Below are 57,502 nucleotides of genomic sequence, written 5' to 3' on the forward strand. Positions count from 1 at the left end.
GCTTTTTTGTTACGGATGACAGGAAATCAGTGCACCCAGTGATGTCGCTCCTGTTTCTCCTGGATCGCTTCCGCGGTCGGCGTCGGCATGGCGCTCACTGGTAAACGCTCATGGAAGAACGCCAGGCGCTGGTCGCCGTCCACTTCGTTCATGGTGGCTGCATCAAATACCTTGCCGTTGATCACGGTGTATTTGATGTTCTCGGACAGGCGCAGGTTTTCAAGCGGGTTACCGTCCACCACGATGATGTCCGCCAGCTTGCCGGGCTCCAGGCTGCCCAGGTCCTTATCCATGCCCAGGTAGCGGGCGCCATCCATGGTGCCAGAACGAAGCGCTTCCCATGGGGTAAAGCCGCCCTGCTCCATCATCCACATTTCCCAATGGGCGCCGAGGCCCTCGCGCTGACCGTGGGCACCGATATGCACGGTAACGCCCTGATCGCGCAGCTGCTTGGCGTGGCTGGCTACGTTGAAATGGTTGTAGTGGTGATCCGGTGCGCGTTCGCGACGGATAGAGCGCGGGTTGACGATAAAGTCCGGCGTGAAGCGCGTCAGGCGCTCGTTTTTCCACACCTCGGTGTGATCGTACCAATAGTATTCGCCGGTCAGGCCACCGTAGGCCACCACGAAGGTCGGGGTATAACCCACCTGAGTCTGGCTCCACAGTTGCTGTACATCGGAGTAGATATTGGCGATGGGCAGTGAGTGCTCAACACCGGTATGGCCGTCCACAATCATATTCATATTGTGCTGGTACTTACCGCCACCTTCCGGCACCACCATGATGCCGTGCTTGCGGCCCGCTTCCAGCACCTGCTGGCGCTGCTCGCGGCGCGGCTGGTTGTAGCTCTTCACGGAAATTGCGCCCATGTCCTTGAGACGCTCCACATGGAATTCCGCATCTTCCAGGCTGTTGATCTTGGCTTTGTAGCCGGGACCCTTGGCGCCGTAAAGGATGGTACCGGTGGAGTAAATACGCGGGCCGTTGATGATGCCGGCCTTCTGCATCTCCGCGGCGGAGAAGATCTCGCTGCTGTCATTGGAGGGGTCGTGAATGGTGGTCACGCCAAAGGCCAGGCTGGAATACAGGTTCCAGTTCTGCTGCGGGATGATTTCCTCGCGTCCCTGAGCGCCATGGGCGTGGGCATCAATCAGTCCCGGCAGCACGGTTTTGCCGGTCACATCGATACGCTGGGTGCCCACCGGGATTTCCACCTCACTGGTTGCGCCCACCGCCACAATGCGATTGCCGCGGAACAGCACCACACCGTTCTCGATTACTTCCTGGGTCTGCTCTGAATCGCGCATGGTGACCACGGTGCCGCCGGTGAGCGCCACCAGTTTGCCGCTGTTGGCAAACGGCTGCTCGAAGCTCAGGTCGATTCCTTCACTGACGGGCTCAGGCAGCTGCTCCGGTGCACCGGCGACAAAGCCAAACGCATCTTTCAGCTGGCGCTCGTAAAGTTTCGGGCCGTGGGCCCAGCCCAGGGTGTTGCTGTCGGCGGACCAGTGCAGGTTCTCACCGGCGCGCTTGGACACCTGGGTGACCTTGACCGCGCTGGCCTTGGGGCCGATGGCTTCGGACTTACCGGTGTGCATAAACGGCGCGGCAAATGCCTTGAAGTCTTGGGTAAACGCAACCCAGCGGCCGTCCGGTGACAGGCGGAAGGAGGTGATTTCTGCACCGTGCAGATGTTCACGCTCGTCCTTACCGTTGGTGTCGACACTCTTGAAGACACGCTTGCCACCGTTTCCGTAAATGTACTCGGAGAAGTAAATGCGTTCACCGTCGGCACCAAAGTGCGGCTCGTACCCGGACTTGGCGATACGGCGCTGCCAGTCGCCATCGGCGTCGGCGAGGTAAATTCCCGGTTCGAGGGAATATTCGGGGCTCAGCAGGTAGCCACCGGTAAAGCGGCGGAAGGTTACCTGTTCACCATCCGGGGAGAAGCTCGGCTCCACATACAGGCCCGGCTCCTGGGTGATGTCCTTGCCACGGCCACTGCGCGCAGATACCACGCGTACCTGGCCCAGCTTTTCGTCATCCCAGGTTACGTAGGTGATTTGCCTGCCGTCGCGGGACCAGCTCGGATAGAACTCAAAGTGCTCATCCTGGCGGGTTAATCGGCGACGTTCTCCGCTTTTCACGTCCTGAACGTAAATTTTACCCAATGCCTGGAAGGCGATCTGTTTGCCATCCGGAGATTTCTGCGCCCAGCGAATCATCTTCACGTCGAACGCATCTGGCGCCACATCGACCGGGAAGCGCACCGCATCGGCGACCTGCTTGTCGGTTTGGATGTGCGCGACGATTTCGCGCGCGCCGCTCTGCAGGCTGCTGCCGTCCGCGGCGATGCGCAGGAACTTGCCCTTGCTCCACACCACCAGGGATTTGCCGTCCGGCATCCAGTCGTACTGTACGTAGTTGCCGTGGGAGCCGAAGGTTTCCTGCAGGTCGCGCTCCAGTTCAGAGTAGATCGGTGTCTCCAGGCCCGTACTCAGGTCTTTCACGAACAGTGCGGTGTTGAAGTCCTGACGACGCACGAAGGCCAGTTTTTTGCCGTCCGGGGAAGGCATGGGGGCGATGGAGCCGCCGGGGCCGGATACAAAGGTCTCGTCCTTGCCGTCATTCAGGTCATAGCGGTTGATGGCAAAGATCTGCTTGGTGGAGTTCTTGTTGTACTCCCACACGGTGCCGGGTGTGGTGTCGATGGTGTAATAGATGTAGCGGCCGTCCGGGGAAAACACCGCATCGGAAATGTTCTTCTGGGCGATATCCCCGCCAAGACGTGCCTTGATCTGGCGGCCTTCACCACCGCCATAGTGGTACATCCAGATCTCACCGGCGGGGATGCTGCGGCCACTCATAAAGCCTTTGCGCGCCACCAAGTATTGTCCATCCGGGCTGAAACTCGGTGCGTGTACCAGGTTTTCACGCTCGGTGGTGAGCTGGCGCAGGTTATCGCCAGTGCGATCCATGATCCACACATTGTCGGCCCCATCGCGGTCGCTCACGAAGACGATGGATTTGCCGTCCGGGCTGAAGCGCGGCTGGGTATTCCAGGCAATCTCATTGGTGATCGAGGTGGCCTTGCCGCCATCGATGGGCATCTCATAGATGTCACCCAGCATATCGAACAGGATGGTTTTGCCGTCCGGGCTGATGTCCAGGTTACTCCACGTGGTTTCGCGGGTATCCAGCGGAATGGACTTGAACTCGTAGGGCGGCTTGTTCACATCCCACTTGTCCGCTTTCTGCTTTGCTTCTTCTGCGGCCGCGGCCAGCGGCAGGGTCAGAGCGAGACTGGCACCGCCGATCAGGCGTGCCAGCTGGCTGACTTTGGTTTTTATCATCTTGAGCTTCCGGTGTGCTGGGGTTGTCTGTAGCAACGCAACCCGCGAGTTCGGGGTGCGCTAGAGAAATCGATATTCAGGAAAAACTACCGAAACGCGGGCAAAAAACAATGAATAGACAACGAACGAGATAAAAGTCGGAATAACTGCAGTTGGCCAGATTTTCGTCTGTTTAAGCTGCCTGCGGCGCCCCAAGGCACCGTCGGCAACATGTTGCGCCGGAGCCCTTGCGGTCGCGGACCTGAGCCGTAACAATCCGCACCCAGCAAAAATGATTGGTATCTATCTATAAAGAAAGGTGTCCAATCACACTTTCTCCTGTTGTTAATTCTGCAAGGATTCTCATGGCTATCGACGTTGTCATCCTCGCTGCGGGTAAAGGCACCCGCATGCGCTCCAATCTTCCCAAGGTTCTGCATCCTATTGGTGGCGTGCCGATGCTGGAGCGGGTGATCAATGCGGCCAAGGGCCTTGGTGATGTGCGTATTACCGTGGTTATCGGCCACGGTGCCGATCTGGTGCGCGAGCGCTGCACCGATAGCGGTGTGCAATTTGTTGAGCAGACCGAGCAGCTGGGTACCGGCCACGCGGTTGCCCAGGCGATTCCGAATTTCCGCAAGGGCGCCACGGTGCTGGTGCTCTACGGCGATGTGCCGTTGGTAAAAACCACGACGTTACAAAGCCTGCTCGAGGCATCTGTCTCGGGCCCTGCGCTGTTGTCGGTGGTGATGGACGACCCGAGTGGTTACGGGCGCATCGTGCGCGACGGGTCCGGTGCGGTGCAGGCGATTGTCGAGCAAAAAGACGCCGATACCAATACGCTCAAAATCTGCGAAATTAACACCGGTATCCTTGCTGCACCCGCAGATCTCTTGGCCCAATGGCTACCGGAACTCTCCAACAACAATGCCCAGGGTGAGTACTACCTAACCGACGTGATCGCGCGCTCCGTGAGTGAGAATATCGCGGTTACCGGTGTGGTCGCCGATGACCCCAACGAGGTCGCCGGCGTAAACAGCCGTGCCCAGCAGGCAGAACTGGAGCGCGCGTTGCAGGCCGAGAATACCGAAAACCTGATGGCAGCGGGCGTCACTCTCCTCGACCCTGCGCGCCTCGATGTGCGCGGCACCCTTTCCTGTGGCGCGGATGTTGCCATCGACATCAACTGCGTGTTCGAAGGTAATGTCACTCTCGGTGATGGCGTCAAGATCGGCCCCAACTGCCTGCTGAAAAACTGCCAGTTGGCGGCGGGAACGGTGCTGGAAGCCAATTCGATTATTGAGGATGCCAGCGTCGGCGAAGCCTGCACCATTGGTCCCTTCGCGCGTCTGCGCCCGGGCACCGAGCTTGCCAACGGGGCAAAAGTCGGTAATTTTGTCGAGACGAAAAAAGCCAAAATCGGCCTCGGCAGCAAGGTGAACCACCTTTCCTATGTCGGCGATGCCGAAGTGGGCGACGGCGTGAATATCGGCGCCGGCACCATCACTTGTAATTACGACGGCGTAAACAAATCCAAAACCATTATTGGCGATGGCGCTTTCATCGGTTCCAACTCGGCGCTGGTGGCACCGGTAACCATCGGTTCTGGTGCAACCATCGGCGCCGGCTCAACAATTACCCGTGAAGTGAGTGCTGACGAACTGGCTGTTGCCCGTGGTAAGCAGCGCAATATTGGTGGCTGGCAGCGGCCTACCAAGAAGTCCTGAGCTCCGTAGTTCGGGTGTTTTGAAGCTATTTGAGCGGCGGCGGAGCACCGGGTAAAGGTTTTCAGGACCGCTGTGAACCCATCCCTGGGCGCTGCGGCGCAAACATCCTGTTTGCGACGCTCCTGAAAACCTTTACCCGGCACTCCACCTTCAGCCGAACCAACTGTGCCTCGTAAAAGCTTTCCTGGCGTGCCAACGAAGTCCACAGGTCCATGCGAAGGCAAAGTGCCGGGTATTCGTTTTCGAAAGCGTCGGCGACAGGACGTCGCCGCCGCAGCGCCCAGGGATGGGTTCACAGCGGTTTCGAAAACGAATACCCGGTGATTTGCCGCCACTACCTGAGAATAAAACGAACCCCACAACCCAAAGACACCCAAAACCCCCAACTACACTAGAAGCATCGGAATCCAAGGAACCCCGCCGATGCATAAACCTCGCCTGCAGCTCCAGGCTTCCTTCGATATCGCCTATCTCCAGTACCTGGACAAACAGGGTCGGGAGACACAGCCACTGCCCGAGTTTGCTACCCCCGACTGGCTCACCCTCTGCCACCGGCAAATGCAGCTGGCCAGGCAGGTGGATGATCGTGCGGTAAAACTGCAGCGCACCGGCCGCCTTGGCACCTACCCTTCCACTCTCGGTCAGGAAGCCATCGGCATCGCCACCGGCAATGCCCTGGCCGCCGATGATGTCTATTGTCCCTACTACCGTGAAACCGGCGCGCTATTGGAGCGCGGCGTCACCATCGAGGAAATTCTCGCCATCTGGGGCGGGGACGAACGCGGGCAGAACTTTCAGCACGCCCCCAACGACCTACCGATCTGCATTCCCATTGCCACCCAAATGCTGCACGCCGTGGGCGTCGCCTTTGCCCTGAAGCAGCGCCATAAACAGGAAGGTGCACCGTTGCAGGCGGCCGTTGCCAGTAGTGGCGAGGGTGCCACCTCGAAGGGCGACTTCTACGAAGCGATGAATCTGGCCGGGGTATGGAAGCTGCCGGTGGTGTTTGTGGTGAACAATAACCAGTGGGCCATCTCGGTACCGCGCCACGGCCAGACCGCAACGCAGACAATTGCGCAAAAAGCGGTTGCCGCGGGGATCCCCGCGCTGCAGGTGGATGGCAACGATGTGGTAGCAGTGGCCTGGGCCGTGCAGGACGCGCTGCAACGTGCGCGTAACGGCGAGGGACCCGCGCTGATCGAAGCGATTTCATATCGCCTGTGCGATCACACCACTGCAGACGATGCCAGCCGTTATCGCAGCGCCGAGGCGCTCGAGCAGGCCTGGCAGTGGGAACCGATCAAACGCCTGGATCATTACCTGCGCGAGCAGGGGTTGTGGAGCGACGCCAAGCAGCAGGATCTGGATCGGGAGTTGGCCGCCACCATGGAGGCGGCGCTGGGCAACTGGCAGGCGCGCACGCCAGAGCCGGTCACCGCCATGTTTGATCACCTGTATGCGCAGCTGCCGGAGGGACTGTACGAGCAGTACGACCAATTGCGCGATGAACAGCAACAGGGAGCCGGCGCGTAAATGGGTGAGCAGGAAAATCCGATCACACTGGTGGAGGCGGTAACCCAGGCGCTGGCGTTCGAGTTGAACAATAATTCCGAAGTTGTGGTGTTTGGACAGGATATTGGAGCGAACGGCGGCGTATTTCGGGCAACCGAGGGTTTGCAGGAGCGCTTCGGTGCGGCGCGCGTGCTGGATACACCGCTCGCGGAAACCATGATCGCTGGCATCGCCGTGGGCATGGCCACACAGGGGCTGCGCCCGGTGGCCGAATTCCAGTTCATGGGGTTTATCTATCCCGGCCTCGATCACATCCTCAGTCACGCCGCGCGCATGCGCAACCGCACCCGCGGTCGGCTCAGCTGTCCCATCGTATACCGTGCGCCCTATGGCGGCGGCATTCACGCACCGGAACACCACAGTGAAAGCACCGAGGCAATTTTTGCGCACATCCCCGGTCTGCGTGTGGTGGTGCCCTCCTCGCCGGCACGGGCCTACGGTCTGCTGCTGGCGGCCATCCGCGACCCAGACCCGGTGCTGTTCCTGGAACCCAAGCGCATTTACCGCGCCGCCAAACAACCGGTGCCGGACGATGGCGCAGCTCTGCCGTTGGATCGCGCGTTTGTACTGCGCGAGGGTAGTGACCTGACCCTGGTTGCCTGGGGCGCCAGCATCAAGGAAACCCTTGCGGCGGCGGAGCAACTGTCTGCCGACGGAATCGAGGCGGAAGTGATCGACCCCGCCACACTCAAGCCGCTGGATATCCACACGATCATCGATTCCCTGGAGAAAACCCGGCGCTGCGTGGTGGTACACGAAGCCGCGCGCTTTGCTGGCCTTGGTGCCGAGATTGCCACGCAGATTCAGGAATACGCCTTCGACCTATTGGATGCGCCGGTGCAGCGCGTCACCGGTTACGACACGGTAATGCCCTACTACCAGCTGGAAGCTGCTTACATGCCCGGCGTCGCGCGCATACTCGCCGGCGCTCGCGCTGCACTGAGCTATTCGCGGTCACCACCGCGTCCCACCAACAGCGCAAACGTTGTGCGCAACGGTGAGGCGCAGCCATGAAGATCTTCAAGCTTCCCGATCTGGGCGAGGGCCTGCCAGATGCCACCATCCGCGAGTGGCTGGTGCAGGAAGGCGACAGGGTTGCCGCGGATCAGCCCCTCGTCACGGTGGAAACCGCCAAGGCCCTGGTCGAAGTGCCGTCGCCATACGCCGGCATTGTGGCAAAGTGCTTTGTTGAAGAGGGACAAACCCTGAACACCGGTCAGCCGCTTATCGGCTTTAAACAGGGCGAAATTACCCAAACGTCGGAGAAAACATCGGATTCCGGCACGGTTGTCGGCAAAATTGAAGCCGGCGGGCAGGCGCTGGCGCGCGAACAACGCCCACCGGCTAACCGCCCGCGTAGCGCAACCCCCACGGTGCGCGCTCTGGCGCGGCAACTGGGTGTGGACCTTGCAAAGCTTCACCCAAAGGGTTCCCGTTTCAGTGAGGCCGAGGTGCGCGCTGCCGCCGGCACTGGGCTCACAACAAGCACACCGTCCGCTCCTGCTCCAGCTCTTGCTCCCTCTCCTGCTCCCTCTCCTGGTCCCACTGTCACTCCAGCCGAACCCGCGCGCCGCGCCATGGCGCTCGCGATGGCGCAAAGCCGCGATCAGGTCTGTCCCATGACCCTGTGTGACGAGGTAGATATCTCGCGCTGGCCCAAGGGTACCAATACCACCCTGCGTTTGCTGCGGGCGCTGGCCGCGGCGGCGTCGGCTGAGCCGAACCTGAATGCCCACTTCAGCAACGACACCTTGCAGCCGCAAACCCCGGTCAATGTGGGGCTCGCGGTGGATACATCCAGAGGCCTGTATGTGCCAGTGCTGAGGGATGTCGCGGCACTCTCAACTCAGGACCTGCAGGAAGCGATCACCCGGTTTAGGCGGCAGGCGGAAGATGGCGCTATTCCGCAGAAAGACCTGCAGGGTGCCACTATCCACCTGTCCAACTTCGGTAGCCTTGCGGGCCGCTTTGCCACCCCGGTGGTGGTGCCGCCGCTGGTCTGCATTGTCGGCGCGGGCCGTGCGCACAAGGCGGTTTTGCCGCACAAGGGTAAGGCGCGGGTGCGCAAGCTGTTGCCGCTGTCTATTACCGCCGACCACCGCGCGGTGACCGGCGGTGAGCTGGCGCGCTTTTTACAGGTCCTGCGGGAGCAGCTGGAGCCCGGCGAATAGGCGGGGAACGGGCGGGGAACAGGCGTAGAGATCACGGTGTGATTATAAGTTTCGTTTTGCTATCCTTTACTTTCGAAACGAAAGATGCGAGAGCATGTCGAAACGTAATACCCAGCAGCGGCGGCATCTGATACTGAGCCTGATCAACGATGCCGGTGAAGCCAGTGTCGAGGAGCTGGCGCGTCGGTTCGAAACTTCGGAAGTTACGGTTCGAAAGGACCTGGCAGCTATGGAGCACAGCGGCCTCCTGCTGCGTCGCCACGGCGGTGCCATTCCCCTGCCGCGGGAATTGATGGCGGAAGACCCGCTGTCGCAAACCAAGCGCGCCATCGGCCGCGCCGCCGCAGAGCTGATCCGCGACCACAACCGCATTGTCATCGATTACGGCCGCACCACTACCGGCCTGATTCCGGAGCTCAACCACAAGCGCGGCCTGGTGGTGATGACCAATTCCCTGCACGTGGCCAATCAGCTGCGGGAACTGGAAAACGAACCCACCCTGCTGATGACCGGCGGCACCTGGGATCCGCACTTCGAGGCCTTCCAGGGCCAGGTCGCCGAGCAGGTATTGCGCGGTTACGACTTTGACCAGGCCTTCATCGGCGCCGATGGCATCGATCTCGAGCGCGGTACCTGCACTTTCAACGAACAGATCGGCCTGTCGCGGGTGATGGCGGATGTCGCCCGTGAGGTGATTGTGATGGCGGAGTCCAGCAAGGTTGGACGTCGTATTCCCAATCTGGAATTGAGCTGGGAGATGTTCGGCACCCTGGTCACCGACAGCGGCATTGACGACAAGACTTGTACGCAGCTGGAAAGCCGAGGGCTGCGGGTGATTTGCGCGGACGCCAAGTAGCGCGCGCACAGTAATGGATAATCGAGGTAAATAAACATGTGTGGAATCGTAGGTGCCCTGGGGCAGCGCAACGTAACTGGAATCCTTCTCGAAGGCCTGCGCCGGTTGGAGTACCGTGGCTATGACTCCGCCGGCGTGTGTCTGGTGAACGGCGACGGCAAATTGCAGCTACGCAAAACCCAGGGCAAGGTCGCCGATCTGGAGTCCGCGCTGGATGAGAGCTCCACTTCCGGTCAGCTCGGTATTGCCCACACCCGCTGGGCTACCCACGGCGTCCCTTCGGATAAAAACTCCCACCCACATGTGTCCGGCGATTTCGCCCTGGTGCACAACGGCATTATCGAAAACTACCAGGAGCTGCGCGAAGAGCTGCTCGCCAAAGGTTACGAGTTCCAGTCGGAAACCGATACCGAGGTGGTGGTGCACCTGATCCACGCTCTTGCCAGCGAGGGGCGCGACCTGCTCGAAGCGGTATCCGCGGCAACCAAAAGGCTGCACGGTGCCTACGCTCTCGGGGTTGTATCTGCCAGAGAGCCCGAGCATCTGGTGTGTGCACGGCTGGGTAGCCCGCTGGTGATTGGCGTCGGTATCGAGGAAAACTTTATTGCCTCCGATCCCATGGCCCTGCAGCAGGTAACCGACCGCTTTATATTCCTCGAAGAGGGCGATCTGGCAGACGTGACCCGTGACGCCATTGCGATCTGGGACAAAACCGGTGAGGAAGTCAGCCGCCCGGTGAACAAGCTACAGGGTGGCCACGATGCCGCCGACAAGGGTCGCTACCGCCACTATATGCAGAAGGAAATCTTCGAGCAGCCCAAGGTGGTAGAAGCGACCATGGCCGGGCGTATTGGCGAGCACTCGGTGCTGTCACAGGCTCTGGGTACTGCCGCCAACGAAATCCTGCCGAAGGTAAAACAGGTACAGATCGTCGCCTGTGGCACCAGCTATCACGCCGGTTTGGTTGCCCGTTACTGGATTGAGGATTGGGCCGGTGTGCCCTGCTCCGTGGAAGTTGCCAGCGAAATTCGCTACCGCAAAACCGCGGTGCGCCCCGGCACTTTATTTGTCACCATCTCGCAGTCCGGCGAGACCGCCGATACCCTGGCTGCCCTGCGTCAGGCCAAGGAGCTGGGCTATCTCGCCTCCATGACCATCTGTAATGTGCCCAACAGCTCTCTGGTGCGTGAGTCCGAGTTGCACCTGATGACCGAAGCGGGCCCGGAAATCGGTGTTGCCTCCACCAAGGCCTTCACCACGCAACTGGTTGCGCTACAAATTTTCTGTATCGCGCTGGCCAAGGCCAACGGCATGGATGGCGAGCGCGAAGCGCAGTTGATTAGCGCCTTGCACCAGTTGCCGAAACTGATGGAAAAATTCACCGGGCTGGACGCGCTGGTAAAAGCCACCAGTGAAGCCTTCGCGGAAAAAAATCACGCGTTGTTTCTTGGGCGTGGTGTGGAATACCCGATTGCATTGGAGGGAGCACTCAAGCTCAAGGAAATTTCCTATATCCACGCCGAGGCCTACCCGGCTGGTGAACTCAAGCACGGGCCGCTCGCCCTGGTCGACGCGGATATGCCGGTGATCGTCGTCGCGCCGAACGACGAGCTGCTGGAAAAACTGAAATCCAATTTGCAGGAAGTGCGCGCACGCGGTGGTGAATTGTTTGTCTTTGCCAGCCCCGAGGCCGGGTTCCACAGTGAGGAAGGACTTACCGTGGTAGAGGTGCCGGATGCACCGGAAAGTCTGCAGCCCATTCTGTATACGGTACCGCTGCAGCTATTGAGTTACCACGTGGCACTACTGAAAGGCACCGATGTGGACCAGCCACGCAACCTGGCAAAATCGGTGACCGTGGAATAGTTATTCCCATAATCTGATACAGCCACCAAATAAATAGCCCGCGCAAAACGCGCGGGCTATATATTATCTGGAAATTTTCACCAGTCAGTCTAGTTCGATGGCAGTGAAGCTCGCCTGCGCATAGTGACCTTGTGCACGGTCTTGCTCCCAGACCCCTGAGCCTGCACAGCCTGCATACCACATACCCTGCTGGTTTTTACTGCTGCATTGGTTGTAGGCGCCGGCTTTAAAGTAAAACCAGTCGCCGCTATAGCCAGCTGGGTTATCCAGTGGGTCGACTTCACCGTAGGCGTCAACGTTGTTGGCAAGGTCGATGGTGTATTCCACGCGCGGTTTATTTGCCGCTTCAAAGGTTAGCTGCATAACATTGTCGATCACATCGACCGTATAGCTAAAAGATTCATCGAGCTTGATGCCCTTGTCTCCCGGGTTCTCCGCGGACTCCCAGGTGTTGCCCCACACTGGGTAGGCAATATCGGTACGGTTGGGGTTATCTTTTTCCAGGTTGCGCTCGTAAGTCCAGAATACGGAACCGTATTCGTGACCCGGCCACTTCTTGTAGTAAATCTTGAGTGGTTCGTTGCCGTAACCAAAACCGGCATCGAGCATGCTCGGGTCTTTACCGGCATGGATTTGCCCGACAACCACCGAGAACGCCGGTTTTTTATTGGGGTGCGCCGCCTCGATAGCCACATGATTGACCGCCAGGGTTGCTGACAGGCGGCCACCAATCGCGCCGTATTCATGCGCCCTGGGGTGCGAAGCCAGCACAAAATTATTACCGGGTGCTTTGGTCTTGGATTTCACCGGGTCGATCATCTGCCGCAGCTCACTGCGGGTATTGGTGGAATTCGCGGTAGTCATGGCCTTGTTCGGCGCGGCGAATACCAGCTCACCTTGTTCGTTGCCGTAGAAAAAGCGGGGCTCATACAGGCGCATGATATTGGGTGGCCCAACCTCATCAATCTTGCCGTCACCATTGCTGTCCATGGGCAAGGTGATCTTCCAGTTGTTCAGGTCCACCAGCGCTCCCGGCACTACCACCGCCGCTTTCCCAGAAACAGGCGAAGTGGCAGGCTTTTGTTCTGGTCCGCTATGACATGAAGACAACAAAATGCTGACGCTGGCCGCTGCGATGAGGTGAAAAGTTTTGTGTTTGCTGTGCTGGTTTATCATTATGTTTTCCCGCGAATAACGATACTCCCGAGACTAAGTGCAGTGTTCGCTGAGTGTAAAGTAATAAACCAGTAAAGTAGGATTATTGGTCAACCAATTTTCGACGGACGCTGGTACAAAAGAAAAAAGAAAACGGCAGCGCTGGTTGCGCTGCCGTTTTCGCTTTTACCGTTAGTGTGTATCAGGCAATTACTTGCTCGGCATCAGCACACCATCAATCACATGTACCACACCATTTGAATTCATGATGTCGGCCTGCACCACGTTTACGGTGTTGCCCTTCGCATCGGTTACGGTCACCTTGTCGCCCATCAGCTTCAGGGTAAGTTCGTCACCTTGCACGGTTTTCACTTTGGCATGGCCACCGCCTTGTTTGATGAGTCCCACTACCATTTCTGCAGTCGCTTTGCTGGGAACGACATGATAGGTGAGGATCTTTTTCAGCTTGTCCTTGTTTTCCGGTTTCAACAACATTTCCACGGTACCCGCAGGTAGCGCGGCGAAGGCATCATTGGTTGGGGCAAACACGGTGAATGGACCGTCGCCTTTCAGTGTATCGACCAGTTCGGCCGCCTGCACGGCAGCAACCAGCGTAGACAGGGCCTCGGCATTCGCGGCGTTCTCCGCGATTGTTTTACTTTCATCCGCTTGTGAGGGCGCACTGATCAGGGCTAGCGCCATAAACGGTGCGAGGAAAACTTTACTGATTGACATATTGAAGAGAGCCATAAAAAACCTCTGAATGAAACTCAGGTAAAAGAGTAGTGCCGGACCGAGCCGGAATCGTCAGGGAGTATAGTGTGCTGCTCTCCAGGTCCACACCGGCACGGATACCGACGTCGGCTGGCGACACCATCGTTGCGGGCTGCCTGCGGTCGTCACTCGCTTATCGTCTCTCGCCTCTTGCTTCTCGCTACCAAGCAAAAGCCAATAGCCACGCTAGACAGGTGCCAAATAGCGACTACTTTTGAAGGTGCGAAATACGTATCTTTGCCTGAGGGACCAGCCGTGTTTGAGCATTTAGACGCCGTATTTCTGGCGCGGGTGCAGTTTGCCTTTACCGTTTCGTTTCATTTTATCTTTCCCGCGTTCTCTATTGGGCTGGCGAGTTACCTGATGGTGCTCGAAGGCCTCTGGTTAAAGACCGGGCGTGGCGTCTATGCCAATTTATATCGCTACTGGTTAAAGATCTTCGCCGTTGGTTTTGGAATGGGGGTCGTTTCCGGAATCGTGCTGTCGTACCAGTTTGGCACCAACTGGTCCGAGTTTTCCCACAAGGCGGGGCCGGTGATCGGCCCGCTGATGGGTTATGAGGTGATCACCGCATTTTTCCTCGAGGCGGGATTTCTCGGGGTGATGCTGTTTGGTATCAATAAGGTGGGCAAGGGGCTGCATTTTTTCGCCACCTGCATGGTGGCCCTGGGCACCTTTGTATCTGCATTCTGGATTCTTTCCGTCAACTCCTGGATGCAGACCCCGGCGGGGTTTGCGATCAATGACCAGGGGCAATTTATTGTTGGCAGTTCGTGGTGGGATGTCATATTCAACCCGAGTTTTCCCTACCGGCTCACCCATACCGTAATAGCCGCTTACCTCACCACCGCCTTTGCGGTGGGTGGCGTCGGTGCCTGGCACCTGCTCAAGGACCGCGCCAATATTGGCGCGCGCAAAATGTTTTCCATGGCGATGTGGATGGCGGTAATCGTCACCCCGATTCAGATTGTGGCAGGTGATCTACATGGCCTGAATACCCTCGAGCATCAGCCGGCCAAGGTACTGGCGATGGAGGGTGACTTTCAGCCCAGTCCGAATGGTGCGCCACTCATCCTGTTTGGTATTCCCGATGAAGAGGCGGCAACCGTGCATTACCAGCTGGCAATACCCAAGCTGGGTTCCCTGATTCTCAAGCACGACCCAAATGCTCCGTTACCCGGCCTGACGGACTTCCCGCGCGAAGAGTGGCCCCCGGTGGCTGTGGTGTTCTGGTCTTTTCGGGTGATGGTGGCGATCGGCTTCGCGATGCTGGCACTGGGCCTGTGGAGCCTGGTTGCACGCCATCGAAAACGCCTGTTCGAGTCGCGGGCGCTACATCGCGCGGCAGTATTTATGGGCCCGTCTGGATTTGTGGCGGTGATCGCCGGCTGGATAACCACGGAGGTGGGGCGCCAGCCGTATACGGTGTATGGACTGATGAAAACAGTAGACTCGGCCTCGCCCCTGGATGCACCTGCCGTCGCGGCATCACTGATTGCGTTTATTGTGGTGTACTCGGCAATCTTCGGCATGGGGATTTACTACTTGTTGCGCTTGATGGCGAATCCGCCGCATCGCGGTGAGCCGGAACCTCCAAATGTGCCAACCTATGCGGCGGGTATTACCCCAGCAGCCAGCCTGGAACCCCATGCATCGCAACCAGCGGGAGGTTCCGATGGAACAACTTGATTTGCCGCTGATCTGGGCGGGGCTTATTTGCTTCGCCATTTTCGCCTATGTGGTACTGGATGGCTTCGACCTGGGCGTGGGTATCCTCTCGCCGGTGCTGGAACCGGGACATGAACGGGACCAGGCAATCAATTCCATCGCACCTTTCTGGGATGGCAATGAAACCTGGCTGGTCATGGGTGGTGGCGGCCTGCTGGCGGTGTTTCCCCTCGCCTACGCCATCATTTTGCCGGCGACCTATCCGCTGATGATTGCCATGCTGCTGGGGCTGGTATTTCGCGGCGCCGCGTTTGAATTCCGCTGGCGCGACCCCCGACATCAGCCGCTGTGGGACCTGATCATCAATATTGGCTCGACCGTGGCCGCCCTGGCGCAGGGCATTACCATCGGTGCGATACTCCAGGGCATCAAGGTCGAGAACAACGCCTATGCCGGCGGTTGGCTGGACTGGTTGAGCCCATTCAGTATTCTCACTGGCGTGGCGGTGGTGATTGGCTATGCGTTGCTGGGTGCCACCTGGTTGATCCGCAAAACCGAAGGCGGGTGCCAGCGCCACGCTCACCGCCTGGCCTACTGGCTGGCCGCCGCGACCGTCGCAGCAATCATTGCGGTTAGCCTGGCAACGCCGTTTCTGCATAATGACTACTGGCGCCGCTGGTTTGAAATGCCGCAGGTTTTACTCACTGCGCAGGTGCCGTTGCTTGTGGCGATTTGCACCGGGGTACTTTTTTGGAGCCTGAATAAGGGGCGTGAATTGTTGCCGTTTGTCATGGCGCTGGCCCTGTTCCTGTTAGGCTTTATTGGGCTGTGTATCAGTATTTACCCGAATATGATCCCGCCGTCGATCAGCCTGTGGGAGGCGGCCGCACCGCGGGATAGCCAGCTGTTTCTGTTGGTGGGCGCGGTATTTATTATCCCGGTTATCCTGGGTTATACCGGCTGGGCATATTGGGTGTTCCGCGGCAAGGTGGGCACCGAGGGGTACCACTGATGAAAACTGCAGCGAGCGCCTGGAAACGCCTGGGTTGGATGGTGTTGATCTGGATGACGAGTGTAGCCGCGCTCGGCAGCCTGTCGCTGGTGCTCAAGTGGTGGCTTGGCGGTTAACAATGATGTTGTGACTCCGATGAAGAATTTTTTCACGCACCTGGTGCTTGTTGTCAGCGTGCTTCTCGCAAGCTGTACCGGTATTCCCGAGGGAATCACACCGGTGGATAATTTCAGCCTCGATCGGTACCTGGGGCGCTGGTATGAAATCGCGCGCCTGGACCACTCATTTGAGCGCGGCTTGAGCCGCGTGACTGCTGAATACACTTTGCTGGAAGATGGCGGCGTCAGAGTGGTCAATCGCGGCTTCGATGCGGAAAAGGGCAAGTGGCAGCAGGCGGCGGGCAAGGCATATTTCGTTGGCGCGCCCGACGTTGGTCACCTGAAAGTATCTTTCTTCGGTCCCTTTTACGGCTCCTATATCGTGTTCGATCTGGATGAGGACTATCGCTACGCAATGGTTGCGGGTCCGAGCCGTTCCTATCTGTGGTTACTAGCGCGTACACCCACGGTGGATGAGACGGTGAAACAGCGCTTTATCCGCCGCGCAGAAGCCCTCGGCTTCGATACCCGCTCCCTGATTTTTGTCGAGCAGGCACCTTGAGGGTGGTTGCTCGACCCGCAATTCTCATTCCGCTGCAGGCCACATATGTAACCCACCGTTCTAATTATTTCTTTAACTCCGCGTACCCGTTCTTTCCGGCGGCCAGTAGTCAGCCTTATCTATACTGCCAGTAACGGATGGCGAGTTACTCTGTGAGGGCGGTGTGGGCTCAGGTATTTGCAAAGGTGAGCGGGCATGTGTGGCCGCGAGCGCAGCGCCGAGCTGTCCCGCCCGGCGCCGGTTTGTTCGTCACCAGTTGGTACTGGGTGCCAGCCTCATGGGTGGCAGTATGGCGCCGGTTTTTTCCCAGTCGGAGCGCATGCCGGACAGAGCCGAGAGCGTACAGCACCGGCTGGAAAAGTTCTTTTCCGTGTCCCAGAAACTATTTCATCCGCTGCCCATCGGCACACCGTTGGACAGGCGTGTTGCGGCGCGCTTGCTGGTTGCACTGAATGACCAGTACCCAAGCTTCACGCAACAGCTCGACCTTTTGCCCGACGATCCCAATGAGGCCGAACGCAACTCGCCGGTAGCGAAACTGATTATTGTCGCGTGGTTTCTCGGCACCGTTGGCTCCACCCTGGTGACCTATGAGCGCGCACTCATGTACCGGCTCACCTCGGATGCCCTGCCAGTGCCAAGCTACTGCACCGGCAAACCCGGCGACTGGGCCAGGGCACCACAGCTGAAATTCAAGAGGGTCTAGGTTTGGCGAGCAGGGATGCGGAGTATGTCGTAATCGGGTCGGGGGTGGCTGGTGCTCTGGTGGCCAACGAGCTGGCCAGGGCCGGGAAATCCGTACTCATCCTCGAGGCCGGGCCGCGGGTAGCGCGCTGGCGCACCGTCGAGCGCTTTCGCAACCAGCTGGATAAAACCGACTTCATGGCCGCCTACCGATCACCGCGGTGGGCGCCCCACCCCGAGTACGGTGAATTCGCCAACAATTACCTGATCTTCAAAGGCAGCCACAAATTCAATCAACAGTACATTCGCTCGGTCGGCGGCACTACCTGGCACTGGGCGGCTGCCTGCTGGCGCTTTTTGCCGAATGATTTCAAGCTGAAAAGCCTGTATGGCGTCGGTCGCGATTGGCCACTGGAATATGCCGACCTGGAGCCCTGGTATTACCGCGCGGAACAGGAACTCGGTGTGTGGGGGCCGCAAGATGAGGAGCTGGGTTCCCCGCGCAGTGCGGCCTACCCCATGCAACCGCTACCCCTCTCTTACAACGATGCGCGACTCAAGGCGCGCATGAACCGACACAACCCCGCGTGGCGAGTGGTTACCGAACCGGTGGCCCGCAATAGCCGGCCTTACGATGGTCGGCCAACCTGTTGTGGCAACAACAACTGTATGCCCATTTGCCCGATTGGTGCGATGTACAACGGCATCGTCCATGTGGAAAAAGCTGAGGCCAATGGCGCAGAATTGATCGACAGCGCCGTGGTCAACCGGCTGGTTACCGAGGGTGACCGAATCGTGGCGGCCGAATACAAGGACCCCCGCGGCGAGAGCCATCGCGTAACCGGGCAGAAATTTGTACTGGCGGCGAACGGCATCGAGACGCCAAAACTGATGCTGATGTCCGAGGCGCGCAACCACCCGAATGGGATCGGCAATCGCTCCGATATGGTGGGGCGTAACCTGATGGACCATCCCGGTACAGGCGTCCACTTCTATGCCGATGAGCGACTGTGGCCTGGGCGCGGGCCGCAGGAAATGACCTCGGCGGTGGGCTTCCGGGACGGGGCATTTCGCAGTGAATTTGCGGGCAAGAAACTGCATCTGTCGAACAGCTCTGCGGTGCACAAAGCAACCATGGCGGTTCTGAAACAGACGGAGACAGGGAACGTACTGCAACTCACCGAGCAGCTGCGCGAGCGCGCCGCGACGTATGTGGAATTCAACAGCTTCCACGAAATCCTGCCGCAGCCGCAAAATCGCATCCAGCCCAGCAGCACCGAAAAAGACGCCATTGGTATTCCGCGCCCCGAAATCACCTATGCGATCGATGACTATGTGGTGAGAAGTGCTGCACACACCCGCAAGCACTACGCAGAAATTGCTCAGCTGATGGGGGGTACGGAAGTCACTTTTGCGGATAAGTTTGCCCCCAACAACCACATTACCGGCTCCACGATCATGGGTAGCAGCGCGGCAGACTCGGTTGTCGATAGCGACTGTCGCACCTTCGATCATCCGAACCTATTTATTGCAGGCAGCTCGGTGATGCCCTCCGTAGGAACCGTCAATGTAACCCTCACCATTGCCGCGCTCGCCCTGCGCCTGGCAGATACCCTGGTCAGGGAGGGCTGAGCAGCGATGCACCGGTATGCCCTACGGCTAATGGCAGGTTGTGCCGCTCTGGTCCTGTTGGCGGTCTGGCAAGTGGTTGCTCAGGAAATCTGGGATGAGGCTGCAGCCGCTTCCGTGAACAAAGAGTTAAACCGGGCCGACCTGATTGAACAGGGTCGCTACCTGTCTGTTGCCGCTGACTGCAAAGCCTGCCACACCGCAGAAGACGGCTCTGTTTATGCGGGTGGTCGGCCACTGCAGGTGCCATTTCTGGGAACCCTGTATTCGAGCAATATTACCCCGGATATTGCCACCGGCATCGGCGGCTGGACCCTCGAGGAATTTGACCGGGCGCTGCGCGAAGGGATTGGCAAGGATGGGCGCAACCTGTATCCGGCGATGCCCTACCCCTCCTTCGCAAAGATTACCGATGAGGACATCAAGGCACTCTATGCGTATTTTCTGTTCGGCGTCGCCCCGGTTCATGAAGTCCCGCCAACCAATAAAATCCCGCAATTGCTCAGCGCGCGCTGGCCCATCTATTTTTGGAACTTGTTGTTTACGCCCAACAAACCCTTTGAACCGAATCCACAGAAAAGTGATGCGTGGAACCGCGGCGCCTATCTCGTACAGGGGCCGTCGCACTGCGGTGAATGTCATACGCCGCGCGGTATCGCCTTGCAGGCGAAAGCGTTTGATGAAACCAAAAAAGGATATTTGGCCGGCGGCCCGGTACTGGACGGTTGGGAAGCGTACAACATCACCCCCGATCCCATCGGCGGTATTGGCAAATGGACCGCCGAGCAGCTTACCCAATACCTGAAAACCGGGCATGTGAACCGGCTGGCCCAAGCGGGCGGCTCCATGGCAGAGGCCATCGAAAACAGCCTTGCCAATATGCACGACCGCGATATCGCCGCAATCGTCACCTACCTGCGTGACATTCCTCCGGTGCAGGGCGGAGTGCGGTTGCCGCGGCAGAGCCTCGGTAATCCCGCCACTGATGTGGTCATCCTGCGCGGCAACCCATTGTCCCGCGATATCGACCCGAGGAAGCAGGCAGACGGCGCGCGACTGTATCTGGGCTTTTGTGCGACCTGCCACGGCGTGGACGGAACTGGCAGCAAGGACGGGTATTACCCCTCACTGATCCGCAACTCGACCGTTGGCGCGGCGGACGACCACAACTTACGCCAGGCAATACTGCAGGGCATTAGTCGCACCATTGATGGTGAAGAAAAAATGATGCCCGGGTTTGTCGATAAGCTGGATGAAGCACAGCTCAAGCGACTGCTGGATTATTTGCGTGCACAGTTTGCGGTACCGCCGCGGCAAGCAGGGGCAGCGAAAAACTGATGATGGGGAGCGCACGACATGCATCGACTGGACAATAAAGTCGCGCTGGTAACTGGCGCCGCCAAGGGCATTGGGTGTGCGGTTGCCGAGTTGTTTGCACAGGAAGGGGCGACGGTGATTGTCAGCGACATTGATGACACCCGTGGCCAGGCGGTGTGCACTGAAATAGGAAGTGCGGCGCACTACATGCATCTGGATGTGGCCGAAGAGGCCCAGTGGGATGCAATTTCCAGCGCCATTGCGCAAAAGTTCGGCCGGCTGGATATCCTGGTCAACAATGCGGGCATTACCGGGTTTATGGAGACCGAGGGCCCGTTCGACCCGGAGAACTTCAACCTGCCCAGCTGGCAGAAAATCCACCAGGTCAATGTCGAGGGCGTGGCCATGGGGTGCCGGGCGGCAATCAAGCTGATGAAGCAGGCTGCGCACGGCAGCATTGTTAACCTGTCGTCCCGCTCGGGGAATGTGGGCATCCCCGGCGCCGCCGCCTACGCGTCGAGTAAGGCGGCGATTCGCAACCACACCAAATCGGTTGCCCTGTATTGTGCGCAACAGGGGTACCGGATTCGCTGCAACTCCATTCACCCCGGCGCCATCCTCACTCCGCTGTGGGATTCAATACTGGGCCAGGGGGCGGAGCGCGAGGAGGCGATTGCGAAAATCGCTGCAGATATTCCCCTGCGCACCATGGGCGAGCCCATGGATGTAGCCTACGCCGCCCTGTATCTCGCAGCGGACGAGTCCAAATACGTCACCGGCACCGAGTTGATGGTCGACGGCGGTATCCTGGCGGGTAGCACCGCATCTCCGAAGAAAAAGTAATCCGCAACCGACACCGGTTATCCACAGGTCGCAGCTGCTGCACTAGAGCCCCGGTTGCACGGCTTTACCGCTCTTCTCCGGTTTCTTTTGGCTGCTATCGCCGTCGTCCCAGTGGTGGTCCAGGTGCAGGTCGGGATCCCGTCGGTCTTCGCGCAGTGCCTGCAGCAGCTGTTCCCGGTAGATCTTGGTTTGCGCAATATGCTGCGACTCATCACGCCAGTACGGGAACAGCGATTCCAGCATGCGCTGGTCGTGCTGTTTGAATTTGCGGGCCGCGCGCAGGGCCTGGTGCTTGGACAGCCCCAGCAGTTGCAGTGCGCCGGCGCCAATTTCGATGGCGCTGTCGACGGTCTCGCGGTAGATATACTTCACCCCCGCTTCCATCAAGGCATACTGGTGCATGCGGTTGCGCGCACGGGCAAGGATGGTGAGGTGCGGGAAGTGTTTTTGAATGCGCGCGATGATATCCAGCGACGCCGCCTGGTCGCTCAGCGTGAGGATGATCAGCTTGGCGTTATCGGCGCCGGCCGCGTGCAGCAAGTCACCGCGGGAGGCATCGCCGTAGTAGGCCTTGATGCCGTAGCGACGTACCATCTCCAGCTGTTCTGCGTTGTGTTCCAGCAATGTTGTTTCGAAGCCGCAGGCATTGATCATTCGCCCGGCGATCTGGCCGTAGCGGCCGTAACCGATAATGATCACTGGCGAGCCATCGTCCTGCGGGTCGCTGTCGGCAACATCCGGCAGCTGCGGCCCAGAGAAAAAGCGCGGCTGGATCAACTGTTCGTAGGCCAGCAGCAGCAGCGGGGTAAGGGCCATCGACAGCGCAATCAGTGCGATCAGAATACTGCTGACATCCGCTGCCAGCACGTGGTTCTGGCTGGCGTAAGCCAGCAGGACAAAACCAAACTCACCGGCCTGCGCCAGCGACAGCGCAAACAGCCAGTCTTCCCCTTTCGCCATGCCGCGCATGCGTGCCAGCGCGAACAGGATCGCAAACTTCACCAGCACCATCAGCAGCAGCAAGCCAAACAGCAACAACGGCTTTTGCATCACCAGCGCGAGATCCAGGGTGGCGCCCACCGCCAGGAAAAAAAGCCCCAGCAACAGGCCCTTGAACGGCTCGATATCCGCTTCCAGCTCGTGGCGGAATTCACTTTCCGCCAGCACCACACCGGCAATAAAGGTCCCCAACGCCGGCGACAGTTCCAGCCAGCTCATCAGCGCCGCGGCACTCAGCACGATCAACAGCGCGCAGGCGGTGAACAGTTCGCGGGTACGGGTACCGACCACAATGCGCAGCAGCGGTGTCAGCAGATAGCGCCCGGCCAGTATCATCCCGATCACCGCACCCAGTACCGCGAAGGCATAGCTCCAGCCCTGCAGGTCGTCGGGGTCGGGGGCAATTTCGACTGTCGCCAGCAGGGGCAGCAGGGCGAGAATTGGAATCACCGCGATGTCCTGGAACAGCAGCACGCTGAACGCGTTGCGCCCGCCCTCGGTCTTCAGCAGGTTTTTCTCCGACAGGGATTGCAGCACGATGGCGGTGGAAGACAGCGCCAGGATCAGGCCGACCGCGGTGGCACTGCGCCAGTCAAAGCCAAACAGCGCGATGGCCAGCCCCGACACCGCCAGTGCGGTCAGCAGCACCTGGGCGCCACCGGTGCCGAAAATGGCGCCGCGCAGTGCCCACAGTTTCTTGGGCTGCAGTTCCAGGCCGATCAGAAACAGCATTAGCGCGACGCCGAATTCAGCAAAATGCAGCTCGTCACTGGTGTCGCCTACCAGGCCAAAGGCGTGGGGGCCGATGAGCACGCCGGCCACCAGGTAGCCCAGTACCGAGCCGAAGCCGAGTCGCTTGGCCAGCGGTACCGAGATCACCGCGGCGCCGAGAAAAATCACGGTCTGAAGTAAAAAGTTGTCTTGTGCCATAACGCTTGTTGAATTTTGTGTGTGCTGGAGTCGGATGCCCCCCGGCATCCAGTGGTCTTAAAGCTGGAGGTCTATTTCCCGCCCGCGCGGCTTACGCCTGTTGCCCCGCTTTCGGGGTGGGCGTGTTGCTGGAAAAATCCGCCTCGCGGCTGCGGCGTATCAGCGGGGCAATGGTGGAGCCCTGGACCACGATGGAAAAGAGTACCACGCCATAGGTCATCACTACCCACAGGTGGCGCAGGTCCTGGGTGTTACCCGCCGCGCTGCTGCCAATCAGCACGCCGGATGGAATCGACATCGCCAGGGCCAGGGCCAGGCCACCGCGCAGTCCGCCCCAGATCAGGATGCGCTCGGTATACGGGTGGTAACGGCGGTGGCGTTTCAGGAACTGGAACGGAATACTCACCGCCGTCACCCGGCCGATCAGCACAATCACGATGGCGGCGACGATCATCACATAGTCGATGGGCTCGAAGTCGATTGTGATCAGGAACAGCCCCACCAGCAGGAACAGGATGCCGTTCAAAAATTCTTCGGTGATGCCCCAGAAGTTGTCCAGCTCGTGTTGGCTCACCCGCGAGAAACCGCGTTCGCGGGTAAAGTTACCGATGATGATGCCCGACACCACCATGGCCAGCGCGCCGGAAACCCCCAGGATATTGGCGGTGGCAAAACCGGCGGTAGGGATCACCAGGGTAAGCAGCAATTCCAGACTGTGATCGTTGGTGGAACAGATCAGCCAGTGAAACAGGCCACCAATGGCAAGCCCGAGGGCGATGCCGCCAAATGCTTCCACCATAAACAGGTGACTGATCGCGGCAAAGGTAGGCTCGGTGCCCTGGAACGCCAGCGCGTACAGCACTGCGAACACCACCATGCCGAAGCCGTCGTTAAACAGCGACTCCCCCTCCACCTGGATGGATACCTGCGACGGTGCTTTCAGGCTCTTGATGATCGCCAGCACCGCAATGGGGTCGGTTGGGGAGATCAGCGCGCCAAACAGCAAACAGTAAACCAGCGCCACCGGCATACCGAGTAATCCGAACAGGAAATACAGCAGGTAGCCCACCACAAAGGTCGAAATCAGGGTGCCGAAGATTGCCAGGGCGGTGATTTCGACCTTCTGATTGCGCAGCATAAACAGGTCGATATGCAGGGAACCGGCAAACAGCAGGAAGCCGAGCATGCCCTTCAGCAACAGGTCTTCCAGGTTCATCAACGGCAGCAATTGTGCTGCCCAGTCGCGCAATTCGACGATTTCCAGCTTGCCTAGCCCGGTAACGATCAGCGATAGCGCCAGTGAACCCGCGGTAATCGCGATGGTGGTCTGGGTGCGGAGCACATACTGGTTGAGAAACCCGAGGAACACGGATGCCGCGGCGATAAAACAAAAGGTGTAATAGACATCCATGTGAGCGCGGAATCTCCATACCGGGATTGCATTGGGTTTGTAGGGCGCGCGGATCGTGCCCTACAAAGCGCCGTAATGCGAGTGCAATTTCCCGGCTGAACTTAATCGGTCAGGGTGCCGTTATTGTAGTCGCGCACCGCCTGCTCGATTTGCTCCCGCGTATTCATTACAAAGGGCCCGTAATGGGCGACGGGTTCATTCAGCGGGTTGCCGTGCAGGATCAATACACCGGTGTCTTCGCCGACTTCGCCCTCGGCGGCGCGCAGCTGCAGCGCTTCGCCCGCACCAAACAGCACCAGGTTGCCGCGCCCTACCACACCGCGCCCGGTATCCAGCGCACCGCGGTAGATATACACCAGCACGGTGTGCGATGCCGGCAACGGTAACTCGGCTTCGGCACCGGCAGCGAGGCGCAGATCGGCGACCGCGGCATTGGCGGAGGTATCGAGTAGCGGCGCGGAAACCGGTTCGCCGGCGACCTGCCACTGGCCCGCGATCAGGCGAATCATTGAGCCCTGCGTGTCGAGGTTGATCTCGCGCACCTGCTCCGGTTGTACGTCGCGCCAGCCCGGGTCGGCCATTTTGTCCTTGGCCGCCATATTGATCCACAGCTGAAAGCCGTGCATCCCGCCATCTCCCTGGGAGGGCATTTCCGAGTGGATGATGCCGCGACCGGCACGCATCCACTGGGCGCCGCCCTGGGAGATTGCACCGCGATTACCCAGGTGGTCCTGGTGCTCGAATTCACCGCTCAGCATATAGGTAAGGGTTTCGATGCCGCGGTGCGGATGCGGCGGAAAGCCGGCGATATAGTCGTCGGGATTTTCCGAGCGGATCTCGTCGACCATCAGGAACGGGCTGAAGTCTGCAGACTGGAAACCCGCGACCCGATGAATCTTCACGCCGGCGCCATCCGCGGAAGGATGCCCCGCCACTACCCGCGCTGCGGGACGGATTTCGGTGGACTTGGCGCTGTTCTGTGTGACGTTTTGCATGGTTATGCTCCTCCATTTCCGGCAGTATAAGCCGATAAAATCGCCTGAAAATGGCAAAAAATCGCAGCTAATATTCGAACAAATTGACAGATCAGCCGCAGGGCGCTTCGAGCGCATCGGTTTTGATCGCATCCGGACAAGGGACGGTCTATGGCCAAGGTAACGTTGGAACAGTGGCGCATGTTTCAGGCAGTGGTGGAGTACGGCGGCTTTTCGCAGGCCGCGGAAGCCGTGCATAAAAGCCAGTCTTCCATTAATCACGCGGTGCACAAACTGCAGGAAAGCCTGGGCATTCCGCTACTGGAAGTGCGTGGACGCAAGGCGGAGCTGACCGACGCCGGGCGCGTTCTGCTAAACCGTGCAGGCGGCCTGTTGAATGAAGCCGAAGCGCTGGAGTCGGTTGCCGCCAGCCTTGCCGCCGGCACCGAGGCCCAGCTGCGCCTGGCGGTGGATGTGCTGTTCGACTACGACGCCCTGTTTAACGCGGTGGAGCGCTTCGCCGAAGTCTACCCGCATACGCGGCTGGAAATTCGCGAGACGGTGTTGTCCGGCGGCGAAGAGCTGCTGCTGCAGCAGGAAGTGGACTTTATTCTCTCCGCCCGCGCCCCCCAGGGGTTCGTCGGCGAGCCCCTCACCCGGGTGAAATTCCTGCCGGTGGCGCGCCCGGACCATCCGTTGCACCACCTGGGCCGCCCGGTAAACCGCGAGGACCTGAAGGCAACGCGGCAGATCGTGATGCGGGATTCCGCGCTGAAGAATCGCCAGGATGCGGGTTGGCTGGGCTCGGATGAGCGCATTACCGTTACCAACGTGCACACCTCAATCGACCTGATCGAGCGCGGCCTGGGCTTTGCCTGGTTGCCGGAGCCGCGCATTCGCGATTCGCTCTGCGCCGACCGCCTGTTGCCGCTGCGCACCGAGGAGCCCTGGGAAAGGGACGTGATGGTGTACCTGTTCTTTGCCGACCGCGATCGCGCCGGCCCCGCCGCCAATATGTTGCTCAGCGCCCTGCGCGAGAGCCTGCCGCCACTGGACTGAGACCACAGATTTTAAGACCAGGGCTTTTAAGACACAGAGTGTAAGAAATGGAACAAGACAAGCACCCGATCCGCTGGGGCATCATTGGCTGCGGCAATGTCACCGAGCTGAAGAGCGGCCCCGCGTTTAACAAGGTGCAGGGCTCTGAGTTGCGGGCGGTGATGCGTCGCGACCAAGCAAAGCTCGCCGATTACGCCGCGCGCCACGGGGTGCCGAAGACCTACGCCGATGCCGATGCGCTGATCCAGGATCCGGAAATTGATGCCATCTATGTGGCGACGCCGCCGGGCAGCCACCACGAGTACGCGCTGAAAATCGCCGCCGCCGACAAGCACTGCTGCCTGGAAAAACCCATGGCGCTGAATTTCACCGAGTGCGAGGAAATCGCCGCGGCGTTTGCCGGCCGTGACGCGCAATTGTTTGTCGCCTATTACCGGCGCTCGCTGCCGCGCTTCAGGCAGGTCAAGGCGTGGCTGGATGAAGGCAAAATCGGCGACGTGCGTCATATCAACTGGAGTTATGCGCGGGCTCCATCTGACGCGGACTTGTCCGCGGAATACAACTGGCGCACCGATCCTGCCGTATCCGGTGGTGGTCACTTTGTTGACCTGGCCTGCCACGGCCTCGATCTGTTCATTTATCTGCTGGGTGATATTCGCGACGCCAAGGGCATCGCGGTCAACCAGCAAAATCTGTACGACGCTGAAGACGCGGTATCCGCATGCTGGGTATTCGACAGTGGTGCCACCGGCTCTGGCTTCTGGAATTTCGGTTGCGCCGAGTATGGCGATGAAGTGGTGGTTCACGGCAGTCGCGGCAGCATCCGCTTTTCCGTGTTCGCCGATGCCGCCCTGGTGCTGGAGAGTGCCAGCGGGTCCGAGCAAGTGGCAATCCCCCACCCGGAGAACATCCAGTTCTTCCATATCGAAAACATGGTCAAACACCTGCATGGCGCGTGTTACCACCCGGTTGCCGGCGGCGAGGGCGGCAAGGCCTCGCGGGTGATGGACCAGATCCTCGCCGGGCTGGTCGGCTAGCGCCGGCGAGGCTGGCGATACCCTCTGACAATCCCTCTGGTAAGCCCTTCGACAGCTCCGTCGTTAGCCCCTTCCATAACGCCTTCCAAAGCGCCCTCCAAGGAAACATCACGTCAAAGTCCGAAAAAATCGTAGCTTTGTGCCAATAATTTGCGATTTTTGTTTCGAAAAGTCGAATTACACTGAACAGCGTTGTCACTCCATACACTTTCCGTCTCAACGGCTATTTACGAGGACTCTGCTATGCAAAACGGCGCACTGTGTGATTTCGGCAAACTGATCGGGCGCATTCTGATTTCGGTGATGTTTATCGTCGCCGGCTACAGCAAGATCGGCGCCTACGCGGGCACTCAGGAATATATGGCAGCTGCGGGTGTACCGGGCTTCCTGTTGCCGCTGGTCATTCTGCTGGAGCTGGGCGGCGGCCTGGCAATCCTGTTTGGTTTCTTCACCCGTTGGGTAGCGCTGGCGTTTGCCGTTTTCTGTGCTGTCAGTGCCTGGCTGTTCCACAATGTGCCCGGCGATCAGATGCAGCAAATCATGTTTATGAAAAACATCACCATCGCCGGTGGTTTCCTAATCCTGGCGTGTGCCGGCGCGGGCAAGTTCAGCTTTGATCACGCCATGGCGAAAGTAAAAAACCGCTAGGCGCGAACCACATATTCAGAACGGAGCACAATCATGGGACTTTTGGTCAAAGGCGAGTGGAAAGATCGCTGGTACGAAACCGACAAAAGCGGTGGTGAGTTTGAGCGCGAAGCGGCGCAGCTGCGCAACTGGGTGACCGCCGACGGCAGTGCCGGCCCCAGCGGCGAGGGCGGCTTTGCCGCGGAAAAGGGCCGCTACCACCTGTACGTTTCCCTCGCCTGCCCCTGGGCACACCGCACACTGATTTTCCGCAAGCTGAAGGGACTGGAAGACTACATCAGCGTGTCTGTGGTTAGCCCCTACATGCACGAACATGGCTGGACCTTCAATCAGGACGAAGGCAGCAGCGGCGATGCGCTGTTTGGCAGTGAATTCCTGCATCAGGTGTACACCCGCAATCGCGGTGACTATTCCGGGCGGGTGACAGTGCCGGTGCTATGGGACAAGCAGCGCAATTGCATCGTCAGTAACGAGTCGTCGGAAATCATCCGCATGTTCAACACCGCGTTCAACGATTTGACCGGAGATGACCAGGACTTCTACCCCGAGGATCTGCGCGGCGATATTGATGCCACCAACGCGCTGGTCTACGAAAACGTGAACAACGGCGTCTATCGTGCGGGTTTTGCCACCAGCAAACAGGCCTATGAGGCGGCCTACCACCGCCTGTTTGAGGTGCTGGAGCAGTTAGAACAGCGGCTGGCGGACAATCGCTACCTCACCGGAGACCGTATCACCGAGGCAGACTGGCGACTGTTTACCACGCTGGTGCGGTTCGACCCGGTGTACCACGGCCACTTCAAGTGCAACAAGCAGCGCCTGGCGGATTACCCGAACCTGTGGGGCTATGTGCGCGAGCTTTACCAGTGGCCCGGGGTTGCGGAGACGGTGGATTTCCACCATATCAAAACCCATTACTACGCCAGTCACCTGAACATTAACCCTACCGGTATCGTGCCCGTTGGCCCGGAACTGGATTACGTCGCCCCCCACGGCCGCGGCGCCTGACCGGACATCCGCGTAGCGTCAATGAGACCAAGTCCGCAGCGTTGACTGCGCCAGTGGATAAGCATGGCGCGGTCAGCGTATTATCCCGCAGACGTTTTTGCCCGCGAGAGAGGCCATATTTCGATACCCAAAATGCTGAGGCACCGGGTGTTGGATGGGGTTGTGGAACACCGGGCAACTAGATTGCGGTAAGAGATAATTATGCGGATTTTTGTACTAACGACGGGGCGCTCTGGATCTACGACGTTCGCCGAGGCCTGCACGCACATCGACGGCATGACCTGTGGCCACGAAATTCACGAGGGCAAGATTCAGGGCCGCCTGGAGTACCCGGACAACCACATCGAATCGGATAATCGACTCGTTTGGTTCCTGGGCACGTTGGATCAAATGTACGACGACGAAGACACCTTCTATGTGCACTTGACCCGTGACCCAGAGAAAATCGCGCGTAGCTACCGCGATCGCTGGCAGGGCGTAATCTGCATAGCACGACATTTCTATCACGGCATTCTGATGTGTCGCAAAAAGCCCGATATGGAAACGGCGCTGGATGCCTGTCGACTGATGGTCGACACGGTGCAGGACAACGTGGCCTTCTTCCTACGCAACCGCGACAACTGGGTGACGGTGCGTATGGAGCACCTGGAAGAAGACTTCTTCAAGTTTATGAACGCCGCCGGTGTTGAGGGCGATCGGGACAAGATCCGCACCACCCTGCGCACCGTGATCAACGGCAACAAGTACCTGCGCAAGAAGAAGAGTCTGCTGTACAAGGTGCGCTCCCTCTACTCCTCCCGTTTCCTGCGCTGATCATCCCCGATTTGGCTGCGGCTGGCGCGGTTTAACCGCGCTCGCCGCCTGCGCTGCCCCGCCAAAGCAGTTCTGCTCTGATTGCGCTGCTGCCATCGCCTCGCGGCTATACTGGAGGCAATTTGCCAGCCTTGGAGATCCCAATGAAACTCTTTTACAGCCCCGGCGCCTGCTCGCTGTCACCCCATATTGTTGCCTGTGAGGCGGGTATCGACCTGGCGCTGTGCAAGGTCAACCTGAAAACCAAGGAAATGGATGGCGGTGGTAATTTTGCCGAGGTCAACCCCAAGGGACAGGTGCCGGCCCTGCAGCTGGAGGGGGGAGAATTACTGACCGAGGGCCCGGCCATCGTACAGTTTCTCGCCGAACAGAAACCGGAAAAAAACCTGGCACCTCAATATGGCTCGCTGGCGCATTACCGGGTGCTGGAGTGGCTGAATTATCTGGCGACAGAAGTGCACAAGTCCTTCATCCCCTTGTTCTGGGGTGGCAGCGATGCGGACAAGGACATGGCGCGCAAGAAACTGGCCAAGCGCTTTCAGTACATCGAAGACGCCATGGCAGGCGACTACCTGATGGGCGACGATTTCTGCATCGCCGATGCCTATCTGTTCACCGTGTATAACTGGTGCAAACTTGTTGAAGTCGACACCAGCGCCTGGCCGCAGCTAGCGGCCTTCGCCGCGCGTATGTCCCAGCGCCCGGGGGTACAGCAAGCACTCAAGGCCGAGGGGCTGATCTGACCCGCGCCGTCACTTCCTCTCTGAAATCTCGATCGGCCGGCGCGCTTTCGCGACAAATAGCACCAGGCACAGCGCGGCGGCCGAACAGCACAACATACCCAGCGCAATCGGCACCAGGGTGCCGGTGTGCACCGCACTCACCGTCCCGCCAAGTACCCCGCCAAAGATAAACAGCGAGGCGCCGAACAGCGCATTCGCGGTACCGCTGATGGAGGGGAAGAACTCCAGGTAACAGGCTGCCGAGTTCGGCGTGATCAGGCCGATGGTAGACATTGCCAGCACCAGCGGGATCATCCACGCCAGCAGAGGTTGCTGCGCGCCGTAGTAGAGGGTGCTGGCCAGCAGCAGCGCACAAAACACCAGTTGCAGCGCGATGCCCGCCAGCAGGATCTGGCGCGGCTCGAAGACCTTCAGCAGGCGGATATTCAGCTGTACCAGAATGACCAGCCCCAGCACGCAGCTGCCGAACAGAATCGGGAAGGTCTGCGGACTGACCCCGAAATGCTCCATAAACACAAACGGCGCGGTGGTGATGTAGATAAACATGCAACCGCTGACAAATGCCTGCCCAAACAAAAAGCCCAGTGCCCGTGGGGTGCGGAAAATTTCCGCATAGCCCTGAAACATACTGCGGCGGGACTGGCGCTGGCGCCGCGCCCGGCGAAAGCGCGACACCGTTTCCGGCAGAATGCCGCGCACCAGCACCATCATGGCCAGGCCGTAGACCAGCAAGAAGATAAAGATCGCGTGCCAGTCGCCGAAGGTCAGCAGGGTGGAGCCGATTACCGGTGCCACCATCGGTGCGATCAGCATCATGGTGGCAATCAGCGACATGATGCGCGCCGCCTCGCGGCCGTGATACAGGTCGCGCACGATGGCACCACAGATCACCGTGGCAAAACCGCCGCCCGCGGCCTGGAAGAAGCGCAGCGCCACCAGCATTTCCACACTGTTGGCAAACAGAATCAGTGTGGTGCTGACAATAAACACGCTAAGGCCAATGGTCCCCACCAGTATTCGCCCCCAGCGGTCCGATAGCGGGCCACCAAACAGCTGTCCCAGGGCAAAGCCCAGCAGATAGCTGGAAACCGAGTGCTGCACCTGTGCGACTTCCACGCCCAGCGCTACCGCCATCGCAGGAATGGCCGGAAGATAGGTGTCGATGGCAAATGGCGTCAGCGCTACCAGCGCAGCGAGACAGGGGGCGAGCCAGCGCGGCGGACGGCCGTCGGCGTCGAAGAAATTCGGGGGCATAACAAACCGGTAAATAAGGAAGCTTGAGGCACGGCGACAGCGCTTTATATGGGCCGCAAGTTAGGGTCCGCGAGCCAATGGTCACAGCCTGGGCGCCGGCGCAGATTACCTGCGGGCGGCGGCATAGTAGCGGGCGCGCCCGGCAGATGCCATGGGCGCTGGGGAATATGCGGTCAGTGGTTTTTCTGCAGAGATGGGGTAATCGCTACCAAGAGGGGCGTGTTCAAAGCAGATCGTTGCTGTTAGTGCTTTTCTTCTAGTGCTTCTCTTCGCGCAAATTGTACAGACCCTGTTTCAGCTTCAGCAGGTGTTCCTGCAGCTGCGGGCCCTTGCGCTGGGCAACGCCGATGGCGAGCACGTCGATCACCACCAGGTGGGCGATGCGGGAAGACAGCGGGGTGTAGAGTTCGATGTCTTCTTCTACATCCACCTCCAGCGGGATGCTGGATTGGCGGGTCATGGGTGAACCGCTGGGGCCGAGGCCAATCACCGTGGCGCCCTGCTGCTTGGCCATTTCCATGGAGCGCAGCAGCGAGGACGTGCGGCCACTCTGGGAGATGGCAACCACCACGTCGCCGGGCTGCATACTCATGGCCGACATGCTCTGCATATGGTGGTCGGAGTGGGCGGCGGTAGCCATTTGCAGGCGGAAGAACTTGTGCTGGGCGTCGGCAGCCACGGCACCGGAGGCACCAAAACCGAAGAATTCCACGCGCTTGGCGGCGGCGATGGCAGAAATTGCCGCTTCCAGGGCGCGGCCATCAATCTTGTCGCGTACGTTCAGCAGGGTATCGACGGTGGAGTCGAATACCTTGCGTTTGTATTCGGCGATGGAGTCGGTTTCAGTGACCGCGATCTGGCCAAAACTCGGGCTGGAAGCCAGCTGCTGGGCCAGGTTCAGTTTGAATTCCTGGAAGCCAGAGCAGCCCACGGCGCGGCAGAAGCGCACCACGGTCGGTTCGCTCACCTGTGCCTCGGTGGCGAGATCGACAATACGCATATGAATGATTTCGCCCGGATTGGCGAGGATATATTCCGCAACCTTGCGCTCTGACTTGCGCATGGAACTCAGCTGTTCGCTGATTTTTTGCGTGACTTCCGCTGGCTTCACGACAACACCTTCTATGGTTCAAGTTGTGCAGTTTAGCGGCATGGCTCGGTGCTGGCGAGTGTTGGTGTCACGGAGCTTGATGTGAAGGGCCTGATGCCGGGTATCGCCTTGTGGGACCGTCTGCGGCCAGGACGGCCGCAGCCGAGCCCCCAGGGATGGGTTTACGGCGTGTCCCGCAAGGCGATACCCGGTAGCAGGTCCGCCACTGCACTGGAAAAAGACCGCCCACAAACCCTGTTTATATACCCAGTTCTCCCCCCACCCCTGATACAATCCGCCCCATGGACGTATCTGAACTTTTAGACCCCCTCAACGACCCCCAGCGCGAAGCCGTGGCCGCGCCTCCGGGCAATCAATTGGTTCTGGCCGGTGCCGGCTCGGGCAAGACCCGCGTGCTGGTGCACCGTATCGCCTGGCTGATGCAGGTGGAGGGGGCGTCGCCCTACTCCATTATGGCGGTGACCTTTACTAACAAGGCCGCGCGCGAGATGCGCGGGCGTATCGAGGAACTGCTCGGGGTAAACACCTTTGGCATGTGGGTGGGTACCTTCCACGGCCTCGCCCATCGGTTGCTGCGCGCGCACTGGCAGGAAGCGAAGCTGCCGCAGAATTTCCAGATTCTCGATTCAGACGACCAGCTGCGCCTGATCAAGCGGGTGCAGAACGAACTGGGTCTGGACGAGAAGAAGTGGTCGCCGCGGGAAACCCAGTGGTGGATCGGCGCGCAGAAGGATGAGGGTATCCGTCCCCAGTATATCCAGCTGACCGGTGACCCATGGTTGCAGACCATGGTGCGTATCTACAGCGCCTATGAAGAGGCCTGCCAGCGCGCCGGTGTGGTGGACTTTGGCGAGCTGCTACTGCGGGCCCACGAACTGCTGCTGAACAACGACAGCATCCTCGCGCATTACCGCCGCCGCTTCCCGTTTATCCTGGTGGACGAATTCCAGGATACCAACACCATTCAATACGCGTGGTTGCGCCTGCTTGCCGGCGACCAATGTGCGATCACCGCGGTGGGCGATGACGACCAGTCCATCTACGGCTGGCGCGGCGCCAAGATCGAGAACATCCAGCACTTCGAAGCGGACCTGAAAGAGGTGCAGACGGTACGCCTGGAGCAGAACTACCGCTCGACCAGCACCATCCTGAACGCTGCCAATGCGGTGATTGCGCACAACTCCGGCCGCCTCGGCAAACAGCTGTGGACCGAGGGCGACAAGGGCGAGCCGATCTCCCTGTATTCCGCCTACAACGAACAGGATGAAGCGCGCTTTATTGTCGAGCGCATTCAGGACTGGGTGCGTGACGGCAACCGCCGCGACAGCATTGCCATTCTGTACCGCTCCAACGCCCAGTCGCGGGTGCTGGAAGAGGGCCTGTTGCGTGAGCAGGTGCCCTATCGCATCTACGGTGGCCAGCGCTTCTACGAGCGTATGGAAATCAAGAATGCGCTGTCCTACATGCGCCTGATGACCAACCGCCACGACGACACCTCATTCGAGCGGGTGGTGAACACGCCTACCCGCGGCATCGGTGCGCGCACCGTGGATACGGTGCGGGGGTTCGCGCGCGAGCACGGCTGTTCCCTGTGGAGCGCTGCGGAAAAGATGTTGCAGCAAAAGGTGCTTGCTGCCCGTGCCGGCAATGCGCTGGCGAACTTCCTCAGCCTGATCGACGCACTGGATGAAGAGAGCACCGACAAGACCCTCGACCATATCGCCGAGCTCGCCATCGAGCAGACCGGCCTGATCGAATTCCACGGCAAGGAGAAAGGCGAGAAGGGTCAGACTCGTGTGGAAAACTTGCAGGAACTGGTCAGTGCCTGCCGCGGCTTCGACGGAATTCCCACCGCCGATGCCGATGGCGAAGCGGTGGATGAAGAGGAAATCCCCCTGCTGAACCAGTTCCTCGACAGCGCCGCCCTGGATGCCGGCGAAGGCCAGGCGGACGAGTTTGAAGATGCGGTGCAGTTGATGACCCTGCACTCCGCCAAGGGCCTGGAATTCCCGCTGGTATTTATGGCCGGTGTGGAAGAAAACCTGTTCCCGCACAAAATGTCGGCCCAGGAACCCGGGCGCATGGAGGAAGAGCGTCGCCTGTGTTACGTGGGTATCACCCGTGCCATGCAGAAGCTGTACATCACCTATGCGGAAAGCCGCCGTCTGTTCGGCAGCGAGACCTACAACAAGCCGTCGCGATTTGTGAGCGAGATTCCGGTGGAGTATATCCACGAGGTGCGCCTGAAAACCGAAGTCTCCAAACCGCTGTTCCAGCCAAATTACGGGCGAGTGGGCCAGTTCTCCGACCCGGCCCCAGACTTCGATGATGACCTGCCTCCACTGGCCCTGGGTGGCCGTGTGGACCACGCCAAATTCGGCGAAGGCACCGTCGTGCAGTTTGAAGGCTCCGGCCCGCGCGCGCGGGTACAGGTCAACTTCGACGACGCCGGCAGCAAATGGCTGGTAGTATCCATGGCCAAGCTGCAGCCGCTGTAAGCACTGTGAGCGGGGTCGAGCTGGTAGGCTTGAGCGCTGAAAACTTGGATGCGTGAACGCGCATCCGCCACCCCAAGCAGCGTGTCCGGGGTGGTGACATTGCTCGCGATCTCCAATTCCCCTTATTGTGTAGGCGAGCCGGATACTGGGGCATTAGAGCCAATGATTACCGGCAAACCATCCCCCAAGGCCAACAACACCCGATAGGCATGCGGTTCTTGTGGGTCGGGATAGACCAATAGATTTCCCGCGGCTTCCCCGGTAAAAAATTCCTGCTGGAACGCGGCCCAGTTTTCCTCAGAGCGTGCGTGAATTTTCGCAAGGCACAGATCGTTATTACAGGAGAAGTCACTTTCCATTGTCGGGTCTATGTGTCCGAAGAGCTCGCTTGCCCTTTGAGTGAAATTCACTGACTTCATAATGCTGGCGGAATCCGTTCCCGATATACCATTAATGATTTCACTGAAGTTGCTACTGCCAAGAATGATTGCGGCCTCAGAACTTCTGGCTGCGCGGAGCTCGCTATCGAAGACCACCTTAGCCACGTTCAGGTCTGGGTTGACGGTGCAAGAAGAGCCATCGTCACTATTGCTGCACAACCTTTCCCACACGCTTGCGCCCTGTTTTTTGGCAATCAGATCTGCAGCACCCATATCGTCTTCGCTCGCGCTCATTGGGTGCGGCTGACGAGCTTCCAGTCCCTGCGAGGTGACAGGGGCGGGAGAAGTGCGCTGATCAACCACCATGCGAGTTTCGCGGTCCTCTTCGGCTGTGGAAGTGCGGAAGTACTCGAAGGCGAAAAAGGCCGTTGAACAGGCAAGTGCCCCAACGAAAAAAGAAGACATTTTCATGGCGTACTCACTTTTTTTGATGGATTTTTGTGCTGATGAGGCTCGTATGGGAAGGAAGACTTTGCAGAGGCAATCAAACGGGCAAACTCCTGTAATGTCACCGCCAGCCGCGCTATTGTGGCAGCAAAGTGACGGGGCAGTCTATTTGAATGCCGAAATGCAGGGTGATAACGTCCCCCCATAACAAGCAGCCCCGGCCTGGTCGCATAACTGGCCCAATAACGATAAATCGAATCAGCATGCAAAAACTCAACTGGTACCCCGCCGTTATCCTTTCTCTGCTGGCTTTGCTAGTACTCACCTTCGGCAGTCTGGTGATTTCCCGCTCGGACCAGGAGCACACCGTGACCGCGCTGGAAAATGCCGGCCAGCAGACCTTTGAGTGGAAGATGGTTACCACCTGGCCGAAGAACTTCCCCGGCCTCGGCAGCGCCCCCGAGCGCTTTGCCAAGAATGTGGCTGCCATGTCCAACGGTCGCCTGAAGATCAAGGTGTTTGGTGCCGGCGAGCTGGTGCCCGCCATGGGCGTGTTCGGTGCGGTATCCAGCGGTGCGGCGGAGGCCGGCCACGGTGCGGCCTATTACTGGAAAGGCAAAATCCCCGCGGCCCAGTTTTTTACCGCGGTACCGTTTGGCCTGAATGCGCAGGAAATGAATGGCTGGCTGCATTACGGTGGTGGGCTGGAACTGTGGGAAGAACTCTACGCGCCCTTTGACCTGATCCCCATGGCCGGCGGCTCCACCGGTGTGCAGATGGCGGGCTGGTTTAACAAGGAAATCAATTCCGTCGACGACCTGAAAGGCCTGAAGATGCGTATCCCGGGGCTCGGTGGTGAAGTCCTGAACCGCGCCGGTGGCACTGCGGTAACCATCCCCGGTGGTGAACTGTACACCGCACTGCAGACCGGCGTGATCGATGCCACCGAATGGGTTGGCCCCTACAACGACCTCGCCTTCGGCTTCCACCAGATCGCCAAATACTATTACTACCCGGGCTGGCACGAGCCGGGCTCGGTGCTGGAAATCCTAATCAACAAAACCGCATTCGAAAAACTGCCAGAAGATCTGCAGGCCATCGTGCGCGTGGCCGCGCGTGATGCCAACCAGGATATGCTGGATGAATACACCGCGCGCAACAATCGCGCTCTCAAAGAGCTGGTGGAAGAGCACGGCGTGGAACTGCGCAGGTTACCGGATGAGGTGATCGCGCACCTGAAGGAAATCAACCAGGGCATCATGCAGGAAACCGCCGCCAAGGATCCGCAGTTCAACCGGGTATACGAGGCCTTCCAGGATTTCGACTCGCAGGTAATCCCCTATCACAAAATCAGTGAAGAGGCGTATTACCAGACACGGGCGATCAACCAGCACTGAATCGCACTCACCGATACCGCAACGGCTTAGGAGAGAGAAGAACCATGCGTTATTCCATCACGCATTTGCGCTTGTGGGTGCTTTCCTGCTGCCTGCTTTGCAGTGCATTGCCGGCGTTGGCTGCGTCGCCCGCCTCTCCCGAGCCACGCCCTACCTATCCCGAGCTGCGTCCCGCTGACTCGCCGCAGGAGGCCGGGTTTTCTGCGGAGGGGCTGCGCGAGGTAGATGCGCTGATTACCAAGTCCATCGCCGCCGGCTTTCCCGGTGCGGTGTTGTTGGTCATTCGCGATGGCAAGATCGTGAAAAACAGCAGCTACGGTTATCGACAGAAGTTTGACGGCGGTCAGCCGTTGCCAGATTTTGTGCCGATGACCACCGACACGCTGTTTGATCTGGCCTCCAATACCAAAATGTACGCTACCAACTATGCCCTGCAAAAGCTGGTAAGCGAGGGACGGCTGGATTTGACCGCGCGCGTGCGCGATTACCTGCCGGAATTCCGCGACCTTGAGGGCGACAGTATCCGGGGTAAGGATCTGGTGACCGTGGAGGATGTGTTGCGTCATCGCGCGGGGTTTATGCCGGACCCGCAATACCACAACCCGACGGTGGCCAAGCAGCTCTACTCGCAGGATCGCAGCAAAACCGAACGAATGATTGTGCAGACACCGCTGGCGTATCCGCCGCGCAGTAAAAGCGTGTACAGCGATGTGGACTACATGCTGTTGGGCATGATTGTTGAGCGCATTACCGGGCAGCGACTGGACGAGTATTTACACAGCAGTGTCTATGCACCCCTGCAGCTGCGCCACACCCACTTCAATCCGCTACAAAACGGGTTTGCGCCAGAAGAATTTGCCGCGACGGAACTGCTCGGCAATACCCGCGACGGCATTGTGTCTTTCACCAATATTCGCACCGCGACGATTCGAGGCGAGGTCCACGACGAAAAGGCCTTCTATTCGATGGGCGGCATTGCCGGCCATGCGGGCCTATTTTCGAGATCCGGCGATTTGGCCGTATTGCTGCAGGTGATGCTGAATGGCGGAGGCTACGGAGAGGTTGAACTGTTCGACCGTGGTGTCATCCACGCATTCCTGGCGCCATCAGATGATGCGCCCACGTTTGCCCTGGGTTGGCGAACTAATGGCGATGAAAGTATGCAGTGGATGTTCGGCGAGCACGCCAGCAACCAGGCGTATGGCCATACCGGCTGGACCGGAACCCTAACCGTGATCGACCCCGTACATGACCTGGGCATTGTGTTGCTGACCAATAAAAAACATTCGCCGGTGATACAAACCGGCAGCAGCGCAGGCAAATTTATCGGTGATTTTTTCCCGGTAGGTCGCTACGGTGAAGTTGTTTCTGCGGTATATCGGGCGATGCATTAAGCGGGCGGGCGGAGCAAGCGGGGCCGGGCTGCCCGGTTGCAGCGCGGCCATTTTGTCATGAATCAGGGCAGCGGGCGGGTGCGTCCGCGGTCATCTATGGCCACAAACACAAACTCCCCTTCGGTCACTTTTACCTGTTCACCGGTGTCGACCCGGGTCAGCCAGACTTCCACCAGCGTTTTGATGGAGGAGCGGCCCACTTCCACGGCTTCGGCGTAGCAGCTCACCGTCGAGCCCACCGGAACCGGGCGCAGGAACACCATGCTGCCGACGGCGACGGTGGTCACGCGGCCGCGGGCGATACTCTGGGCGAGGATGGCGCCGGCGACGTCCATCTGCGACATCAGCCAGCCAGCAAAAACGTCACCCTGGGGATTGGTATCCCGGGGCATGGACTGGGTCTGCAGGGTCAGGGTTCCGCTTGGTTGCGGTTCTTCATCAATGGCGGACATCACAGGTGCTCACAAATTCTTAGATTTATTGCCCCGGCGGTGGTTTTTCGCTCACCGCGATCGGGTGGCGCATTCTAACACAATCTGGGCACTTAATGACCAGCACCGGGCACACATTCTGATGTGCCCTCAATGCTGGCCGGGTGCTGTTCGCTGGTTCAGCGGGTCAGGAGGTCACATAGGCGGGCAGCCAGGTCGCCAGTGCCGGCCACATGGCCAGCAGGCACATCACCAGTAACTGGATCGCGATAAACGGTACCACCCCGCGATAGATCGCACCGGTGGCCACTTCCGCCGGCGCCACGCCGCGCAGGTAAAAGAGCGCGAAGCCAAATGGCGGGGTGAGGAAGGAGGTCTGCAGGTTCAGCGCGATCATCACGCCCAGCCACACCGGGTCCAGGCCCATGGCCAGCAGTACCGGACCCACAATCGGCACCACCACGAAGGTGATCTCGATAAAGTCGAGGATAAAGCCGAGCAGGAAGATCACCAGCATCACCAGCAGGGTTGCGCCGACCACGCCGCCTGGCAGGCTTTCGAAGAAGTGAGTGACCACTTCCTCACCGCCAAAGCCGCGGAATACCAGCGAAAATAGCGAGGCACCGATCAGGATCGCGAACACCATGGCGGTGACCTGCAGGGTGCTCTGCCCCACTTCGCCGGCGCGGGACCAGTTCAGGGCGCCGCGCCCCCAGGCCAGGATACCGGCACCCAGCGCGCCGACCGCCGCGGCCTCGGTGGGCGTGGCGGCACCGGTAATGATCGAGCCCAGTACCAGCAGCATCAGCGCGATGGGCGGGAACAGGCTTTTTACTGTTTGCAGCAGGTCCACCTGTTCGCTGGTGCCGCGGGCCGTTGCCGGTTCGCGGCGCGCAATAAACAGCAGGTACAGGATGTAGGCGGCGACCAGTAACAGCCCCGGGATAATCGCACCCATAAACAGGTCGCCCACACTCACCGGTTTCGGGTTGAAGATACCCTGTGACAGCTGCGCCTGCTGGTAGGCATTGGACAGGGTGTCACCGAGCAGCACCAGGGCGATGGACGGCGGGATAATCTGGCCCAGAGTGCCGGTGGCACAGATGGTGCCGGTGGCGAGCTTGGGGGAGTAGCCACGTTTCAGCATGGTGGGCAGGGACATCAGGCCCATGGTCACCACGGTGGCGCCAACAATACCGGTACTGGCGGCCAGCAGTGCGCCCACCACCACCACCGATACCGCCATACCGGCGGGAATTCCGGAAAACACCCGTGCCAAGTTCACCAGCAGGTCTTCGGCGATCCGCGCCCGCTCCAGCATCACGCCCATCAACACAAACAGCGGCACCGCCATCAGGGTACCGTTTTGCATAATGCCGTAGAGGCGGTCGGGAAATGCGCGCAGCAGGCCGGCATCGAACACGCCGCCGACAATGCCCAGCCCGGCAGCCAGCAGTGCGGTGCCACCGAGTGTGAACGCCACCGGGTAGCCGGCCATTAGCGCCGCACACACGGCTACGAACATCAGCAGGGGGATCAGCTCCATCATGCGCTGGCCTCCCCGGCGGCTTCGCGCACCAGCGGGCTCGGTTGCTGCCCGGGTTCGGGTGCATGTGGCGCAGGTTTTGCGGCCGCTTCGTGCAAAATCTGGGAGGAGCTATCGCTGGATTCCACCTGCATCAGGGTGTGCAGCGCGCGCGCCAGCTGGCTAAGCCCCTGCAGCGCGAGGGTCGCAGCGGCCAGCGGGATTAGGCTTTTCAGCAGGTAGACCCCACCCAGGCCATCCGCGCTATTGCTGGTTTCCTGTACCGACCAGCTGCTGGCGGCAAACTGCAGACTGCCGTAACCGATAAAGACGCACAGCGGCAGCAGGAAAATAAGGCAGCCCACCGCATCCACCCAGGCTTTGCCTCTGGGCGAGAGCTTGCGGTACACCACATCCACGCGCACATGGGCGTTGGACTGCAGTGCGTAGGCCAGGCCGAGCATCAGCGCGGCGCCGTGCAGGTATGCCACCGCGTCCTGCATGGCCAGGGAACCGCCGTCGAAGCCATAGCGCAGCGCCACCACCAGGCTCTGGATCACCACCATGGCCAGCGTGAACCAGCCCAGAACACGTCCGCAGCCGCTGGCAAACCGGTCCAGGGCACCGGCGGCACGTAGCAGAAACATCATGTGAATACTCTCAAATCATCTTTATTGTTCTGTTATCACTGGAGCACAGCCTACCTTTTGGCCAGAAATTGCGCCAGCGTGGTGTGGTCGCCGACGATGGCTGACTCAGAGCCGGTCAGCGGTCACGGAATGATCGGGCGACTGTAACCTGTTTGTAACTTTTCATTCATAGAATCGTCACCAGTTGGAAATAGCATGCTCCGCGTGCAGATAATTCGACCACTTTTGGAGACATCATGAACAACCGTTCCGCGAGTAAAAAAGTCCTGGCTTCGGCTCTGGCGGCCCTGACCATTGCGGCCTCCAACGCGGCCCTGGCAGCGCGCGATCACATCAGCATCGTCGGTTCCTCAACCGTTTACCCGTTCACCACTGTTGTTGCCGAGCGTTTCAGCCGTGCCACTCAGTTCAAGACTCCGGTTGTTGAATCCACCGGTACCGGCGGCGGCATGAAGCTGTTCTGTCAGGGCGTTGGCGAGAGTACTGCCGACATCACCGGTGCTTCCCGTCGCATCAAGCAGTCCGAGCTGGAAATGTGTAACGGCAACGGCGTTGACGTTGTTGAAGTTCAGATCGGTTACGACGGCATCGTGCTGGCCAACGCCAAGACCGCCAAGCCGTTCGAGCTGAGCCGCAAGGACATCTTCCTGGCGCTGGCCAAAGACGTGCCGAACCCGGACGGTTCCGAGACTCTGGTACCTAACCCGTACAAAACCTGGAAAGACGTAAACCCGACTCTGCCGGCTGCGAAGATCGAAGTTCTGGGCCCGCCCCCGACTTCCGGTACCCGTGACGCTTTCGCTGAGCTGGCGATGGAAGGTGGCTGTAAGAAGTTTGACTGGATCGCAGCCAAGAAGAAGTCCGACAAGAGCGCTTACAAAGCCATCTGTCACAACGTACGTGAAGACGGCTTCTATGTAGAAGCGGGCGAGAACGACAACCTGATCGTCAACAAGCTGGCTGCCAACCCGAACGCACTGGGCATCTTCGGCTTCAGCTTCCTGGATCAGAACGCCGACAAGGTTCAGGGTTCCCTGATCGAAGGCCAAGAGCCGACTTTTGAATCCATCGCTGACAACAGCTACCCGGTTTCCCGTCCGCTGTTCGTGTACGTGAAGAAAGCGCATGTTGACGTGGTACCGGGCATCAAGCAGTTCCTGGCCGAGTTCACCAACGACCGCGCCTGGGGCGAGGAAGGCTACCTGGCAGACAAGGGTATGATCCCGCTGCCGACCGCCGAGCGTCAGAAGGTTGCCAACAACGTTCGCAAGCTGAATGCGCTGACTAATTTGGCTGCTAAATAACAGCGAAATAAAAGGTAGATGGATTTACCGGCCAAGCCCTGAAGAAGGGCTTGGCTTTTTACGTATTTGAAACCTGCAATTTTTACCGCGCCATGCAATTGCGGATACAACCGTTGATAATGGCCGACGTTTTTTGTACCTAGAGATAACCGAGCGAATCGATGCAGACTCCTACTCTCTTCGCCCTGCTGCTGTTGCTGATACTGGTGGCCTACGGCACTGGTTTTAGCCGCGCGATTGCCGCTGCCCGCAGTGGTGGTGGTGTCCGCAGCCTGGCGTCATTGCCGAGCTACTACGGTGTGCATACCGCACTCTGGTGTGGTCTTCCCGCCCTGATTATTCTGGCTTGCTGGCTTATTTTTGACGATGCGATTATCCGCGCGCTGGTGATGGGCGGTATCGCCGACAAGCCAGAATCCATTGCCGGACAAAATCTGCTGTATGCACAGATCCAGAATCTGACCGCGGGTAACCTGGTTGGCAACGCGACGCCGCAGTTGCAAGATGCCGCGGCGCACTTGGCGAACCTGCGCGAGAGTGGCCGCTGGATGCAGACCGCATTGATCCTGATTCTGTCAATCGGTCTCGGTGCCTACGCATTCCTGCGTATCTCTCCGGAAATGCGCGCGCGGGAAAAAGTCGAAAAGGTGCTGCGCATTATTCTGCTGGCATGTGCCTGTGCGGCCATCTTCACCACCGTGGGCATCCTGCTGTCGGTGCTGTTCGAGTCGCTGCGCTTCTTCCAGTCGGTACCGGTCACCGAATTCCTGTTTGGCCTGCACTGGAGCCCGCAGATGGCACTGCGTGCGGACCAGGTTGGCTCCAGTGGTGCCTTTGGTGCGGTTCCGCTGTTTACCGGTACCCTGCTGGTTTCCGCCATCGCCATGTTTGTGGCAGTGCCGGTGGGTCTGATGTCTGCCATTTACCTGGCGGAATACGCCGGTAAAAAAGTGCGTTCCGTGGCCAAGCCGCTACTGGAAATCCTCGCCGGTGTACCCACCGTGGTGTACGGCTTCTTCGCCGCACTGACCGTAGCCCCATTTATCCGCGACCTCGCCCAGTCCATGGGGCTGCAGGCATCCAGCGAAAGTGCGCTGGCCGCCGGTCTGGTGATGGGCGTAATGATTATTCCGTTCGTGTCGTCCCTTTCCGACGACGTGATCAACGCGGTGCCCCAGTCCCTGCGCGACGGCGCCCTCGGTCTCGGTTCCACCAAGTCGGAAACCGTGCGCAAAGTGGTGATCCCTGCTGCCCTGCCGGGCATTGTCGGTGGTGTACTGCTGGCGGTATCCCGCGCGATTGGTGAAACCATGATCGTGGTAATGGCCGCGGGCCTTGCCGCGAATCTCACCGCAAACCCACTGGAGTCGGTCACCACGGTTACCGTACAGATTGTGACGCTGCTGGTGGGTGACCAGGAATTTGACAGTCCGAAGACCCTTGCTGCCTTTGCACTTGGTCTGATGCTGTTTATCAGCACCCTGATTCTGAACTTTATTGCCCTGCACGTAGTGAAAAAATACCGGGAACAGTATGACTGATCTGACTCAATCCAACTTGACCCAGGAGCAGGTGCGCGAACGTATCGAGTCGCGCCTTGCCAGCCGTCACCGCAAGGAAAAGATCTTCCGCGGTTTTGGGATCGCCAGTATCGCTTTTGGCATCCTCGCGGTCGTAGTGCTGTTTACCGACATTATCAGTAAGGGCAGCAGCGCGTTCGTGCAGACCGACATCGAGCTGAATGTGACTTATGATCCTGCGGTCCTCGGTATCGATAGCGTCGATGATGAGAGCCTGGCGTGGGCTAACTTTGATGCGGTGATTCGCAACGCCCTGCGCGAGCGCTTTCCCGAGGTGAGCGGCCGTCGCGACAAGCGCGAACTCTACTCGCTGGTGTCCAACGGTGCCGGCTTTGAGTTGCGCGAGCGCCTGCAGCAAAACCCGGCGCTGCTGGGTAAATCGGAAACCCTGTGGTTTAACGCCGATGATGACGTGGACACCTATGTAAAAAGCCTGTCCAAGTCCGAAGAGGGTTTCCTCGGGCGTACCTCCGAACAGAAGGCGGAGTGGATCAAGTCCCTGCTCGCTACCGGCGAACTGGAGAAGCGCTTCAACACCACCTTCTTTACCAATGGTGATTCCCGCGAACCCGAGCAGGCCGGTATCCGCGCAGCATTGATGGGCTCGCTGTTTACCCTGCTGGTAACCCTGGCGCTGTCCTTCCCGATTGGCGTGGCCGCGGCCATTTATCTGGAAGAGTTTGCGCCGAAGAATCGCTGGACCGACCTGATTGAGGTGAACATCAACAACCTCGCCGCAGTGCCTTCCATCGTATTTGGTCTGCTGGGCCTGGCAATCTTTATCAACTTCTTCGAGCTGCCGCGCTCTGCGCCCTTGGTCGGCGGTTTGGTACTGACGCTGATGACCCTGCCCACGATCATTATTTCCAGCCGTGCCGCGCTGAAGTCGGTGCCGCCATCGATCCGCGAAGCGGCTATGGGCATGGGTGCCTCGCGCATGCAGGTAGTACTGCATCACGTATTGCCGCTGGCCATGCCCGGCATGCTCACCGGAGCCATTATCGGTATGGCACAGGCGCTGGGCGAAACCGCGCCGCTGCTGATGATCGGTATGGTGGCGTTTATTGTGGACGTGCCGCACGGCATTACCGACCCGTCCACGGTGCTGCCGGTACAGATTTTCCTGTGGGCAGACAGCCCGGAGCGCGCTTTTGTTGAGCGTACGTCCGCCGCGATCATGGTACTGCTGGCAGTCCTGATCACCATGAACACCTGCGCAGTGTGGCTGCGCAAGAAACTCGAGCGCCGCTGGTAATGCGCGTGTGCGTAACCTGCGGATGTTAAGATTGCGAATCGAGAGTGAGCCATGACAAGCATGACCCTGAACGCCGGCGCAGCAGTACCGGCGCAAGACAAACCCAATTCAGCCACCGACTTGAGCAACAAGCCGGCCACGGAGTCCACCTCAGTGAAAACCCAGGAAGATATTGCCGAAACCGTCGGCAGCCCCTTCTGCGATGAAGCCAAGCTGCGCATGCGCAACGTGAACGTGTTTTATGGCGAGAGCCAGGCGATTCACGATGTCAGCCTGGATATCGGCCGCAACCAGGTGGTTGCGATGATTGGCCCTTCCGGTTGTGGTAAGTCCACCTTCCTGCGCTGCCTGAACCGCATGAACGACACCATTGAAGGCTGTCGCGTAGAAGGCGACCTGACTCTGGATGGCGAAGCCATCTACGGCCCCAAGGTTGACGTGGTACCGCTGCGCGCGCGTGTGGGTATGGTGTTCCAGAAGCCGAACCCCTTCCCCAAGTCCATCTACGACAACGTGGCCTATGGTCCGAAGATCCACGGCATCGCCAGCCGTCGCGCGGAACTGGATGAAATTGTGGAAAACAGCCTGCGTCGCGCCGGCCTGTGGAACGAAGTCAAAGATCGCCTGGACAAGCCGGGCACCGGCCTCTCCGGTGGTCAGCAGCAGCGCCTGTGTATCGCCCGCGCCATCGCGGTAAGCCCGGAAGTGATCCTGATGGATGAGCCCTGCTCCGCCTTGGACCCGATTGCCACCGCGCGTATCGAAGAGCTGATTCACGAGCTGCGCGAAAACTACACCATCGCCATCGTCACCCACTCCATGCAGCAGGCTGCGCGAGTGAGCCAGCGTACCGCCTACTTCCACCTGGGCAAGCTGGTAGAGGTCAATGACACCGAGACCGTGTTCACCAACCCCGAGCACGATCTGACCGAAGCGTACATTACTGGCCGTTTCGGCTAAGGTTGAGGGAAGCGGACAAAACACCATGGATATGCATTTCGATCAACACATCTCACGCCAGTTCAACGAAGATCTTGAGAGTCTCAAGACGGAAATGCTGGAAATGGGCGGCCTCGTAACCCGCCAGGTCGCCGACGCCGTCGAAGCGCTGGCCAACGCCGACAGTGAGTTGGCGGAAAAGGTTTTGCGTGTGGAAGAGGATATCGACCGCTGCGAAATGGAAGTGGACGAGCACGCGACGCTGATTATCGCCAAGCGCCAGCCCGCCGCCTCCGACCTGCGCATGGTGATGTCCGTGATCCGTATCGCCCGCGACCTGGAGCGCGTGGGTGATGAGGCAAGCAAAATCGCCAAGATGGCCATCGCCCTGACCGACGAGGGTTCGGCCCCGCGTGGCTACACCGAGATTCGGCACATCGCCAATGCTGTGCGCAAAATGCTGAACGATGCGCTCGACGCCTATACCCGTTTTGACGTGAAGTCTGCAATGGCGACCCTCGCCGAGGACGAGCAGGTGGACATGGATTACCGCAGTGCGGTGCGTGAAATGGTCACCTACATGATGGAAGACCCGCGCAGTATCTCGCGGGTAATGAATGTGCTGTGGACACTGCGCTCTCTGGAGCGTATCGGCGACCATGCCAAGAACATCTGCGAGCAGGTGGTGTACCTGGTTCAGGGTGCGGACATTCGCCACGGCAATGAGCAAAACCTGCGATAACAGCATACGCAAAAATTTGCACATTGCATCGCTAGAAAAAGGCCGCTTACGCGGCCTTTTTTAATTCAGCCTCGGTTCAGACTTGCCCTGTCACACTGCGCCCGCGAACTTGATCTTCATACTAAAAATAGATTGGTATTTGGTACGAGTGTCGCAATTTCTACTTTTTATTGCACCCATATTGTCGTTTGCATAGAATCCGCGCCGACTTTGCCATTGTGCAAATCGGATGGGTACGCAAGTACAGATGTAACTTAAACAGGGAATACTTCTATGAAGTTCAAGTTTGCAGCATTGCCATTGATGCTGGCTTCTGCGGTCGCTTCCGCAGAGCAATATAATTCTTTCACCGATGTCGACTACACCTCTGCCGATTTCGGTGCGTTCGACGTCGATACGTTGAGTTTCCAGTCCCAATACTACTTTGGTGCCCTGGAGACCCTGGGGCCGCGCAAGGAATTCAATTACATTCTGCCGGTTTCCAATATCTACGGTGGTTTTGCCTACTCCGATGCTGACGGTAGCAGTAGCGATGCATTGACCATTGGTGGTGAATACTTCACCGGCCAGTGGAAAGTATTCGGCGAATTGCAGGACGATGATTTCTCCACCGATTACAGTGTCGGCGCGGGCTTCCTGTTCACTCCGAACCTGCTTGCCGAAGTGGAAGCGGTCAAGCCTGAAGACGAAGACACCGTCCTGCTGTTCCGTGGTCAATATAACCACCAGTTGAACGGCAACGACTACATCGGTTTTACCGCCGAAGTGGACGACGATTTTGATTACCGCAGCGTATCCTCCAAGTATTTCACTGCACTGTCCGGTGGCCAGTACCTGACCGCGGGCCTGTCACTGACCGATACCGACAACTCTGACGTGTTCTGGGGTGGTGATATCGAGTTTTACTTTAACGAAAACACCTCGATCGGCGCCGGTTATGCGGAAGACGAAAGCTACTATTTCGACGCGACCCATTTTTTCAATCGCAATGTTGCCGCCAAGGTCGCCTACGGCTCCAACCGCGACTTCGATGACCTGGATGTATTCAGCCTCGGTGTAACCGTGCAGCTGTAATCGTTGCCAGCGGAAATCGCGCATAAAAAAAGCGGGCGAAGAAATTCGCCCGCTTTTTTGTTTCTGTTCCCGGAAAAACTTATCCCTGGCCGCTTAACGCCTGCACTCGCGCCTGCGCCTTGCTACCGATGTCACCTCCGCCCTTGGCGGCGGTCTGGTAGTGGCTCAGTGCGTTCTTGGTGTTGCCCTGCTGCTCATAAACCTGCCCGAGATAATAGTGGGCATGGGGCGTTTCCAGGTAGCGGGTGGAACGCTGCAGGTCGCGCTCGGCGGCGGTATAGTTTTTCAGCTCTGCGTTGAGCATGCCGCGCATCAGCCAGTTGGAAAACAGTGTTGGATTCTTCTGTACCGCGGTTTCATACGAGCGCAGTGCCGGCTGGTATTGTTTCTTTTGCGCCAGCAGGTCTCCTTCCAGTGCATAGAATGCGGCTTCCTTCGGTTGCTGCTGTTGAGCCCGGCGCGTGAGTGTCAGTGCCTGGTCGTAATTTTTGGCCTTTACCGCAGCTAGCGCCTCGTCGTAACTCTTGTACGCATCTGCGTCTCGTTTCAGTTGCGCGATGGCACGCTGGTACTGGCTGCGATTGGTGGTACCGGCGGGAAGTTTTTTCGCATGCTGGATATTCGCATCCACGCGCGCTTGTGACGGCGGGTGGCTGGCGAACAGTGCCTCTAACCCACCGGACTGACGCCCCTTGGACAGCTCGACAAATTTCTTCTGCAGGCGCACCGCACCCTGCGGGTCGTACCCGGCCGCCGCCATATACTTCATGCCGTAGCGGTCGGACTCCAGCTCGTTGTCACGACCATATTTGGCTATGTAGGCGGAGCCGCCAAACTGGCTGCCGAGGGAGATCAGGTCACCGTAACCGGTGTTCTGCGTGGTGGCACCGAGGATGGCGATACCGGCGCCAAGAATCTGCTGCTGTGACATGGCCGCTGCGGAATGTCGCGCCGCGGCATGCACAATCTCGTGACCCAGTACCGCCGCCAGCTCTGCCTCGTCTTCCAGCAGTACCAGCAAGCCACGGTTAATGGCGATCTTGCCACCGGGCAGCGCCCAGGCGTTGGGCGTGGAGTTATTCAACACCACGAACTCATAAGGCAGGTTGGGTTGGTCCGATACCCGCGCCAGCTTCTGCCCCACATTGCGCACATAGCTCTGCAGCGCCGGGTCGATCAGGTATTCGCCACCCTGGGTCTGCTGCGCCTTGGGGTATTGCTGCTCACCCAGCGCCACTTCCTGCCCTTGGGACATCAGCGAGAGCTCTTTCTTGCCGGTCACCGGGTTGACCGCACAGCCGGCCAGCCCGGCAGAGAGGGATGCAGCAGTGGCGATGGCCAGGAGCCGGTTTGAGATTGAGCGCGGAAACATAGTTCTCTCCCTGTATAATGCGGTTCGCGAATAGCACACTATTGTACACAGTCCGGGGAGAGGGTTATGACGACCGCACTGCAGATTATTGAATTGTTTGCCGGTACCAATCCAGATGGGGAACCGGTGGTCGAGCGCCTCCAGGTAAAAGTGAACGAGGACGACAGTGTGCAGCTGGTACGCTCTCCGGCGTTTATCAAAGGTATTGCCAGCGGTGACACCATCAAAGTCAACCGCGAGGATCCTGAAAAGCCCAGTTTTGAGCTGGTAAAGCGCTCCGGCAATCTGGCGGTGCGTATCTTTTGCCGTGGCGACAGCACCAAGCTTTCCGACCAGCTCACTCCACAACTGGAAAAACTGGGTGGGGAGCTAGACCTCGAATCACCACGTTTGCTGGTGTACAGCATTCATGTGAGTTGCGGGTTTGACCAGATTGAGAAGATCCTCAACAGTGCCTGCGATGGTGCCAACAGCGTCTGGTACTACGGCAACGTGTACGATCCGGTCGATGGGCAGACCCCACTGAACTGGTGGCAGGATATTCTGAAGCCCGAATAAAGCTACTGCGCAGGCGGTCACCTCCAGCCACTCGCTCGTTACGCTTTAGGCGACTCAAACAACTAGAGAATTGAATTAGAGCCCTCTGAATGCTGATTGTTATCTCCCCCGCGAAAACCCTCGACTACGAGAGCAAGATACCCGCGCTCGACACTACTCAGCCGGACTTCCTCAAGGAGTCCGCCGCGCTGATCAAGGAATTGAAGGCGCTGAGTCCGCAGGATATCTCTAACCTGATGAAGGTCTCCGACAAGATTGGGGTACTGAATTACGACCGTTTCCACAGCTGGAAGAGCCCGTTCACCGATGGCAATGCCCGCCCCGCCCTGCTCGCGTTCAAGGGCGATGTGTATACCGGGCTGGCCGCGGAAACTATGGGCAAGCGCGACTTCAATTTTGCGCAAAAGCATCTGCGCATGCTGTCGGGTCTGTATGGCCTGCTGCGCCCGCTGGACCTGATGCAACCCTATCGCCTGGAGATGGGCACCAAGTTTGCCAACCGCGGTGGTAAAAACCTGTATGAATTCTGGGACGGCAAAATTACCGATGCCCTGAATACCCAGCTTGCTGAACTCAAAAGCAAGCAGCTGGTGAACCTGGCGTCCAACGAGTACTTCAAGTCGGTACAGGTGAAAAACCTGCAGGCAGACGTGGTGACACCGCACTTCAAGGACTGGAAAAACGGCCAGTACAAGATGATCAGCTTCTTTGCGAAAAAGGCCCGGGGCATGATGAGCCGCTGGGCCATCGACAACCGCGTGAAGCAGGCGGAGCAGCTGAAAGCGTTTGATGTGGCTGGATATTATTTCAGTGAAGAACACTCCAAAGGCAATGACTGGGTCTTCCTGCGCGACGAACAGCCAGCCTGAACAACCAATACCCAGAGCAGAACACAGGAGCACACTTATGCCGCCATGGTTTGAAATTGCCGTCACTATTGCCGCTGCAATCGCCGCGGTGTTTTTCTTTGCCAAGTATCGCGAGACCGCCGCTGCACTGCATGAATCCGAGCGCATGAAGCTCAAGTATTCCAAGGACCTCGATCGCTACCGCGATACGCCACAACTGCGCGCCCTGCGCGATGCCTTGATCGGCGAGCGCAACCTGCCGGTGGACGATGAAGGTCGCGAGCATCTGCTGATCCGCGACAGCGCGCGCAAACTGGTGCACATCACCGTGCGTGAGCGTACCGCCCAGCCGCTCACGGGCGACGAGTCGGTGGAGTACACGGCAGCGGGCGAAGCGCGTACGCTCAAAGAGCTGGAAGGGTAAGTTTCGCTTTACTGCTTCAAACAGCATAAAAAAAGCCCCTGACGGGCGTTTTTTGTCTCTGTAATCTCCGCGCTGCATGGGATCAGCTGGTGGCCGAACTGGCCTGGGTCAGTTTCTCCCTGGGGAAATTGAGCGTGAAGGTACTGCCGCGGCCCGGCACACTGCTGATACTCATATTGGCACTGTGGCGCAGCAGCACATGCTTGACGATGGCGAGGCCCAGGCCGGTGCCACCACTCTCGCGAGAGCGGCCCGCATCGACCCGGTAGAAACGCTCGGTAAGGCGCGGGATATGCAACGGGTCGATACCGATCCCCGAATCCTTGACTGCAAAATGGCCACCGCTGGCGTCTACCCGCCAGCGCAGCTCGATGGGGCCGCCATCCGGGCTGTACTTGACCGCATTGAACGCCAGGTTGGCAAAGGCGCTGTGCAGCTCACCGGCGTCGCCAGTAATGGTGCAGTCTGCGTCGCAGACCACGGAGACCTGGTGTCTGCCGCCGCTCAGTGAGCGGGCTTCGTCGGCGACGCGCTCCATCAGCCCATGTACGGCGATGCGGTCGCGCCCGCTATCGCGCTCGGAAGTTTCCAGGCGGGCGAGTAGCAACAGGTCGTTGACCAGGCGTGTCATGCGCTTGGTCTGTTCGCCCATCTGTCCCAGTGGCCGCTCCCAGTTACGCGGCGCCTGGCCGCTTTCCTGCAAGGTCTCCAGGTAGCCGGCAATCACCGTGAGCGGGGTGCGCAGCTCATGGGATACATTGGCGACGAAATCCCGGCGCATCTGCTCCAGATTGTGCAGCCGGGTAATGTCGCGCACGATCACCAGCGCTTCGTCCTGGCCGAAGCGGGTCACTTCCATCTGCAGAATGCGCGAGTCGTCCCCGGGTGCCGGCAGGGTAATCGGCTGCAGGTCACCCTGTTTGGCCCCGCGCATGCGGTCGTGCATATGGGTGACAAAGCGCGGGTCGCGCACGAAGTTCACGATGGGCTGGCCGCTGTCCTCCCCCTGCAAGCGCAACATTTCGCCGGCCACCGGGTTCCACCAGGCCAGGTTGCCGTCATCTTCCAGCGCCACAATGCCTTCGCGCAGCGCGCTGGTGCTGTCCTGTACCCGGCGCAGCATGGCGTGCAGCTTTTGCTTTTCCTTGCGGTGGCGGCGTTGTATCCGGTAGAAATCGTCGGTGATGTCGCCCCACACCCCAAAATTGGTCGGAGCCGGGCCACGGCGGCCATTGGACAGCCAGCGGTCGAAGCGGTTTTGTTGCCACAGCAGCCAGATGAGATAGACGGCGAGGCCGAAGCACAGTGCCAACCACCAGTGTCCGCTGGCGAAACCGAGGATGGTGGTGCCCAGGGCTATGATGATAAAACGCGACAACTCGCCAATACTGCGATCGAGCATGAGGGTTTGGCCATCTTGTTGGGGGCGCAGCGAAGTGCGATTCGGTGCGCCGCCGGGCGGTACAGCGGGCCCGCTGCTAAGGTTCGATGGGCGGGATTATACCCGTTCGACGGTCTGCACTGAAAAGCGATAACCGGTCCCACGCACGGTCTGAATGTAGCGTTCATGGCCATCGATGGTCAACGCCTTGCGCAGGCGCCGGATGTGTACGTCGACGGTGCGCTCTTCCACATACACGTTGCCGCCCCACACGTGGTCGAGTAGCTGGGTGCGGGTGTAGGCACGTTCCTGATGGCTGAGGAAAAAGGTCAGCAGACGGAATTCTGTCGGCCCCATTTCCACCGCATTGCCGTTGATGGTGACGCGGTGGCTGATCGGGTCGAGCACCAGGCCACCGGCGGTGAGAGGCTCTTCCGGGGCGCTGGGGCCGGCGCGGCGCAATACGGCCTTGAGTCGTGCAACCAGCTCGCGGGGCGAAAAGGGCTTGGTGATATAGTCGTCGGCGCCCATCTCCAGGCCCTTGATCTTGTGGTCTTCCTCGCCCTTGGCGGTGAGCATGACGATGGGCAGGGACGCGGTGAGCTCATCGCGCTTCAGGCGGCGCGCCAGTTCCACCCCGGAGACATCCGGCAACATCCAGTCCAGCAGGATAAGGTCGGGTTTTTCGTCGATCACCAGGGCGTGGGCCGCCTGCGCGTTTTCTGCTTCCAGGCAGCGGTAATCTGCCATCTCCAGTGCCACGCGCAACATGTCGCGCACCGGGGCTTCGTCGTCGACTATAAGGATCGTCTTGCTGTGCATCTGCCTGCCATACCCTAAATGAGTTTGCTGTCGCTTCGGCGGTGCTTCACAACCTCCGCTGCGGCGCCTCGTGGCGTCCTGCCTCGTAGACTGTAGCGCCAGCCTCAACTGACTATTGTAGAGTGGCCATTTAACGTCACTTTGGTGACAAACATATGACAGGCGTTCAGGGTAACGGAATGCCAGGTCATGGTGGCTACCTAAAGCGCGAGATAGTGGACAAATATTCCAGCAAAAAGCGCCATGCCCGCAAGATTGTTGTTTAGGAACGCCTTGAAGCAGGCATCCCGTTGCCGGTCGCGAATCAGCCACTGCTGATAGGCAAACAACCCGGCCATAACAGCCACGCCGCCGTAATACAGCGCGCCCAGCTCCGCACGCCCGCCCAGCATCAGTAACGCCACGACGACCATGGCCTGCAGGCTGGCGGTCATCGCCTTGTCCAGCTCGCCAAACAGAATGGCGGTGGACTTGACGCCGATTTGCAGGTCGTCATCCCGGTCCACCATGGCGTAAAAAGTATCGTAAGCCACGGTCCACAGCAGGTTGGCGGTAAACAGCAGCCAGGCAATCGCTGGTATCTCGCCGGTCACCGCGGCAAAGGCCATGGGAATGCCCATGCTGAATGCCGAACCGAGCACCACCTGCGGCAGATGGGTATAGCGCTTGGCGAAGGGGTAACAGAAGGCCAGCGCCAGCGCCGGTAATGCCAGCAAAATAGTGAGGCGATTGGTGGTCAGCACCAGTAAAAACGCCACCAGCATCAACCCGGCGAACAGCATCAGTGCGCCTTTGGGGGTCGCGGCACCGGTGGCGAGCGGACGCTGTTTGGTGCGCTTTACGTGGCCATCGATATTGCGGTCGGCAAAGTCGTTAATCGCGCAGCCCGCCGCGCGGGTGAGGATGACGCCCAGGGTAAACACTAGGAACAGGTGCAGGCCCGGCCAGCCCTCGGCGGCAATCCACAGTGCGCTCCAGGTCGGCCACAGCAGCAACAGCGAGCCGATCGGTCGGTCCATGCGTGTCAGTTGCCAATACGGCAGGGCTGCGGGCCAACGCTGTTGGATCTGGTGGCTGATAGCTTGCATGGTGGCTTCCCGTGTTCGCTGAGTACTTTGAGGTGCTGGTGCGCTTACGCCATCGGCGCGGTATGGGGATTGAAACCGCTCAGAAAAGTCTCTGCAACCAGCAGGGGCTTGTCCTGCAGCCAGAAGGTGGAGCGGCGCCCCCAGGCGTGGGGTGCGCTGCCACTTAGCTCTGGTTGTTGGCAGTGCGGGTTGCGCGCGAGACGGTTGAGGACGATGGGCCCGCGGCGGATGTCCGGCTGGCTGAACAGCAGTTCGCCGAGCGGGCGGTTGTCGAGGCCGCGCAAATAGCGGGATTTACCGGTGAGGGTACGTTCTGGCAGCACACTGCGGGCATAGACCCAGGGCTGCTCGCTGTCGCCGTACAGCAGCACCTCGCGCACCAGCGCGCGGCTGCGGTCTTTCAGGTTGAGTGCGCGGCGCTCTTCAGGCCGCGGTGTCTGCCAGCCCTGATTGAGTATTTGTACGCGGAAGGCGCCCGCGCCCAGACGCTTGAGGGCGGCGGTCAGCGAGCCCGGGTGCAGCAACCAGGGCAGCAGCTGCTCCGGGGGCGTCTGGCCGTGCAGGCCTTCCAGGGGTTGAGGGTGCCAATCGCCGATGGCCTCAAAGGGGGAGTGGTACAACGCTGACTCCGCGCAAGTTCGTGGTGGTTAGATCAAGCTGCATTGTACCCGAGCGCGCCATCAGGGGAACGCGCTTTGCCCCCCGCCGGCGAGGTCGATATAGTGGCGCATTCGCTGGCAATTGGTGGATGCCGGCTGTACGGGCGCTGTGCTCGTGCCGCCGCCGGTATCTACACTGCACAAAATAATGAATTGCCACTGCAAGGTGTGCATAAACGGGAAGGACCATGGGGCTTACCAAAAAAATCGTACTGGCCATGATCGCGGGCATCGGCCTTGGCCTGCTGTTCAACGTACTCAATTCCAGCCAGATTCTGGGCGAGGCGGTCACCTCCTTTATCAACAACTACCTCACCAACGGCCTGTTCGACATTATTGGTCGGATCTTCATCGCCTCGCTCAAGCTGATGGTGGTGCCGCTGGTGCTGGTATCGCTGATCTGCGGTGCCTGCGCCCTGTCGGAGGGCAGTCGGGTTGGCGTACTGGCGGGCAAGACCCTGGCTCTGTACATGCTGACGACCGCGGTGGCGATCTCCCTGGCGTTGATGCTGGCACTGGTCATTCAGCCGGGCGCGGGAATGGAGCATCTGGCGGGCGACGCACAGTTTGAGGCAAAACAGTCTCCGCCGCTGTCGGATGTGCTGGTCAATATCTTCCCCACCAACCCGGTGCAGGCGATGGCCGAAGGCAATATGTTGCAGATCATCGTGTTCGCGCTGTTGCTGGGCTACGCCATTTCCCGCAGTGGCAAGCCGGGACAGCGGGTAGCGGCCTTTTTCAATGACCTGAACGATGTCATTTTGCGCATGGTGGGCGTGCTGATGGCGTTCGCGCCCTACGGTGTGTTTGCCCTGCTGGCGAACAAGATTGCCCTGCTGGGCCTGGACGCTATTCCCACCCTGGCCAAATATTTCAGTGTGGTGCTGCTGGCGCTGATGGTGCACGCACTCGGGGTTTACCCGCTGCTGCTGAAGCTGCTGTCGGGCCTGAACCCGTTGCAACTGCTGAAGAAAATGCGCCCGGCGATGGCCTTTGCCTTCAGTACCGCCTCATCTGCCGCGACCATTCCGGTTACCCTGCAAACGGTGGAAAAGCGCCTGGGTGTGGATAACAAGGTGGCTTCCTTCACCGTGCCCTTGGGGGCGACCATCAACATGGATGGCACCGCGATTATGCAGGGTGTGGCCACCGTGTTTATTTCCCAGCTGTACGGCATCGAGATCGGCCTGATGGGTTACCTGACGGTTATTCTGACCGCAACACTCGCGTCGGTAGGTACCGCCGGGGTGCCCGGTGTCGGCTTGATCATGCTGGCCATGGTGCTTGGCCAGGTAGGCCTGCCGGTGGAAGGTATTGCGATTGTGATGGGTGTGGATCGCCTGCTGGATATGGTGCGTACCGCGGTGAATATTACCGGGGATGCGGTGGTGAGTACGGTGGTCGCAAAGAGCGAGGGTGCGCTGGACGTCAGTACATTTAACGACGAAAACTACAACAGTGTCGTGGATCATGGTGACGGG

50 protein-coding genes are annotated in these 57,502 nt (G+C 59.3%); 33 read left to right on the forward strand and 17 right to left on the reverse strand.

The genetic code is table 11. From position 1 onward, the window contains the following. Window positions 1-26: 26 nt before the first annotated feature. A complete protein-coding gene (locus tag AS89_RS0100530; RefSeq protein WP_010130261.1) occupies window positions 27-3,353 on the reverse strand; it encodes an amidohydrolase family protein in 3,327 nt (1,108 codons plus the stop codon). A gap of 344 nt (window positions 3,354-3,697) precedes the next feature. Here AS89_RS0100530 and glmU point away from each other — a divergent pair, with 344 nt between their 5' ends. The 6 genes from glmU (at window position 3,698) to glmS (ending at window position 11,524) form a co-directional block, all read left to right on the forward strand. Continuing rightward, window positions 3,698-5,059, forward strand: a complete 1,362-nt coding sequence (glmU, locus tag AS89_RS0100535) for a bifunctional UDP-N-acetylglucosamine diphosphorylase/glucosamine-1-phosphate N-acetyltransferase GlmU (protein WP_010130263.1) — start codon at window positions 3,698-3,700, stop codon at window positions 5,057-5,059. 423 nt (window positions 5,060-5,482) lie between these two features. Next, window positions 5,483-6,592, forward strand: a complete 1,110-nt coding sequence (gene pdhA / locus AS89_RS0100540; protein WP_010130264.1) for a pyruvate dehydrogenase (acetyl-transferring) E1 component subunit alpha — start codon at window positions 5,483-5,485, stop codon at window positions 6,590-6,592. Beyond that, window positions 6,593-7,645 carry an alpha-ketoacid dehydrogenase subunit beta gene (locus AS89_RS0100545; protein ID WP_010130265.1) on the forward strand — a complete coding sequence of 351 codons (1,053 nt, stop codon included), beginning with the start codon at window positions 6,593-6,595 and terminating at the stop codon, window positions 7,643-7,645. After that, the gene (locus tag AS89_RS0100550) at window positions 7,642-8,802 is read left to right on the forward strand and encodes a dihydrolipoamide acetyltransferase family protein (protein ID WP_010130266.1); all 1,161 of its coding nucleotides are present in this window, start codon (window positions 7,642-7,644) and stop codon (window positions 8,800-8,802) included. Before AS89_RS0100545 ends, AS89_RS0100550 begins: the two co-directional genes overlap by 4 nt. 94 nt (window positions 8,803-8,896) lie before the next feature. Then, the gene (locus AS89_RS0100555; RefSeq protein WP_010130267.1) at window positions 8,897-9,658 is read left to right on the forward strand and encodes a DeoR/GlpR family DNA-binding transcription regulator; all 762 of its coding nucleotides are present in this window, start codon (window positions 8,897-8,899) and stop codon (window positions 9,656-9,658) included. Window positions 9,659-9,694: 36 nt separating this feature from the next. Further along, window positions 9,695-11,524 carry a glutamine--fructose-6-phosphate transaminase (isomerizing) gene (glmS, locus tag AS89_RS0100560; protein WP_010130268.1) on the forward strand — a complete coding sequence of 610 codons (1,830 nt, stop codon included), beginning with the start codon at window positions 9,695-9,697 and terminating at the stop codon, window positions 11,522-11,524. Window positions 11,525-11,608: 84 nt separating this feature from the next. On the opposite strand, the gene AS89_RS0100565 is transcribed toward glmS, so the two are convergent. Together AS89_RS0100565 and AS89_RS0100570 are read right to left on the reverse strand one after the other, a co-directional pair. Next, window positions 11,609-12,568, reverse strand: coding sequence for a polysaccharide lyase family 7 protein (locus AS89_RS0100565; RefSeq protein ID WP_237709609.1), 960 nt, complete (start codon window positions 12,566-12,568; stop codon window positions 11,609-11,611). Window positions 12,569-12,889: 321 nt separating this feature from the next. Then, a complete protein-coding gene (locus AS89_RS0100570) occupies window positions 12,890-13,429 on the reverse strand; it encodes a fasciclin domain-containing protein (protein WP_010130270.1) in 540 nt (179 codons plus the stop codon). A gap of 279 nt (window positions 13,430-13,708) precedes the next feature. Here AS89_RS0100570 and AS89_RS0100575 point away from each other — a divergent pair, with 279 nt between their 5' ends. From AS89_RS0100575 to AS89_RS0100610, 8 genes are all read left to right on the forward strand, one after another. Then, window positions 13,709-15,142, forward strand: a complete 1,434-nt coding sequence (locus AS89_RS0100575) for a cytochrome ubiquinol oxidase subunit I (protein WP_010130271.1) — start codon at window positions 13,709-13,711, stop codon at window positions 15,140-15,142. Further along, on the forward strand, window positions 15,129-16,133 hold the full coding sequence (cydB, locus tag AS89_RS0100580) for a cytochrome d ubiquinol oxidase subunit II (RefSeq protein WP_010130272.1): 1,005 nt from the start codon (window positions 15,129-15,131) through the stop codon (window positions 16,131-16,133). The genes AS89_RS0100575 and cydB overlap by 14 nt, the downstream gene beginning before the upstream one ends. Beyond that, the gene (locus AS89_RS18350; RefSeq protein WP_081475636.1) at window positions 16,133-16,249 is read left to right on the forward strand and encodes a DUF2474 family protein; all 117 of its coding nucleotides are present in this window, start codon (window positions 16,133-16,135) and stop codon (window positions 16,247-16,249) included. The genes cydB and AS89_RS18350 overlap by 1 nt, the downstream gene beginning before the upstream one ends. Before the next feature lie 19 nt (window positions 16,250-16,268). Next, the gene (locus tag AS89_RS0100590) at window positions 16,269-16,793 is read left to right on the forward strand and encodes a lipocalin family protein (protein WP_010130273.1); all 525 of its coding nucleotides are present in this window, start codon (window positions 16,269-16,271) and stop codon (window positions 16,791-16,793) included. 199 nt (window positions 16,794-16,992) lie between these two features. Beyond that, window positions 16,993-17,499, forward strand: a complete 507-nt coding sequence (locus AS89_RS0100595) for a putative dehydrogenase subunit (protein ID WP_010130274.1) — start codon at window positions 16,993-16,995, stop codon at window positions 17,497-17,499. 2 nt (window positions 17,500-17,501) lie between these two features. Beyond that, entirely contained in the window at window positions 17,502-19,109 is a 1,608-nt protein-coding gene (locus tag AS89_RS0100600) for a GMC family oxidoreductase (protein WP_029249667.1), read from the forward strand. 30 nt (window positions 19,110-19,139) lie between these two features. Next, window positions 19,140-20,444 (forward strand): cytochrome c, encoded by a 1,305-nt coding sequence (locus AS89_RS16505; RefSeq protein WP_010130276.1) that lies wholly within the window; start codon window positions 19,140-19,142, stop codon window positions 20,442-20,444. 18 nt (window positions 20,445-20,462) lie between these two features. After that, the gene (locus AS89_RS0100610; protein WP_010130278.1) at window positions 20,463-21,266 is read left to right on the forward strand and encodes a glucose 1-dehydrogenase; all 804 of its coding nucleotides are present in this window, start codon (window positions 20,463-20,465) and stop codon (window positions 21,264-21,266) included. Between the two features lie 42 nt (window positions 21,267-21,308). On the opposite strand, the gene AS89_RS0100615 is transcribed toward AS89_RS0100610, so the two are convergent. The 3 genes from AS89_RS0100615 to AS89_RS0100625 form a co-directional block, all read right to left on the reverse strand. Further along, window positions 21,309-23,195: a monovalent cation:proton antiporter-2 (CPA2) family protein gene (locus AS89_RS0100615; RefSeq protein ID WP_010130279.1), complete on the reverse strand. Its 1,887-nt coding sequence runs from the start codon at window positions 23,193-23,195 to the stop codon at window positions 21,309-21,311. Between the two features lie 91 nt (window positions 23,196-23,286). Then, complete coding sequence (locus tag AS89_RS0100620; RefSeq protein ID WP_010130280.1) at window positions 23,287-24,606, reverse strand: cation:proton antiporter; 1,320 nt, start codon at window positions 24,604-24,606, stop codon at window positions 23,287-23,289. A gap of 101 nt (window positions 24,607-24,707) precedes the next feature. Next, entirely contained in the window at window positions 24,708-25,601 is an 894-nt protein-coding gene (locus AS89_RS0100625; protein WP_010130281.1) for a pirin family protein, read from the reverse strand. Window positions 25,602-25,751: 150 nt separating this feature from the next. Here AS89_RS0100625 and AS89_RS0100630 point away from each other — a divergent pair, with 150 nt between their 5' ends. The 6 genes from AS89_RS0100630 to gstA all read left to right on the forward strand — a co-directional run bounded on the left by AS89_RS0100630 (window position 25,752) and on the right by gstA (window position 30,888). Beyond that, entirely contained in the window at window positions 25,752-26,639 is an 888-nt protein-coding gene (locus AS89_RS0100630; RefSeq protein WP_010130282.1) for a LysR family transcriptional regulator, read from the forward strand. A gap of 47 nt (window positions 26,640-26,686) precedes the next feature. After that, entirely contained in the window at window positions 26,687-27,676 is a 990-nt protein-coding gene (locus AS89_RS0100635; protein ID WP_010130283.1) for a Gfo/Idh/MocA family protein, read from the forward strand. A 243-nt stretch (window positions 27,677-27,919) separates the two neighbouring features. Then, the gene (locus AS89_RS0100640; RefSeq protein WP_010130284.1) at window positions 27,920-28,324 is read left to right on the forward strand and encodes a DoxX family protein; all 405 of its coding nucleotides are present in this window, start codon (window positions 27,920-27,922) and stop codon (window positions 28,322-28,324) included. 33 nt (window positions 28,325-28,357) lie between these two features. Beyond that, the gene (locus tag AS89_RS0100645) at window positions 28,358-29,332 is read left to right on the forward strand and encodes a glutathione S-transferase family protein (protein WP_010130285.1); all 975 of its coding nucleotides are present in this window, start codon (window positions 28,358-28,360) and stop codon (window positions 29,330-29,332) included. 201 nt (window positions 29,333-29,533) lie between these two features. After that, on the forward strand, window positions 29,534-30,145 hold the full coding sequence (locus AS89_RS16510; RefSeq protein ID WP_138976340.1) for a hypothetical protein: 612 nt from the start codon (window positions 29,534-29,536) through the stop codon (window positions 30,143-30,145). 143 nt (window positions 30,146-30,288) lie between these two features. Then, window positions 30,289-30,888 carry a glutathione transferase GstA gene (gene gstA / locus AS89_RS0100655; RefSeq protein WP_010130288.1) on the forward strand — a complete coding sequence of 200 codons (600 nt, stop codon included), beginning with the start codon at window positions 30,289-30,291 and terminating at the stop codon, window positions 30,886-30,888. A gap of 9 nt (window positions 30,889-30,897) precedes the next feature. Here gstA and AS89_RS0100660 read toward each other — a convergent pair whose 3' ends face one another. After that, window positions 30,898-32,142: a multidrug effflux MFS transporter gene (locus tag AS89_RS0100660; protein ID WP_010130289.1), complete on the reverse strand. Its 1,245-nt coding sequence runs from the start codon at window positions 32,140-32,142 to the stop codon at window positions 30,898-30,900. 256 nt (window positions 32,143-32,398) lie between these two features. Next, the gene (gene hexR / locus AS89_RS0100665; RefSeq protein WP_010130290.1) at window positions 32,399-33,253 is read right to left on the reverse strand and encodes a transcriptional regulator HexR; all 855 of its coding nucleotides are present in this window, start codon (window positions 33,251-33,253) and stop codon (window positions 32,399-32,401) included. A gap of 281 nt (window positions 33,254-33,534) precedes the next feature. On the opposite strand from hexR, the gene uvrD reads away from it, so the two are divergent. Beyond that, complete coding sequence (gene uvrD, locus AS89_RS0100670; protein ID WP_010130291.1) at window positions 33,535-35,751, forward strand: DNA helicase II; 2,217 nt, start codon at window positions 33,535-33,537, stop codon at window positions 35,749-35,751. Between the two features lie 122 nt (window positions 35,752-35,873). Here uvrD and AS89_RS0100675 read toward each other — a convergent pair whose 3' ends face one another. Further along, the gene (locus AS89_RS0100675; RefSeq protein WP_010130292.1) at window positions 35,874-36,602 is read right to left on the reverse strand and encodes a hypothetical protein; all 729 of its coding nucleotides are present in this window, start codon (window positions 36,600-36,602) and stop codon (window positions 35,874-35,876) included. A gap of 239 nt (window positions 36,603-36,841) precedes the next feature. Between AS89_RS0100675 and AS89_RS0100685 the strand changes: the two genes are divergently transcribed. Together AS89_RS0100685 and pbp4b are read left to right on the forward strand one after the other, a co-directional pair. Beyond that, window positions 36,842-37,975 carry a TRAP transporter substrate-binding protein gene (locus tag AS89_RS0100685; protein ID WP_010130294.1) on the forward strand — a complete coding sequence of 378 codons (1,134 nt, stop codon included), beginning with the start codon at window positions 36,842-36,844 and terminating at the stop codon, window positions 37,973-37,975. 44 nt (window positions 37,976-38,019) lie between these two features. After that, window positions 38,020-39,369, forward strand: coding sequence for a penicillin binding protein PBP4B (pbp4b, locus tag AS89_RS0100690; protein WP_010130295.1), 1,350 nt, complete (start codon window positions 38,020-38,022; stop codon window positions 39,367-39,369). Window positions 39,370-39,431: 62 nt separating this feature from the next. On the opposite strand, the gene AS89_RS0100695 is transcribed toward pbp4b, so the two are convergent. The 3 genes from AS89_RS0100695 to AS89_RS16515 all read right to left on the reverse strand — a co-directional run bounded on the left by AS89_RS0100695 (window position 39,432) and on the right by AS89_RS16515 (window position 41,975). Next, on the reverse strand, window positions 39,432-39,821 hold the full coding sequence (locus AS89_RS0100695; protein WP_010130297.1) for an acyl-CoA thioesterase: 390 nt from the start codon (window positions 39,819-39,821) through the stop codon (window positions 39,432-39,434). A 166-nt stretch (window positions 39,822-39,987) separates the two neighbouring features. Next, complete coding sequence (locus AS89_RS0100700; RefSeq protein ID WP_010130298.1) at window positions 39,988-41,349, reverse strand: TRAP transporter large permease; 1,362 nt, start codon at window positions 41,347-41,349, stop codon at window positions 39,988-39,990. Next, the gene (locus AS89_RS16515) at window positions 41,346-41,975 is read right to left on the reverse strand and encodes a TRAP transporter small permease subunit (RefSeq protein ID WP_100169206.1); all 630 of its coding nucleotides are present in this window, start codon (window positions 41,973-41,975) and stop codon (window positions 41,346-41,348) included. The genes AS89_RS0100700 and AS89_RS16515 overlap by 4 nt, the downstream gene beginning before the upstream one ends. 236 nt (window positions 41,976-42,211) lie before the next feature. Here AS89_RS16515 and AS89_RS0100710 point away from each other — a divergent pair, with 236 nt between their 5' ends. The 6 genes from AS89_RS0100710 (at window position 42,212) to AS89_RS0100735 (ending at window position 48,869) form a co-directional block, all read left to right on the forward strand. Next, window positions 42,212-43,279: a PstS family phosphate ABC transporter substrate-binding protein gene (locus AS89_RS0100710; protein WP_010130300.1), complete on the forward strand. Its 1,068-nt coding sequence runs from the start codon at window positions 42,212-42,214 to the stop codon at window positions 43,277-43,279. A gap of 161 nt (window positions 43,280-43,440) precedes the next feature. Then, window positions 43,441-44,820 (forward strand): phosphate ABC transporter permease subunit PstC, encoded by a 1,380-nt coding sequence (gene pstC, locus AS89_RS0100715; RefSeq protein ID WP_010130301.1) that lies wholly within the window; start codon window positions 43,441-43,443, stop codon window positions 44,818-44,820. After that, window positions 44,813-46,114: a phosphate ABC transporter permease PstA gene (gene pstA / locus AS89_RS0100720; RefSeq protein WP_010130302.1), complete on the forward strand. Its 1,302-nt coding sequence runs from the start codon at window positions 44,813-44,815 to the stop codon at window positions 46,112-46,114. Before pstC ends, pstA begins: the two co-directional genes overlap by 8 nt. A 51-nt stretch (window positions 46,115-46,165) precedes the next feature. After that, window positions 46,166-47,074: a phosphate ABC transporter ATP-binding protein PstB gene (gene pstB, locus AS89_RS0100725; protein WP_010130304.1), complete on the forward strand. Its 909-nt coding sequence runs from the start codon at window positions 46,166-46,168 to the stop codon at window positions 47,072-47,074. Between the two features lie 25 nt (window positions 47,075-47,099). Beyond that, on the forward strand, window positions 47,100-47,795 hold the full coding sequence (gene phoU / locus AS89_RS0100730; protein ID WP_010130305.1) for a phosphate signaling complex protein PhoU: 696 nt from the start codon (window positions 47,100-47,102) through the stop codon (window positions 47,793-47,795). A 273-nt stretch (window positions 47,796-48,068) separates the two neighbouring features. Next, window positions 48,069-48,869: a putative porin gene (locus tag AS89_RS0100735; RefSeq protein WP_010130306.1), complete on the forward strand. Its 801-nt coding sequence runs from the start codon at window positions 48,069-48,071 to the stop codon at window positions 48,867-48,869. A gap of 79 nt (window positions 48,870-48,948) precedes the next feature. Here AS89_RS0100735 and AS89_RS0100740 read toward each other — a convergent pair whose 3' ends face one another. Continuing rightward, window positions 48,949-50,241, reverse strand: coding sequence for a M48 family metalloprotease (locus AS89_RS0100740; RefSeq protein WP_010130307.1), 1,293 nt, complete (start codon window positions 50,239-50,241; stop codon window positions 48,949-48,951). Between the two features lie 66 nt (window positions 50,242-50,307). Between AS89_RS0100740 and AS89_RS0100745 the strand changes: the two genes are divergently transcribed. The 3 genes from AS89_RS0100745 (at window position 50,308) to AS89_RS0100755 (ending at window position 52,071) form a co-directional block, all read left to right on the forward strand. Continuing rightward, window positions 50,308-50,799 (forward strand): DUF4265 domain-containing protein, encoded by a 492-nt coding sequence (locus AS89_RS0100745; protein ID WP_010130308.1) that lies wholly within the window; start codon window positions 50,308-50,310, stop codon window positions 50,797-50,799. Between the two features lie 89 nt (window positions 50,800-50,888). Next, entirely contained in the window at window positions 50,889-51,668 is a 780-nt protein-coding gene (gene yaaA, locus AS89_RS0100750; RefSeq protein WP_010130311.1) for a peroxide stress protein YaaA, read from the forward strand. Window positions 51,669-51,705: 37 nt separating this feature from the next. Next, on the forward strand, window positions 51,706-52,071 hold the full coding sequence (locus AS89_RS0100755) for a hypothetical protein (protein ID WP_010130312.1): 366 nt from the start codon (window positions 51,706-51,708) through the stop codon (window positions 52,069-52,071). 82 nt (window positions 52,072-52,153) lie between these two features. Here the strand turns inward: AS89_RS0100755 and phoR are convergent, their stop codons facing one another. From phoR to AS89_RS0100775, 4 genes are all read right to left on the reverse strand, one after another. After that, window positions 52,154-53,473: a phosphate regulon sensor histidine kinase PhoR gene (gene phoR / locus AS89_RS0100760; RefSeq protein ID WP_010130313.1), complete on the reverse strand. Its 1,320-nt coding sequence runs from the start codon at window positions 53,471-53,473 to the stop codon at window positions 52,154-52,156. A gap of 96 nt (window positions 53,474-53,569) precedes the next feature. Further along, complete coding sequence (phoB, locus tag AS89_RS0100765) at window positions 53,570-54,274, reverse strand: phosphate regulon transcriptional regulator PhoB (protein WP_010130314.1); 705 nt, start codon at window positions 54,272-54,274, stop codon at window positions 53,570-53,572. Between the two features lie 200 nt (window positions 54,275-54,474). Next, window positions 54,475-55,362: a 4-hydroxybenzoate octaprenyltransferase gene (ubiA, locus tag AS89_RS0100770; protein ID WP_010130315.1), complete on the reverse strand. Its 888-nt coding sequence runs from the start codon at window positions 55,360-55,362 to the stop codon at window positions 54,475-54,477. A 44-nt stretch (window positions 55,363-55,406) separates the two neighbouring features. Beyond that, window positions 55,407-55,982, reverse strand: a complete 576-nt coding sequence (locus AS89_RS0100775) for a chorismate--pyruvate lyase family protein (protein WP_010130316.1) — start codon at window positions 55,980-55,982, stop codon at window positions 55,407-55,409. A 227-nt stretch (window positions 55,983-56,209) separates the two neighbouring features. Here AS89_RS0100775 and AS89_RS0100780 point away from each other — a divergent pair. Continuing rightward, window positions 56,210-57,502: dicarboxylate/amino acid:cation symporter (locus AS89_RS0100780; RefSeq protein ID WP_010130317.1), on the forward strand; the 1,293-nt coding region annotated here is incomplete at its 3' end.

Source organism: Microbulbifer agarilyticus S89 (genome assembly GCF_000220505.1).
GTDB lineage: Bacteria > Pseudomonadota > Gammaproteobacteria > Pseudomonadales > Cellvibrionaceae > Microbulbifer > Microbulbifer agarilyticus_B.

What these genes read in the sequence shown, in the direction of transcription:
- AS89_RS0100530 (WP_010130261.1), bottom strand. Translation starts at nt 3,353, where the DNA reads ATGATAAAAACCAAAGTCAGCCAGCTGGCACGCCTGATCGGCGGTGCC.
- glmU (WP_010130263.1), top strand. Translation starts at nt 3,698, where the DNA reads ATGGCTATCGACGTTGTCATCCTCGCTGCGGGTAAAGGCACCCGCATG.
- pdhA (WP_010130264.1), top strand. Translation starts at nt 5,483, where the DNA reads ATGCATAAACCTCGCCTGCAGCTCCAGGCTTCCTTCGATATCGCCTAT.
- AS89_RS0100545 (WP_010130265.1), top strand. Translation starts at nt 6,593, where the DNA reads ATGGGTGAGCAGGAAAATCCGATCACACTGGTGGAGGCGGTAACCCAG.
- AS89_RS0100550 (WP_010130266.1), top strand. Translation starts at nt 7,642, where the DNA reads ATGAAGATCTTCAAGCTTCCCGATCTGGGCGAGGGCCTGCCAGATGCC.
- AS89_RS0100555 (WP_010130267.1), top strand. Translation starts at nt 8,897, where the DNA reads ATGTCGAAACGTAATACCCAGCAGCGGCGGCATCTGATACTGAGCCTG.
- glmS (WP_010130268.1), top strand. Translation starts at nt 9,695, where the DNA reads ATGTGTGGAATCGTAGGTGCCCTGGGGCAGCGCAACGTAACTGGAATC.
- AS89_RS0100570 (WP_010130270.1), bottom strand. Translation starts at nt 13,429, where the DNA reads ATGGCTCTCTTCAATATGTCAATCAGTAAAGTTTTCCTCGCACCGTTT.
- cydB (WP_010130272.1), top strand. Translation starts at nt 15,129, where the DNA reads ATGGAACAACTTGATTTGCCGCTGATCTGGGCGGGGCTTATTTGCTTC.
- AS89_RS18350 (WP_081475636.1), top strand. Translation starts at nt 16,133, where the DNA reads ATGAAAACTGCAGCGAGCGCCTGGAAACGCCTGGGTTGGATGGTGTTG.
- AS89_RS0100590 (WP_010130273.1), top strand. Translation starts at nt 16,269, where the DNA reads ATGAAGAATTTTTTCACGCACCTGGTGCTTGTTGTCAGCGTGCTTCTC.
- AS89_RS16505 (WP_010130276.1), top strand. Translation starts at nt 19,140, where the DNA reads ATGGCAGGTTGTGCCGCTCTGGTCCTGTTGGCGGTCTGGCAAGTGGTT.
- AS89_RS0100610 (WP_010130278.1), top strand. Translation starts at nt 20,463, where the DNA reads ATGCATCGACTGGACAATAAAGTCGCGCTGGTAACTGGCGCCGCCAAG.
- AS89_RS0100615 (WP_010130279.1), bottom strand. Translation starts at nt 23,195, where the DNA reads ATGGCACAAGACAACTTTTTACTTCAGACCGTGATTTTTCTCGGCGCC.
- AS89_RS0100620 (WP_010130280.1), bottom strand. Translation starts at nt 24,606, where the DNA reads ATGGATGTCTATTACACCTTTTGTTTTATCGCCGCGGCATCCGTGTTC.
- AS89_RS0100625 (WP_010130281.1), bottom strand. Translation starts at nt 25,601, where the DNA reads ATGCAAAACGTCACACAGAACAGCGCCAAGTCCACCGAAATCCGTCCC.
- AS89_RS0100630 (WP_010130282.1), top strand. Translation starts at nt 25,752, where the DNA reads ATGGCCAAGGTAACGTTGGAACAGTGGCGCATGTTTCAGGCAGTGGTG.
- AS89_RS0100635 (WP_010130283.1), top strand. Translation starts at nt 26,687, where the DNA reads ATGGAACAAGACAAGCACCCGATCCGCTGGGGCATCATTGGCTGCGGC.
- AS89_RS0100640 (WP_010130284.1), top strand. Translation starts at nt 27,920, where the DNA reads ATGCAAAACGGCGCACTGTGTGATTTCGGCAAACTGATCGGGCGCATT.
- AS89_RS0100645 (WP_010130285.1), top strand. Translation starts at nt 28,358, where the DNA reads ATGGGACTTTTGGTCAAAGGCGAGTGGAAAGATCGCTGGTACGAAACC.
- AS89_RS16510 (WP_138976340.1), top strand. Translation starts at nt 29,534, where the DNA reads ATGCGGATTTTTGTACTAACGACGGGGCGCTCTGGATCTACGACGTTC.
- gstA (WP_010130288.1), top strand. Translation starts at nt 30,289, where the DNA reads ATGAAACTCTTTTACAGCCCCGGCGCCTGCTCGCTGTCACCCCATATT.
- AS89_RS0100660 (WP_010130289.1), bottom strand. Translation starts at nt 32,142, where the DNA reads ATGCCCCCGAATTTCTTCGACGCCGACGGCCGTCCGCCGCGCTGGCTC.
- uvrD (WP_010130291.1), top strand. Translation starts at nt 33,535, where the DNA reads ATGGACGTATCTGAACTTTTAGACCCCCTCAACGACCCCCAGCGCGAA.
- AS89_RS0100675 (WP_010130292.1), bottom strand. Translation starts at nt 36,602, where the DNA reads ATGAAAATGTCTTCTTTTTTCGTTGGGGCACTTGCCTGTTCAACGGCC.
- AS89_RS0100685 (WP_010130294.1), top strand. Translation starts at nt 36,842, where the DNA reads ATGCAAAAACTCAACTGGTACCCCGCCGTTATCCTTTCTCTGCTGGCT.
- pbp4b (WP_010130295.1), top strand. Translation starts at nt 38,020, where the DNA reads ATGCGTTATTCCATCACGCATTTGCGCTTGTGGGTGCTTTCCTGCTGC.
- AS89_RS0100695 (WP_010130297.1), bottom strand. Translation starts at nt 39,821, where the DNA reads ATGTCCGCCATTGATGAAGAACCGCAACCAAGCGGAACCCTGACCCTG.
- AS89_RS0100700 (WP_010130298.1), bottom strand. Translation starts at nt 41,349, where the DNA reads ATGATGGAGCTGATCCCCCTGCTGATGTTCGTAGCCGTGTGTGCGGCG.
- AS89_RS16515 (WP_100169206.1), bottom strand. Translation starts at nt 41,975, where the DNA reads ATGATGTTTCTGCTACGTGCCGCCGGTGCCCTGGACCGGTTTGCCAGC.
- AS89_RS0100710 (WP_010130300.1), top strand. Translation starts at nt 42,212, where the DNA reads ATGAACAACCGTTCCGCGAGTAAAAAAGTCCTGGCTTCGGCTCTGGCG.
- pstC (WP_010130301.1), top strand. Translation starts at nt 43,441, where the DNA reads ATGCAGACTCCTACTCTCTTCGCCCTGCTGCTGTTGCTGATACTGGTG.
- pstA (WP_010130302.1), top strand. Translation starts at nt 44,813, where the DNA reads ATGACTGATCTGACTCAATCCAACTTGACCCAGGAGCAGGTGCGCGAA.
- pstB (WP_010130304.1), top strand. Translation starts at nt 46,166, where the DNA reads ATGACAAGCATGACCCTGAACGCCGGCGCAGCAGTACCGGCGCAAGAC.
- phoU (WP_010130305.1), top strand. Translation starts at nt 47,100, where the DNA reads ATGGATATGCATTTCGATCAACACATCTCACGCCAGTTCAACGAAGAT.
- AS89_RS0100735 (WP_010130306.1), top strand. Translation starts at nt 48,069, where the DNA reads ATGAAGTTCAAGTTTGCAGCATTGCCATTGATGCTGGCTTCTGCGGTC.
- AS89_RS0100740 (WP_010130307.1), bottom strand. Translation starts at nt 50,241, where the DNA reads ATGTTTCCGCGCTCAATCTCAAACCGGCTCCTGGCCATCGCCACTGCT.
- AS89_RS0100745 (WP_010130308.1), top strand. Translation starts at nt 50,308, where the DNA reads ATGACGACCGCACTGCAGATTATTGAATTGTTTGCCGGTACCAATCCA.
- yaaA (WP_010130311.1), top strand. Translation starts at nt 50,889, where the DNA reads ATGCTGATTGTTATCTCCCCCGCGAAAACCCTCGACTACGAGAGCAAG.
- AS89_RS0100755 (WP_010130312.1), top strand. Translation starts at nt 51,706, where the DNA reads ATGCCGCCATGGTTTGAAATTGCCGTCACTATTGCCGCTGCAATCGCC.
- phoR (WP_010130313.1), bottom strand. Translation starts at nt 53,473, where the DNA reads ATGCTCGATCGCAGTATTGGCGAGTTGTCGCGTTTTATCATCATAGCC.
- phoB (WP_010130314.1), bottom strand. Translation starts at nt 54,274, where the DNA reads ATGCACAGCAAGACGATCCTTATAGTCGACGACGAAGCCCCGGTGCGC.
- ubiA (WP_010130315.1), bottom strand. Translation starts at nt 55,362, where the DNA reads ATGCAAGCTATCAGCCACCAGATCCAACAGCGTTGGCCCGCAGCCCTG.